The 56,041-nt window shown below is 67.9% G+C and carries 52 protein-coding genes and 5 pseudogenes; 30 read left to right on the forward strand and 27 right to left on the reverse strand.

The features are described 5' to 3' along the window. Window positions 1-125, forward strand: a pseudogene (locus tag A5706_RS32830) (sulfate ABC transporter ATP-binding protein); the annotation flags it as partial. Window positions 126-139: 14 nt separating this feature from the next. On the opposite strand, the gene A5706_RS02385 reads toward A5706_RS32830, so the two are convergent. Together A5706_RS02385 and A5706_RS02390 are read right to left on the reverse strand one after the other, a co-directional pair. Continuing rightward, entirely contained in the window at window positions 140-433 is a 294-nt protein-coding gene (locus A5706_RS02385; RefSeq protein ID WP_231984961.1) for a DUF732 domain-containing protein, read from the reverse strand. Between the two features lie 106 nt (window positions 434-539). Beyond that, window positions 540-914, reverse strand: coding sequence for a DUF732 domain-containing protein (locus A5706_RS02390; RefSeq protein WP_068126669.1), 375 nt, complete (start codon window positions 912-914; stop codon window positions 540-542). Window positions 915-1,253: 339 nt separating this feature from the next. Between A5706_RS02390 and A5706_RS02395 the strand changes: the two genes are divergently transcribed. Both A5706_RS02395 and A5706_RS02400 read left to right on the forward strand, forming a co-directional pair. Continuing rightward, window positions 1,254-2,120 carry a CDP-alcohol phosphatidyltransferase family protein gene (locus tag A5706_RS02395; protein WP_231984963.1) on the forward strand — a complete coding sequence of 289 codons (867 nt, stop codon included), beginning with the start codon at window positions 1,254-1,256 and terminating at the stop codon, window positions 2,118-2,120. Beyond that, complete coding sequence (locus A5706_RS02400; RefSeq protein ID WP_068126671.1) at window positions 2,117-2,752, forward strand: lysophospholipid acyltransferase family protein; 636 nt, start codon at window positions 2,117-2,119, stop codon at window positions 2,750-2,752. The genes A5706_RS02395 and A5706_RS02400 overlap by 4 nt, the downstream gene beginning before the upstream one ends. A gap of 95 nt (window positions 2,753-2,847) precedes the next feature. Here A5706_RS02400 and A5706_RS02405 read toward each other — a convergent pair whose 3' ends face one another. Next, window positions 2,848-3,753, reverse strand: a complete 906-nt coding sequence (locus A5706_RS02405) for a phosphatidate cytidylyltransferase (RefSeq protein WP_068126673.1) — start codon at window positions 3,751-3,753, stop codon at window positions 2,848-2,850. 165 nt (window positions 3,754-3,918) lie between these two features. Here A5706_RS02405 and A5706_RS02410 point away from each other — a divergent pair, with 165 nt between their 5' ends. The 6 genes from A5706_RS02410 to A5706_RS02435 all read left to right on the forward strand — a co-directional run bounded on the left by A5706_RS02410 (window position 3,919) and on the right by A5706_RS02435 (window position 10,378). Next, window positions 3,919-5,724: an N-acetylglutaminylglutamine amidotransferase gene (locus A5706_RS02410; RefSeq protein WP_068126675.1), complete on the forward strand. Its 1,806-nt coding sequence runs from the start codon at window positions 3,919-3,921 to the stop codon at window positions 5,722-5,724. After that, window positions 5,721-7,541, forward strand: a complete 1,821-nt coding sequence (gene ngg / locus A5706_RS02415) for an N-acetylglutaminylglutamine synthetase (protein ID WP_068126677.1) — start codon at window positions 5,721-5,723, stop codon at window positions 7,539-7,541. Before A5706_RS02410 ends, ngg begins: the two co-directional genes overlap by 4 nt. A gap of 53 nt (window positions 7,542-7,594) precedes the next feature. Next, complete coding sequence (locus tag A5706_RS02420) at window positions 7,595-9,076, forward strand: MFS transporter (RefSeq protein WP_068126679.1); 1,482 nt, start codon at window positions 7,595-7,597, stop codon at window positions 9,074-9,076. Window positions 9,077-9,261: 185 nt separating this feature from the next. Next, on the forward strand, window positions 9,262-9,723 hold the full coding sequence (locus A5706_RS02425) for a hypothetical protein (RefSeq protein ID WP_068126681.1): 462 nt from the start codon (window positions 9,262-9,264) through the stop codon (window positions 9,721-9,723). Window positions 9,724-9,725: 2 nt separating this feature from the next. Then, window positions 9,726-9,980: a type II toxin-antitoxin system VapB family antitoxin gene (locus A5706_RS02430; RefSeq protein WP_068126684.1), complete on the forward strand. Its 255-nt coding sequence runs from the start codon at window positions 9,726-9,728 to the stop codon at window positions 9,978-9,980. Next, window positions 9,980-10,378, forward strand: a complete 399-nt coding sequence (locus tag A5706_RS02435; RefSeq protein ID WP_068126686.1) for a type II toxin-antitoxin system VapC family toxin — start codon at window positions 9,980-9,982, stop codon at window positions 10,376-10,378. Before A5706_RS02430 ends, A5706_RS02435 begins: the two co-directional genes overlap by 1 nt. Here A5706_RS02435 and A5706_RS02440 read toward each other — a convergent pair. Beyond that, window positions 10,375-11,055: pseudogene (locus A5706_RS02440) on the reverse strand (DUF2293 domain-containing protein); the annotation flags it as partial. The gene A5706_RS02435 and the pseudogene A5706_RS02440 sit on opposite strands and share 4 nt — an antisense overlap. A 194-nt stretch (window positions 11,056-11,249) precedes the next feature. Here A5706_RS02440 and A5706_RS02445 point away from each other — a divergent pair. Beyond that, complete coding sequence (locus A5706_RS02445) at window positions 11,250-13,427, forward strand: glutamine synthetase III (RefSeq protein WP_068126688.1); 2,178 nt, start codon at window positions 11,250-11,252, stop codon at window positions 13,425-13,427. A 215-nt stretch (window positions 13,428-13,642) separates the two neighbouring features. Next, entirely contained in the window at window positions 13,643-15,577 is a 1,935-nt protein-coding gene (locus A5706_RS32835; RefSeq protein WP_156766924.1) for a serine/threonine-protein kinase, read from the forward strand. 31 nt (window positions 15,578-15,608) lie between these two features. Here the strand turns inward: A5706_RS32835 and A5706_RS02455 are convergent, their stop codons facing one another. Continuing rightward, entirely contained in the window at window positions 15,609-16,409 is an 801-nt protein-coding gene (locus A5706_RS02455; protein WP_082964153.1) for a DUF2182 domain-containing protein, read from the reverse strand. Between the two features lie 118 nt (window positions 16,410-16,527). On the opposite strand from A5706_RS02455, the gene csoR reads away from it, so the two are divergent. The 3 genes from csoR to A5706_RS02470 all read left to right on the forward strand — a co-directional run bounded on the left by csoR (window position 16,528) and on the right by A5706_RS02470 (window position 19,640). Continuing rightward, window positions 16,528-16,899 carry a copper-sensing transcriptional repressor CsoR gene (csoR, locus tag A5706_RS02460; RefSeq protein WP_068126693.1) on the forward strand — a complete coding sequence of 124 codons (372 nt, stop codon included), beginning with the start codon at window positions 16,528-16,530 and terminating at the stop codon, window positions 16,897-16,899. Between the two features lie 55 nt (window positions 16,900-16,954). Further along, window positions 16,955-17,230: a DUF1490 family protein gene (locus A5706_RS02465; RefSeq protein WP_156766927.1), complete on the forward strand. Its 276-nt coding sequence runs from the start codon at window positions 16,955-16,957 to the stop codon at window positions 17,228-17,230. A 73-nt stretch (window positions 17,231-17,303) separates the two neighbouring features. Then, window positions 17,304-19,640, forward strand: a complete 2,337-nt coding sequence (locus A5706_RS02470) for a copper-translocating P-type ATPase (RefSeq protein ID WP_156766928.1) — start codon at window positions 17,304-17,306, stop codon at window positions 19,638-19,640. Window positions 19,641-19,661: 21 nt separating this feature from the next. On the opposite strand, the gene A5706_RS02475 is transcribed toward A5706_RS02470, so the two are convergent. Beyond that, on the reverse strand, window positions 19,662-20,240 hold the full coding sequence (locus tag A5706_RS02475; protein ID WP_068126699.1) for a hypothetical protein: 579 nt from the start codon (window positions 20,238-20,240) through the stop codon (window positions 19,662-19,664). A 117-nt stretch (window positions 20,241-20,357) separates the two neighbouring features. Between A5706_RS02475 and A5706_RS02480 the strand changes: the two genes are divergently transcribed. Further along, window positions 20,358-20,750 (forward strand): hypothetical protein, encoded by a 393-nt coding sequence (locus tag A5706_RS02480; protein ID WP_068126701.1) that lies wholly within the window; start codon window positions 20,358-20,360, stop codon window positions 20,748-20,750. A gap of 6 nt (window positions 20,751-20,756) precedes the next feature. Here the strand turns inward: A5706_RS02480 and A5706_RS02485 are convergent, their stop codons facing one another. Both A5706_RS02485 and A5706_RS02490 read right to left on the reverse strand, forming a co-directional pair. Continuing rightward, on the reverse strand, window positions 20,757-22,577 hold the full coding sequence (locus A5706_RS02485; protein ID WP_068126761.1) for a serine/threonine protein kinase PknE: 1,821 nt from the start codon (window positions 22,575-22,577) through the stop codon (window positions 20,757-20,759). Between the two features lie 160 nt (window positions 22,578-22,737). Next, a complete protein-coding gene (locus A5706_RS02490) occupies window positions 22,738-23,034 on the reverse strand; it encodes a hypothetical protein (RefSeq protein WP_369831783.1) in 297 nt (98 codons plus the stop codon). A 282-nt stretch (window positions 23,035-23,316) separates the two neighbouring features. Between A5706_RS02490 and A5706_RS02495 the strand changes: the two genes are divergently transcribed. After that, window positions 23,317-23,805 carry an SRPBCC family protein gene (locus tag A5706_RS02495; protein ID WP_068126703.1) on the forward strand — a complete coding sequence of 163 codons (489 nt, stop codon included), beginning with the start codon at window positions 23,317-23,319 and terminating at the stop codon, window positions 23,803-23,805. A gap of 8 nt (window positions 23,806-23,813) precedes the next feature. Here the strand turns inward: A5706_RS02495 and A5706_RS02500 are convergent, their stop codons facing one another. From A5706_RS02500 to A5706_RS02510, 3 genes are read right to left on the reverse strand one after another with little or no spacing between them, the layout of a single operon-like run. Continuing rightward, window positions 23,814-24,488, reverse strand: a complete 675-nt coding sequence (locus tag A5706_RS02500; protein ID WP_369831780.1) for a pyrimidine reductase family protein — start codon at window positions 24,486-24,488, stop codon at window positions 23,814-23,816. Between the two features lies 1 nt (window position 24,489). Further along, entirely contained in the window at window positions 24,490-24,987 is a 498-nt protein-coding gene (locus tag A5706_RS02505; RefSeq protein WP_068126708.1) for a flavin reductase family protein, read from the reverse strand. Window positions 24,988-24,991: 4 nt separating this feature from the next. Further along, on the reverse strand, window positions 24,992-26,239 hold the full coding sequence (locus tag A5706_RS02510; RefSeq protein WP_068126710.1) for an APC family permease: 1,248 nt from the start codon (window positions 26,237-26,239) through the stop codon (window positions 24,992-24,994). Window positions 26,240-26,272: 33 nt separating this feature from the next. Between A5706_RS02510 and A5706_RS02515 the strand changes: the two genes are divergently transcribed. The 5 genes from A5706_RS02515 (at window position 26,273) to A5706_RS02535 (ending at window position 33,174) form a co-directional block, all read left to right on the forward strand. After that, on the forward strand, window positions 26,273-27,010 hold the full coding sequence (locus A5706_RS02515) for a helix-turn-helix domain-containing protein (RefSeq protein WP_231984966.1): 738 nt from the start codon (window positions 26,273-26,275) through the stop codon (window positions 27,008-27,010). After that, on the forward strand, window positions 27,010-28,485 hold the full coding sequence (locus A5706_RS02520) for a multicopper oxidase family protein (protein WP_369831784.1): 1,476 nt from the start codon (window positions 27,010-27,012) through the stop codon (window positions 28,483-28,485). Before A5706_RS02515 ends, A5706_RS02520 begins: the two co-directional genes overlap by 1 nt. A gap of 29 nt (window positions 28,486-28,514) precedes the next feature. Beyond that, entirely contained in the window at window positions 28,515-30,356 is a 1,842-nt protein-coding gene (locus tag A5706_RS34880; protein ID WP_068126713.1) for a serine/threonine-protein kinase, read from the forward strand. Window positions 30,357-30,453: 97 nt separating this feature from the next. Further along, window positions 30,454-32,349 (forward strand): serine/threonine-protein kinase, encoded by a 1,896-nt coding sequence (locus tag A5706_RS34885; protein ID WP_068126715.1) that lies wholly within the window; start codon window positions 30,454-30,456, stop codon window positions 32,347-32,349. A gap of 75 nt (window positions 32,350-32,424) precedes the next feature. Then, on the forward strand, window positions 32,425-33,174 hold the full coding sequence (locus A5706_RS02535; protein WP_068126718.1) for a DUF4190 domain-containing protein: 750 nt from the start codon (window positions 32,425-32,427) through the stop codon (window positions 33,172-33,174). Here A5706_RS02535 and A5706_RS02540 read toward each other — a convergent pair. Then, window positions 33,164-34,306, reverse strand: a complete 1,143-nt coding sequence (locus A5706_RS02540) for an FAD-dependent oxidoreductase (protein WP_068126720.1) — start codon at window positions 34,304-34,306, stop codon at window positions 33,164-33,166. The genes A5706_RS02535 and A5706_RS02540 overlap by 11 nt on opposite strands. Before the next feature lie 203 nt (window positions 34,307-34,509). On the opposite strand from A5706_RS02540, the gene A5706_RS02545 reads away from it, so the two are divergent. The 6 genes from A5706_RS02545 (at window position 34,510) to A5706_RS02570 (ending at window position 39,015) form a co-directional block, all read left to right on the forward strand. Next, window positions 34,510-34,956, forward strand: coding sequence for a DUF1003 domain-containing protein (locus A5706_RS02545; protein ID WP_082964148.1), 447 nt, complete (start codon window positions 34,510-34,512; stop codon window positions 34,954-34,956). Between the two features lie 78 nt (window positions 34,957-35,034). Next, on the forward strand, window positions 35,035-35,889 hold the full coding sequence (locus tag A5706_RS02550) for a hypothetical protein (protein WP_068126721.1): 855 nt from the start codon (window positions 35,035-35,037) through the stop codon (window positions 35,887-35,889). After that, window positions 35,886-36,776: an alpha/beta hydrolase fold domain-containing protein gene (locus A5706_RS02555; RefSeq protein WP_068126723.1), complete on the forward strand. Its 891-nt coding sequence runs from the start codon at window positions 35,886-35,888 to the stop codon at window positions 36,774-36,776. The genes A5706_RS02550 and A5706_RS02555 overlap by 4 nt, the downstream gene beginning before the upstream one ends. 113 nt (window positions 36,777-36,889) lie before the next feature. After that, complete coding sequence (locus A5706_RS02560; RefSeq protein ID WP_068126726.1) at window positions 36,890-37,270, forward strand: NINE protein; 381 nt, start codon at window positions 36,890-36,892, stop codon at window positions 37,268-37,270. An 82-nt stretch (window positions 37,271-37,352) separates the two neighbouring features. Further along, window positions 37,353-38,258 (forward strand): DUF2510 domain-containing protein, encoded by a 906-nt coding sequence (locus A5706_RS31960; RefSeq protein WP_082964149.1) that lies wholly within the window; start codon window positions 37,353-37,355, stop codon window positions 38,256-38,258. An 82-nt stretch (window positions 38,259-38,340) separates the two neighbouring features. After that, window positions 38,341-39,015: a PadR family transcriptional regulator gene (locus A5706_RS02570; protein WP_068126731.1), complete on the forward strand. Its 675-nt coding sequence runs from the start codon at window positions 38,341-38,343 to the stop codon at window positions 39,013-39,015. Here the strand turns inward: A5706_RS02570 and A5706_RS02575 are convergent. Then, window positions 39,012-40,715 carry a 3-ketosteroid-delta-1-dehydrogenase gene (locus A5706_RS02575; protein ID WP_197517726.1) on the reverse strand — a complete coding sequence of 568 codons (1,704 nt, stop codon included), beginning with the start codon at window positions 40,713-40,715 and terminating at the stop codon, window positions 39,012-39,014. The two genes, A5706_RS02570 and A5706_RS02575, sit on opposite strands and share 4 nt — an antisense overlap. A 101-nt stretch (window positions 40,716-40,816) precedes the next feature. Here A5706_RS02575 and A5706_RS31965 point away from each other — a divergent pair. Next, window positions 40,817-41,288, forward strand: a pseudogene (locus A5706_RS31965) (3-ketosteroid-9-alpha-hydroxylase); the annotation flags it as partial. A gap of 51 nt (window positions 41,289-41,339) precedes the next feature. Here the strand turns inward: A5706_RS31965 and A5706_RS02580 are convergent. The 6 genes and pseudogenes from A5706_RS02580 to A5706_RS02605 all read right to left on the reverse strand — a co-directional run bounded on the left by A5706_RS02580 (window position 41,340) and on the right by A5706_RS02605 (window position 46,760). Further along, window positions 41,340-42,215, reverse strand: coding sequence for a cyclopropane mycolic acid synthase family methyltransferase (locus A5706_RS02580; RefSeq protein WP_068126734.1), 876 nt, complete (start codon window positions 42,213-42,215; stop codon window positions 41,340-41,342). A gap of 788 nt (window positions 42,216-43,003) precedes the next feature. Further along, window positions 43,004-43,285, reverse strand: a pseudogene (locus A5706_RS02585) (SDR family NAD(P)-dependent oxidoreductase); the annotation flags it as partial. A gap of 17 nt (window positions 43,286-43,302) precedes the next feature. Then, the gene (locus A5706_RS02590; RefSeq protein WP_068126737.1) at window positions 43,303-44,379 is read right to left on the reverse strand and encodes a hypothetical protein; all 1,077 of its coding nucleotides are present in this window, start codon (window positions 44,377-44,379) and stop codon (window positions 43,303-43,305) included. Window positions 44,380-44,465: 86 nt separating this feature from the next. Further along, window positions 44,466-45,410, reverse strand: coding sequence for an alpha/beta hydrolase (locus A5706_RS02595; RefSeq protein WP_068126740.1), 945 nt, complete (start codon window positions 45,408-45,410; stop codon window positions 44,466-44,468). A 1-nt stretch (window position 45,411) separates the two neighbouring features. Continuing rightward, the gene (locus A5706_RS02600; protein ID WP_068126741.1) at window positions 45,412-46,284 is read right to left on the reverse strand and encodes an SDR family NAD(P)-dependent oxidoreductase; all 873 of its coding nucleotides are present in this window, start codon (window positions 46,282-46,284) and stop codon (window positions 45,412-45,414) included. Next, the gene (locus A5706_RS02605; RefSeq protein ID WP_068126743.1) at window positions 46,281-46,760 is read right to left on the reverse strand and encodes a nuclear transport factor 2 family protein; all 480 of its coding nucleotides are present in this window, start codon (window positions 46,758-46,760) and stop codon (window positions 46,281-46,283) included. The genes A5706_RS02600 and A5706_RS02605 overlap by 4 nt, the downstream gene beginning before the upstream one ends. Before the next feature lie 530 nt (window positions 46,761-47,290). Here A5706_RS02605 and A5706_RS02610 point away from each other — a divergent pair. Continuing rightward, window positions 47,291-49,222, forward strand: coding sequence for an NAD(P)/FAD-dependent oxidoreductase (locus A5706_RS02610; RefSeq protein WP_068126745.1), 1,932 nt, complete (start codon window positions 47,291-47,293; stop codon window positions 49,220-49,222). After that, window positions 49,219-50,106 (forward strand): SDR family oxidoreductase, encoded by an 888-nt coding sequence (locus tag A5706_RS02615; RefSeq protein WP_068126746.1) that lies wholly within the window; start codon window positions 49,219-49,221, stop codon window positions 50,104-50,106. Before A5706_RS02610 ends, A5706_RS02615 begins: the two co-directional genes overlap by 4 nt. A gap of 1 nt (window position 50,107) precedes the next feature. Here A5706_RS02615 and A5706_RS02620 read toward each other — a convergent pair whose 3' ends face one another. The 8 genes and pseudogenes from A5706_RS02620 to A5706_RS02655 all read right to left on the reverse strand — a co-directional run. Continuing rightward, window positions 50,108-50,755, reverse strand: a complete 648-nt coding sequence (locus tag A5706_RS02620) for a Dabb family protein (protein WP_068126749.1) — start codon at window positions 50,753-50,755, stop codon at window positions 50,108-50,110. Beyond that, on the reverse strand, window positions 50,748-51,095 hold the full coding sequence (locus A5706_RS02625) for a hypothetical protein (protein ID WP_068126750.1): 348 nt from the start codon (window positions 51,093-51,095) through the stop codon (window positions 50,748-50,750). The genes A5706_RS02620 and A5706_RS02625 overlap by 8 nt, the downstream gene beginning before the upstream one ends. A gap of 68 nt (window positions 51,096-51,163) precedes the next feature. After that, window positions 51,164-52,090: an alpha/beta hydrolase gene (locus A5706_RS02630; RefSeq protein WP_068126752.1), complete on the reverse strand. Its 927-nt coding sequence runs from the start codon at window positions 52,088-52,090 to the stop codon at window positions 51,164-51,166. Further along, window positions 52,087-52,896 carry an IclR family transcriptional regulator gene (locus A5706_RS02635; protein WP_068126754.1) on the reverse strand — a complete coding sequence of 270 codons (810 nt, stop codon included), beginning with the start codon at window positions 52,894-52,896 and terminating at the stop codon, window positions 52,087-52,089. The genes A5706_RS02630 and A5706_RS02635 overlap by 4 nt, the downstream gene beginning before the upstream one ends. 113 nt (window positions 52,897-53,009) lie before the next feature. Next, window positions 53,010-53,453, reverse strand: a complete 444-nt coding sequence (locus tag A5706_RS02640) for a nuclear transport factor 2 family protein (RefSeq protein ID WP_068126755.1) — start codon at window positions 53,451-53,453, stop codon at window positions 53,010-53,012. Window positions 53,454-53,475: 22 nt separating this feature from the next. Then, window positions 53,476-54,942: an FAD-dependent oxidoreductase gene (locus A5706_RS02645; protein WP_068126756.1), complete on the reverse strand. Its 1,467-nt coding sequence runs from the start codon at window positions 54,940-54,942 to the stop codon at window positions 53,476-53,478. After that, a complete protein-coding gene (gene bphC / locus A5706_RS02650; RefSeq protein ID WP_068126758.1) occupies window positions 54,939-55,847 on the reverse strand; it encodes a biphenyl-2,3-diol 1,2-dioxygenase in 909 nt (302 codons plus the stop codon). The genes A5706_RS02645 and bphC overlap by 4 nt, the downstream gene beginning before the upstream one ends. Before the next feature lie 8 nt (window positions 55,848-55,855). Then, window positions 55,856-56,041, reverse strand: a pseudogene (locus tag A5706_RS02655) (hydroxylase); the annotation flags it as partial.

The raw sequence follows: 56,041 nt of genomic DNA on the forward strand, positions 1-56,041 counted from the left end.
TCACCCGCGGCGACGCCGAGGCCCTGGCCCTGCGCGACGGCGACACCGTCTACGTGCGCGCCACCCGCGTGCCGCCCATCGCCAGCGAGGTGACGGAGGATCAGGCGGGAGTCGGCTCGGCCTGACGAGCACGCCTGCCTTACCCGGTGGTCGTCCGGTATTGCGGGCAGTACGCGGACGACGACAGCCCCAGGAAGAAGCCGGCCTGTTTCGCCGAGAGATTCGCATCCTTCATCAGCTTCATCACCAGCAGGGGCCGCGTCGTGCCCTGGTCGAGTAGGGCACACATGTTCCTGGCCATCCCGATGGCGACGTTGTTATCGGAAATCGGGATCCCCTGGCTCGCAAGGGCGGCGATGAACGCGTCATCGTTTTGGTCGGCCGATGCCGGCGCGGCGAAGAGCGGCGCCGCGGCGGAAAGCAGGACCACCACTGACGCCGACCACTTTCCAGAACCCATGTTTGTATGGGCCACTGTTCCTCTTGGTGCGGGCGAATTTGCTTCGGTTCAAAAATAACCGTTGAGGCAAGGGCAACGCTCACATCATCGGCGGGAACGGCACCATCCAGTTCATCGAGTTGTCGGTCTTGCCCCGGTACTGCGGGCAGTAGGCAGCCACCGAAAGGCCGACGAAGTAGCCGGCCTGCTTCGGCGAAAGCGGGGTGTCCTTCACGATCCCCATCGCCACCGCGGTTGACGCCTCGCCCTTGTCGAACCCGGCGCACACCGTATGCCCCATCGAAACCGCGGTGCCGCGGTCGGACATCGAGATCCCGTTTTTCGCGAGGGCCGCGACGAACGCGTCGTCAATCGGCTCCGCCGATGCCGGCGCCGCACCCAGTAACGCGGCCGCGGACAACAGGACCCCGCAGGCGATCGACCACTTCGCGGCCCCCGCGTTCGTCTGGGTCATGGCCTCCCCCTAAACGGGTGAATCGGCTTCGAGTCAAGAACGACTTGGTTGAACGGTAACCGAAATCTAGACATTCCTCTCGTCGAGCGGCCGCAAGAATTCCGCAAGAACTTCGCGACGAAGCGGCAAGCGCCGGGCAGCAACGTATGCGTTGCCGGTCACGGCGACCGGCCCGCAAGGAAAGTTCGCAAGAAAAGTGTCCGACCGCGGGGGAGCGGTGGCTCAAAGGAATGCGAGCGGCCGACCGGGTCGCTGCGGTCCCGATCTTGGGACCGGTAGCGGCGCTGGACGGGTCAACTTGCACACAACTACAGACCACCCACCAGAGAGGAAAACCCGGTGAGCACCGACCTCGACAACGCGCCCACCCAGCGCATGCGCGGCATCAGCACGCTGACCCCCGTGAGCGAGCCCCGCATCGCCCACCGCGGCTGCTACGCGTCGGGATCGCGCGCCCTCGCGGTGGCAGAGACGGCCACGCTTCCCCGGATCAAGGCCGTCGCCCCCGCCGTGACCCCGTTGCCCGCCAAGGCGGCGCGGAAATGGCAGGGCCTCTACGCGCTCAAGCCGTGGTACACGCGCCGGCTGACGCCGATCGTGAACGTCGCGGTGCGACGGAACATCTCGCCGGACGTCTTCACCGTCGCCGGGGTGCTGGCGGCGGGTGTGGCCGGAGCGACGGTCGCACTGGGCTGGTGGCCCCTGACGGCGCTCTTCCTGGCGCTGCGGCTGGCCGGGGCGAACCTCGACGGCGCGGTCGCCCGCGCCCGCGGGGTCAGCCGGCCGTGGGGATTCGTCGTCAACGAGATCGGCGACCGCGCCTCGGACCTGTTGACCTTCGCGGGGCTCGCGGTGTGGGCGGCGCGGCAGCGCGGCCCCGGGCTGCATTGGCTGTCCTGGCCGGTGATCATGGTGCTGGTCGCCGCGCTGGCCGCGACATTGCCCACCTTCGCCTCGTTGGCCGGAGCCGCCGCCGGCGCGCCCCGGCGCAACGGGGGTCCGCTCGGCAAGACCGAGCGCTGCCTCTTCGTTTTCTTGGCCACCGCCTTCCCGGTCATCCTGCCGGTGGTGGCGACCCAGCTGGTGAACGGCTCGCTGATCACCACGGTGCTGCGGCTACGGGCCGCCCACCGTGAGCTGGCGGCGAAGCGTCAGGACGGCCCGGCCGCGCAGGGCACGCAGGAATTGGCGGTGCTGGCGTCATGACCGCGACCAGGATCAGCAGCGTGCTGCGGCACCGGCTCTGGCGGGCGGTGTGCGCCGTGTCCGGCGGGCTGACCGTGACCGGCCGCTGGCCGGTGCAGGGTGGCTGCGTGGTGGTGGCCAACCACTCCTCGCACGCCGACACCGCCGTGCTGCTGGCGGCGCTGCCCGCCGGCGCCCAGCCGGTGTTTGCCGCGGCGGCCGACTACTGGTTCGACGTCCCGGTGCGCCGCTTCGTGGCGTCCTCGTTGATCGGGATCCTGCCGGTGCGGCGGTCCGGCAAGGACACCTACGCCCAGCTGCTGGCCGCGGCCCGCCCCGCGCTCGAAGCCGGACGCACCGTCGTCATCTACCCCGAGGGCACCCGGTCGACGGACGGCAACATCGCCGAATTCCGTTCCGGCGCGGTCCGGTTGGCGCGCGACTGCGGCGTGCCGATCGTCCCCGTTGCGGTGCTCGGGACCGCCGAGGTGCTGCCGAAGGGCGCGAGCTTCATCTCCCACGCGCCGATGCAGGTGCGCATCGGCGAGCCCGTCGACCCGGCCGGCACGTCCGCGCCGCAGCTACGCGAGCAGGTCATGGCCTTGCGGGGAGACGCCGCGGTCAAGAGCCGTCCGTTGGCGCACGCCGCCTGAATCGCCGCGCCGAGCGTGCATTCAGCGTGAATTTCTCGAATATTTCTCGCAGTGAGTGCACGTTCGGTGCGCGGTCGCACGCCGCCTGACGCTGCTCAACCGAGCAGATAGGCCAGTGGGAGGACCAGCAACAGCGAGTCGATCCGGTCGAGCAGCCCGCCGAAGCCTGGGAGCCATGTGCCCGCGTCCTTGACCTGGGCCTGCCGCTTCACCATCGATTCGACGAGATCGCCGAGCACGCCGCCGAAGGCCACCGCCACCAGCAGGCCGAGGGTCATCGTGCCCAGCAACGTCAGCACCAGAAACGCCCCGATGACCGCACCGACCAGCCCGCCGACCGTCTTGTTGGGGCTCAACGGGGACAACGGCTTTCGCGCCCATCCGAAGAAGCGCAGTCCTTTTCCGCCGCACCAGGCCGCGACGTCGGTGGCCGCGGCCGCGAAGCACACCAGGTACGCGTCGGACCACAACGTCACCAGGTGCGCCAGAGACCAGCAGATCCACACCGAACCGAACGCGGTGAAAGTGGTTCGCCTGCCGCCGTTTTCGACGTCGCCGCTGAATACCGAGGGCAGCGCGCACGCCAGCACGATTATCGGCGCGAGGCGCAGCAGCGGCGGATGCAGCCACGCCGCAAGCGGATACAACACGGCCAGCGCCAGCAGCAGATACGTGTCGGCCTTGCCGAGTTTCACCAGGCGCGCGTACTCGAACACCGCGACGACGGCCAGCGCAGCCGCCAGGGTGGCGGTGGTGCCCCGGCCTATCCAGATGGGGATGCCGACCACCGGTGCGATCATCACCCACGTGGTCCACCGCCGGATCAGCTCACGCCGGCGCGACGCGAGCACCACGACGCCGGCGACCACCAGGATCACGACGGTGACCCACAGGAAGAACACGGATCGCGCGTACAGGTGCACGTGCAGCGGACCCGCGTCGAAGTTCAGCGGCAATCGCCGATCCAGATGCAGGATCCGCAGGTAGTAGTCGACCAGCATCAGCGTGGCCCGTCCACATCAGCCTCCCAGCAAACTGTGGTCCAGGAAACGATAAGTGGTCGGGGCCGATCGGGGAAATGAAATCGCGTCATCGGGCCCGGCGTCGGCTACCTGCCGCACGGCTGCGCTGGCCCCCTCGGATCGGCTCGCGGTAGGGTGAAACGAGTGTGTGGACTCACCGGTGAAGTTCGACTCGATGGCCGGGTTCCCGACGTAGCGGCGGTGTCAGCAATGGCTGCCGTCCTGGCGCCCAGGGGGCCGGACGCGGCGGGGACCTGGTCACAAGGCCGGGTTGCTCTCGGCCATCGTCGCCTCAAGATCATCGATCTGACCGAAGCGGGCGCCCAGCCGATGGTCGATTCGGAGCTGGGCCTGGCAGTCGCCTGGAACGGCTGCATCTACAACTACAAGGAGCTGCGGCGCGAGCTGAGCGACCACGGGTACCGGTTTTTCTCGCACAGCGACACCGAGGTCCTGCTCAAGGCCTACCACCACTGGGGCGACGATTTCGTCAGCCACCTGTACGGAATGTTCGCCTTCGTCATCGTCGAGCGCGACAGCGGTCGGGTGTTGCTCGGCCGGGACCGGCTCGGCATCAAACCGCTGTACCTCACCGAGGACGGTCATCGCGTCCGGTTCGCGTCGACGCTGCCCGCGCTGCTCGCCGGCGGTGGGGTGGACACCCGCATCGATCCCGTTGCGCTGCACCACTACATGACGTTCCACTCCGTGGTGCCGCCGCCGCTGACGATTCTGCGCGGCGTGCGCAAAATCCCTCCCGCGTCGGTGGTCGCCATCGAGCCCGACGGCCGGCGCAGCACCACCACCTACTGGACGCCGGACTTCACCAGGCGCGCCGATCGCTCCGACTGGTCGGAACGCGACTGGGAGGATGCGGTGCTGTCCGCGTTGCGGGTCGCGGTCGAGCGCCGGCTGGTCGCCGACGTCCCCGTCGGCTGCCTGCTGTCCGGCGGTGTCGATTCCAGCCTGATCGTGGGTCTGCTCGCCGAGGCGGGCCAGCACGGGCTGTCCACGTTCTCGATCGGCTTCGAGTCGGCGGGCGGCGTCGAGGGCGACGAGTTCCGGTGGTCGGACATCATCGCCCGGCGCTTCGACACCGACCACCACCAGATCCGCATCGGGACCGACCGGATGCTGCCCGCGCTCGACGGGGCGATCGGCGCGATGAGCGAGCCGATGGTCAGCCACGACTGCGTCGCGTTCTACCTGCTGAGCCAAGAGGTCGCGCGCCACGTGAAGGTCGTGCAGTCGGGTCAGGGCGCCGACGAGGTGTTCGCCGGCTACCACTGGTACCCGCCGATGGGTTCCCCGGCGGCGGCGACGCTGGAGGGGGCGGTCGCCGAGTACCGCGGCGCCTTCTTCGATCGCGATTCGGCCGAGCTGGCGGGTCTGCTGGGGGCGGGCAACCTCGCGCCGGGCGATCCCAGCCAGCGCTTCGTTTCCGAACACTTCGCTCGCGCGGGCGCCGAAACCGGCATCGACCGCGCCCTGCGGCTGGATACGACCGTGATGCTGGTGGACGACCCGGTGAAACGGGTGGACAACATGACGATGGCCTGGGGGTTGGAGGGCCGGGTTCCGTTCCTCGACCATGAGCTGGTCGAGCTGGCGGCGACCTGCCCCCCGGAGCTGAAGATCGCCCACGACGGCAAGGGCGTCCTCAAACAGGCTGCGCGACGGGTGATCCCATCGGAGGTCATCGACCGGCCCAAGGGGTACTTCCCGGTTCCCGCGTTGACTCACCTTGAAGGGCCCTACCTGGAAATGGTTCGCGACGCCCTCTACGCGCCGGTGGCCAAGGAGCGCGGGCTGTTCAACTCCGAAGCGGTCGACGCCCTGCTGGCCGACCCGAACGGCAAGCTCACACCGTTGCGCGGCAATGAGCTTTGGCAGATCGCCCTCCTGGAGCTGTGGTTGCAGCGCCACGGCGTGACGGGTCCGGCCGCATGACCGCCGTCGACCCCTCCGAGGATCACTCGCACGATCACGCCGAGGATCACACCGAGGCCATCACCATGGGCCTGCACGACGCCTCCCCACCCGAGCTCGTCGACGCGATGGCCAAGGATGTCGAGCTCGAAATGGGTTGGGGCAGACTGATTTTCGGTCAGACGTTCGCCGACGCCGAGACGTTGGCCGAGACGCTGCGCCGCGAGGTCGCCGGGCGGCGCGACATCTGCATCTACGCGCGCGAGTCCCACGTCGTGGTCGCCGGGGCGCCGACCGAGCTCTTCATCGACCCCAGCCACACCTATCGGCTGCGCTTCACCGGGCACCCGGACGAGGAGAACCTGGCGCCGTCGCCGGTCGGCATGACGGTGCGCACCCTGAACAACCCGGACGACGCCGACGCCATGAACCGCGTGTTCGTGCGCTGCGGCATGGTGCCCGCGCCGATCGAGACGATCTGGGACAACCACCTGCACCAAGAGGCGGTGACCTACCTGCTCGCCGTGCGTGACGACGACGATGCGGTGGTGGGCACCGTGACCGGCGTCGACCACAAGTTGCTGTTCTCCGATCCCGAGGAGGGGTCGAGCCTTTGGACGCTGGCCGTCGATCCCGCCGCGGCGCTTCCCGGGGTGGGTGAGGCGCTGACCCGGGCGGTGGCCGATCACTTCCGGCGCGCGGGACGGGCCTACATGGATCTGTCGGTGGCGCACGACAATGCCGCGGCCATCGGTCTTTACGAGAAACTCGGCTTCGTCCGCGTTCCAGTGTTGGCGATCAAGCGGAAGAACGCGATCAACGAGCCGCTGTTCACCCCGCCCCCGGAGACGGTCGAGGATCTCAACCCCTACGCGCGGATCATCGCCGACGAGGCGATGCGCCGCGGAATCTGGGTCGAGGTCCTGGACGCCGAGACCGGCGAGATGCGGCTCACGCACGGCGGTCGCAGCGTGATCACCCGGGAATCGCTGTCCGAGTTCACCTCGGCGATCGCGATGTGCCGTTGCGACGACAAGCGATTGACGCGACGTCTGGTCTCCGAGGCGGGCATCACCGTCCCGCGTGCGCGTCTGGCCACCTTCGACGACAGCGACTTCGCGTTCCTGCAGGAGGTCGGCGAGGTCGTCGTGAAACCCACCCGCGGAGAGCAAGGCAAGGGCATCACCGTGGGGGTGGTGGCCGAGAAGGGGCCCGACGAGCTCGCTGCGGCGGTGGCCCGGGCGCGCCAGCACTACCCGGAGGTGCTCATCGAGGAGCGCGTCGACGGCGACGACCTCCGCCTGGTGGTGATCAACGGCCGGGTCGTGGCCGCCGCGCTGCGCAAGCCGCCGGAGATCATCGGAACCGGCGACCACACCGTGCGAGACCTGATCGCGGCCGAGAGCCGCCGGCGTTCCGCGGCCACCGGGGGCGAGTCGAAGATCCCGATCGACGACATCACCGAGGCGACCTTGGCCGAGGCCGGCTGGAAGTTGGACGACGTACTGCCGCAGGGGAATCGGCTGCGCGTCCGCCGCACCGCCAACCTGCATCAGGGCGGGACGATCCACGATGTCACCGCCCAGGTGAACCCGGAACTGTGTCGCGTCGCGGTGGCGGCGGCCGAGGCGATCGGGATTCCGGTGACGGGCATCGACCTGCTGGTGCCCGACGTCACCGGGGCCGACTACGCGTTCATCGAAGCCAACGAGCGACCGGGGTTGGCCAACCACGAACCCCAGCCCACGGCGGCGGCGTTCATCGACTACCTGTTCCCCGGTCAACCGGGCCAGCCGCCGGCCTGGACTCCGGAGGAGTCACGCGCCGACCGGGATTGAGCTTGCGACAGGCCTTGTTTGGGTAATGCTCTGCGCACGCAGATAGGAGTCACATGAGCGCGGGCGTGCAAACCGGAACCATCACCACCCACATCCCGGCGCGGCTGGACCGGCTGCCCTGGTCGCGGTTTCACTGGCGTGTCGTCATCGGGCTCGGCGGTGTCTGGGTTCTCGACGGGCTCGAGGTCACCATGGTCGGCAACGTGTCGTCTCGCCTCACCGAGAAGGGCAGCGGCATCGGTCTCACCCCCGCGCAGATCGGCGTGGCGGCCGCGTTCTACATCGCCGGGGCCTGCCTGGGCGCACTGGTCTTCGGTCACCTGACCGACCGGTTCGGCCGGCGGAACCTGTTCATCCTCACGCTCGTGGTGTATTTGACCGCCACCGTCGCGACCGCATTCGCCTTTGCGCCTTGGTATTTCTTCATCGCCCGCTTCTTCACCGGCTCGGGCATAGGCGGCGAATACGCCGCGATCAATTCGGCGATCGACGAATTGATCCCCGCTCGGGTGCGCGGTCGGGTGGACCTGGTGATCAACGGGACCTACTGGCTTGGCTCGGCCGCCGGGGCGGCCGGGGCGCTGGTCCTGCTCGACACGTCGAACTTCGCACCGAACATTGGCTGGCGGCTCGCCTTCGGCCTCGGCGCCATCTTCGGCATCTTCGTCCTGCTGGTCCGGCGCAACGTCCCGGAGAGCCCGCGGTGGTTGTTCATCCACGGGCGTGCGCAGGAGGCCGAGCGGGTGGTCGGCGAAATCGAAGAAGAGGTGCGGCGGGGGAGCGACAAAGCGCTGCCAGAACCGGCGGGCCGGCCCCTCAAAGTTCGTCAGCGCGAAGCGATCCCGTTCCGGGAGATCGCGAGGGTGGCGTTCACACTGTATCCGCGCCGCGCGGTGCTCGGGCTGGCGCTGTTCATCGGGCAGGCGTTCCTCTACAACGGGGTCACGTTCAACCTGGGCACGCTGTTGAGCGGGTTCTACGGGGTGCCGTCCGGCAAGGTGCCGGTGTTCTTCATCCTGTGGGCGGTAAGCAATTTCGTCGGACCGCTTGCGTTGGGCCACCTGTTCGACACCGTCGGTCGTAAACCGATGATCGCGGCGACCTACATCGGGTCCGCCGTGGTGGCCGTCGTCCTCGCGATTTTGTTCGTCACGCAGACGGGCGGCGCCTGGACATTCATCGCCGTCCTGGCGGTGGCGTTCTTCCTGGCGTCGGCGGGCGCGAGCGCCGCGTATCTGACGGTGAGCGAGATCTTCCCGATGGAGACCCGGGCGCTGGCGATCGCGTTCTTCTACGCGGTGGGAACGGCGATCGGCGGCATCACCGGCCCGCTGCTGTTCGGCCAGCTGATCAACTCCGGAGAGCGGGGTCAGGTTGTTTGGTCGTTCCTCATCGGCGCGGCGGTGATGGCGGTCGCGGGCCTGATCGAGCTGTGGCTGGGCGTCGCGGCCGAACGGCGCCCGCTCGAAGAGCTGGCGTTGCCCTTGACGGTGGCCGACGCTGAGCGCGAGGAAGAAGCGCCGACCCAGCACTAGCCGGGCCTCGGACGCTTGGGGCGTTGAGTGTGAGTCGTGGGCGTTGCGTGGGAGCCCACGGCGGCAGAATCGCCAAGACGCCGCCATAACTTCACGCTGAAAACCCAGAATTCACTACGACACTTGGCGCAGAGATTCTCGACACGTAGCAACGCAGGCACCGGTCACGGGATGATTCCCGGGTGATGCGGTCGCGGCGCGTGCTCCAGATCCGCCGGATCCGCGCATGGCTGGCGTTGTGCGCGGCGATCACGTTGATCCCGTGGACCGTCTACCTAGCCCTCACCTTGCCGCAGGACTACACCGCGCAGCATTGGCAGGCCACCTGGGTCGGCTTCGACATCTTGTTACTCGCGTTCATGGTCGCCACCGCGGTGCTCGGTTTCCTGCAGCACCGACTGCTGACGCTGTTTGCGTTCACGACCGGGGTGCTGCTCGTGTGCGACGCCTGGTTCGACGTGTTGACCGCCGAAGCCGGCGACCTTTTTCTGTCGGCGCTCATCGCCGGGGTGGTGGAATTGCCGTTGGCGGCGGTGTTGATCGTCGGCACCCTGCGGATCGCGCGCCTGCAGGGTCCCCCTTTCGGCCGGGCGAGGCGGCCTTTCAGGGCGCGGCGGCGAGAATATAGAAAACGATATAGAATCTAGACATGGCGTTGAGCATCAAGGATCCTGAGGCGGATCGGCTCGCCAGGGAACTCGCGGCTCGGACGGGCGAGAGCTTGACGGAAGCGGTCGTCGTGGCCTTGCGGGAACGACTCGCGCGCGAAACCGGGCGCACGAGGTCCGTGCCCCTGCGTGAAGAGCTGGCCGCGATCCGCCGTCGTTGCGCGGCGTTGCCGGTCCATGACAACCGAAGTGCGGATGAGATCCTCGGCTTCGACGAGGACGGTTTACCCGCCTGATGGTGATCGACACTTCCGCGCTGGTTGCGATGCTCACGGATGAGCCTGAGGCCGAACGGTTCGAGGCGGTTGTCGAAGCAGACCCCGTCCGGCTCATGTCGGCGGCCTCGTACCTGGAGACGGCAATCGTGATCGAGGTGCGATTCGGTGAACCGGGCGGCCGCGAATTGGATCTGTGGTTGCATCGGGCGGGCGTTGACATTGTCGGCGTCGACGTCGATCAGGCCGATGCCGCCCGAGTCGCCTACCGCAGATATGGCAAGGGGCACCACCGCGCGGGCCTCAACTATGGCGACTGCTTCTCCTATGCCCTTGCCAAGATCAGCGGCCAGCCCCTCCTCTTCAAGGGCGACGATTTCGCCCACACCGACATTCGAGTGGCGCTCGCCGACAGCTAATCGGCCAGATCGGGCGTCGCGATTTCTTCGCGCCAAGCGTTCAATACGTCCTCGACGCGTTGGCGCACCCGATCTCGGGCTATCGCACGGTCGACGCCCGACATCAACAGCTGGTCGTAGTTGGTGTCGAGGTGTCGGACGGATGCCGCGACTGCGAGGTAGACGGCGTCGGCGTCGAATGCACGCGCGGCGGCGCTTCGACCGACTCGACCGCTACCGCGCATCGCTGCGTGCCGCGCGATGTCGTCGGCCCGGGCGGGGCGACAACCAGGGAACAGCTCGCGGATCGCGGTGGCGAACTCGGCCTGAAACTCTAAATACTCCGATGCGCGCCGTGCCTGGTCCCGCTCTCGGCGGCGTGAGCGCGCCTCGGCATCCGACAGGCATTCCTGTTCAGCGCGTTCGAGCGCGTCCGCCTCAGCCAGGATCCCTTGGCGCTCATAGCGATTACGCGTACGGCTCCACCGGACAACCACCGCCGAAAGGCCACTGTTTTTCTTCGCCCGCCTGGTCAGCGCCGCGTCACCGGAAGGCAGGAAGACCAGGTGACCGAGGTCGGCGCAATCAAGGCACAGCGGATTGCCGTCATCGATTTTTAGGAAGCCGCCGCTGCCCCCACAGGAAGTGCAGGTCCACTTCTTCACGGGTCAGATCACCAGAAGATCCGGTGACCGGTTGTGCCGCTTAATCGTAGGGCCTTCTCGCATTCGGGCGTGTTGGGTAGCGCCGGAGGCCGCGTCTCATGATCGAAACCATTGCGGACCCGCCGTTGACATCGGCGTAACAAGTTTGCCATCGAACGTTCCTACTGTGGGGCGGTCCACTGTCCGGCACAGGAAATCGTGGGCCCCCCTCAGCGATAGGAACTAAATTGAGCGGAAACGCGGTCCGCCTGCAGGCGATCAACAACGTCGAGGCGTATGTCCCCCCAGCCATCAGTTTCGTACCTGGCGAAGAGCCCGGCGCGGTCTTCGGCTCGAACGTCTTCACCAAGGCCGAGATGCAGGCCCGTCTGCCCAAGTCGGTGTACAAGTCCATCGTCGCGACCATCGAGAAGGGCACCAAGCTCGACCCCGCGGTGGCGGATACGGTCGCCGTGGCGATGAAGGACTGGGCGCTGGAAAAAGGTGCCACCCACTACGCGCACGTCTTCTACCCGATGACCGGGCTCACCGCCGAGAAGCATGACAGCTTCCTGGAGCCCATCTCCGACGGCCAGACGCTGGCCGAGTTCGCCGGCAAGACCCTCATCCAGGGTGAGCCGGACGCGTCGAGCTTCCCGTCGGGCGGCCTGCGCAGCACGTTCGAGGCGCGCGGCTACACCGGCTGGGACGTGACCAGCCCCGCCTACATCCTGGAGAACCCGAACGGCAACACGCTGTGCATCCCGACGGTGTTCGTCTCGATGACCGGCGAAGCCTTGGACTACAAGACGCCGCTGCTGCGCAGTCAGCAGGCGATGGGCAAACACGCCGAGCGTGTCCTGAAGCTGTTCGGCCACAAGGACCTCAACCACGTCGTCTCGTTCTGCGGCCCGGAGCAGGAGTACTTCCTGGTCGACCGGCACTTCTTCCTGGCGCGCCCGGACCTCGTCAACGCCGGGCGCACCCTGTTCGGCGCCAAGCCGCCCAAGGGCCAGGAGTTCGACGACCACTACTTCGGCGCGGTGCCCGAGCGGGTGTTGGGCTTCATGATGGACACCGAGCGGGAGCTGTTCAAGCTCGGCATCCCGGCCAAGACCCGGCACAACGAGGTGGCCCCCGGCCAGTTCGAGATCGCGCCGATGTTCGAGCGGGCCAACATCGCCTCCGACCACCAGCAGCTGCTGATGACGATCTTCAAGACGATCGCGAAGAAGCACGGCATGGAGTGTCTGTTCCACGAGAAGCCGTTCGCCGGCGTCAACGGGTCGGGCAAGCACGTCAACTTCTCGATGGGCAACTCCGAGCTGGGCTCGCTGCTGGTTCCGGGCGACACCCCGCACGAGAACGCACAGTTCCTGGTGTTCTGCGCCGCGGTGATCCGTGCCGTGCACAAGTTCTCCGGGCTGCTGCGGGTGTCGGTGGCATCGGCCACCAATGACCACCGCCTGGGCGCCAACGAGGCGCCGCCCGCGATCATCTCGATCTTCCTCGGCGAGCAGCTTGCCGACGTGTTCGAGCAGATCGCCAAGGGCGCGGCGACGTCGTCAAAGGGCAAGGGCGTCATGCACATCGGCGTCGACACGCTCCCACCACTGCCGACCGACCCGGGCGACCGCAACCGGACCAGCCCGTTCGCGTTCACCGGCAACCGGTTCGAGTTCCGTGCGCCAGGCTCCGGGCAGACGGTGGCCGTGCCGCTGATCGTCCTCAACACGATCATGGCGGACTCGCTCGACTACATGGCGACGGTGCTGGAGAAGGCCGTCGCCGACGGCGAGGACTTCGACCATGCCGTTCAGCGGCTGCTCACCGATATCATCACCGAGCACGGTGCGGTCGTGTACAACGGCGACGGGTATTCGGAGAAATGGCAGATCGAGGCGGCCGCGCGCGGTCTGCCGAATCTCAAGACGTCGCTCGACGCCATTCCGGAGCTGATCAAGCCGGAGTCGGTTGAACTCTTCGAGAAGTACGGGGTGTTCAACGAGCGCGAGCTGCACAGCCGCTATGAGGTCCGGTTGGAGCAGTACGCCCTGACCATCGCGGTCGAGGCGAAACTGGCGCTGGAACTCGGTACGACCGTGATCCTGCCGGCCGCCATCCGGTACCAGACCGAGCTCGCCCAGAACGTCGCGACGCTGAAGAAGGCCGGCGTCGAAGCGAGCACGGTTGCGCTGGAAGCGGTTTCGACCCCGATCGCCGAGCTGCAAGAGGGCCTGGCGACGCTGAAGTCGGCGCTGTCCGACCACTCGGCGGAGACGGCGCTGGCCGAGGCTACGCACGCGCAGAAGGAGCTGCTGCCTGCCATGGCGGCGGTCCGCGCGGCCGCCGACACGCTGGAAAGCGTTGTAGCCGACGACCTGTGGCCGCTTCCCACCTACCAGGAGATGCTCTACATCCTGTGATAGACATCGTCGGGTGTGGGGGCCGGCCGCGCCAGCGGCGGTGATCCGCGGCCCCCACGCCCGACGATCCGCGCGCGCAAGAATTTCGCAAGAAACTCGCCAACTTCTGCCAAGTGCTGTGCCGCAACCTTTCCGCTGACGGGCCGTGCCCGTAACAGACCGGAAAGGGACAGAAAGTGCCGCAAAGCCGCGAAGACAAGACTTACGATTCGGCCATGTCGCTCGAGGCCGGCCAGGTATTCGCCGGATATACGATCCTGCGACTGCTGGGTTCGGGCGGCATGGGTCAGGTGTATTTGGCGGCGCACCCACGCTTGCCGCGCGAGGACGCGCTCAAGGTGCTGCCGCCTGACTTGACCGCCGACGCCGAGTTTCGGGCCCGATTTGTGCGCGAGGCCGACCTGGCGGCGGGGCTATCACATCCGCACATCGTGAGGGTTCACGACCGCGGCGAACAGGACGGCCATTTCTGGATCTCGATGGCCTATGTGCCCGGCACCGATGTGGGCCGGCTGTTGCGCGAAAACTATCCCGGCGGAATGCCGCTCGACGAGGTGGTGCCGATCATCACCGCCGTCGCAGAGGCGCTGGACTACGCGCACCATCGCGGCTTGCTGCACCGCGACGTCAAGCCGGCCAACATCCTGTTGGCCGAACCCGACGGGCAGGCGCGGCGGGTGTTCCTGGCCGATTTCGGCATCGCCCGCCGCATCGATGACGCGACCGGGCTGACCGCGACGAACATGACGGTCGGTACCGCGGCCTACGCGGCGCCCGAACAGCTCAAGGGCGAGTCGATCGACGGGCGCGCCGACCAATACGCCCTGGCCTGCACCGCATTTCACCTGCTGACCGGTGCGCAACCTTATGTCGACTCCAATCCCGCCGTGGTGATCAGCCAGCACGTCAACGCCCCGCCGCCGTCGATCGGTGCGCAGCGACCGGAGCTGGCCCAGCTGGATCCGGTGTTCGCCACCGCGATGGCCAAGGAGCCGTCCGGCCGGTTCGCCAGCTGCGGGGAGTTCGCGGCCCACCTCGGCGGCCGGCCGCTGCCGAGCTTCGCATACGCCGGCGAGATCCCCGCCCGCCCCGACAACGAAATCACCCAGCCTTCTTTCGGGGTCGCCGCGCCCACCGTCCCGCTGCGGCCGAAACCGGCCGGCTGGAAACGGTTGAGCCGGCGCCCGGCCGCACTGATCCCCGCCCTGGTGGGCGTCGCGCTGCTGATCGCCGGCGGTGTCTTCGCCTCCGAGAAGCTCACCCAGCCCAGCAAGCCGGCGCACCCCGCGGCGCCCACGGCCAGCCCCGGGCCCAAGGCACCGCCGCCGAACACGGGTCCCTTCACGGGCGTCTACCGGGCCGACTTCGCCCGGATCACCAGCATCGAAGGCATGCCGCCCCCGGGCGCCGCGCCGTCAGGTGAAACCTGGGCTGTCAGTTCGGCGTGCCGTCCCACCGGTTGCGTGGCGACCGCGACGCGCCTTACCGGCGAGACCATGCAGGTGCCGACGACCGTGTTCGATCAGGTCGACGGAACCTGGCGGGCGGTGACCGCCGGTTCGAGCACGTGCGGCGGTGGCAACGCCGAAGGCGAGATCTGGGAAACCTTCACGCTGCAACCGCGTCCCGACGGCACGCTCGCCGGGGAGGCGACCGAGATCATGGGCAAGGGCTGCGCCAACAAACGTAGCGTGACGTTCACCCGCACGGGAGACATCGACCTCGGCAGCGTGGCCGACCCGAATGCGCTGCCGCCGCGGGTGGTTTCGCCGGCCGAGGCGCTGCGCGGCCACTACCACGAATCGGATGTCACACCGACCGGTTTCAAAGGGCAGCAGGACTACGTCGTCCGCACGGACTGCCTGCGCACCGGCGACCGATGCATGAGCTTTTTTCACGCACCCCCGGCTTCCGCCATGGCGTTGGTATTCGGCGGCGGGGAATGGATCTACGACCGCGAGTTCGACGGCCGCTGCTCGAAGGGCGGCACGGCGCACGTACGGATCGTCGCGCATTTCCCGATGCCCCAGCCCGCACAGGACCCCATCGCGTTGCTCACCGGGCACGGTCACGAGGACGTGACGAATTCCGGCGGGACCAACTGCGGCAGCACGGACGTCGACGCAAAGTTCGCGCGCACCGGCGATTAGGCCCCCGGGGTAGCACGGATTGCCGTTGTCGTCACACGAGATGGCTGACTAGCGCGGGGTGTACCAGTAGTGCCACACCGAGCACCAGAAGCATCGCGGCCGTCACACGTCTGAGTTGGTCACCGAAGGGCGTAACCTTTTCCAGCCAGATCACCACGGCGATGGCCAGCATCCACGCCAGTTGCATTGTGCCGAAAGCGATCAGCACCACCATCAGCAACCAACACGAACCAACGCAATAGATACCGTAGCGACCGCCGGCAATAAGCGATCCGGCCGGACTGTTGAGTTCTCCGGCCGAACCCGGGGAAATCGTTGCGGGCCAGCGGGAATGCCGTAGACACGTCGCCTTGAGCGGCGTCAGCTGATGCAGCCCCGCGACAACCGCTGCCGCACCGGCAACGTGGCCGACCCACGGCCATGTGTGTAGCACCGGGTTGAGGCGGGTCGACGCAATAAATGCGGGTATCCCGACCGCGGTCCATACGGCCAGGTATGCGACGACGAATATGAGCGGCGAGGCGGCATTCCCGGCGCCGGCGTAACGGCGAACAAGCGGCAGGACTGCGGGCAACATCATCGCCGCCATCATCGCCACCCACGCGATGAGGAACGCCGCCAACGGCATCGTGGACTGGGCACCCATCGACATCTGGTCGCCCATTGACATCTGGTCGCCCGACGACATCTGAGCGCCCGTCGACATCCCGTCGCCGCGCATGCGGCCGGCGCTGATCACCGACCACCACCAGCCGATGCCCGCCAGGCCCAGCAGCATCGCCGGCAGCCACACATCGGTCCACGACCAGCCACTTTCTTGGCCGTTGTCCACTTCCACTCCCTTCGGTTGGCGCAAGCATAGGAGGACGACACGCATCGCGCGCGGCGAGAAAACGCCGCTAGATCGGGAAGGCTACCCCACCCCGGGAGGGGTGGCGTATGCTTTCCCTATGCAACGTTGCGGGGAACAGGAACTGACAGCGAAAAAGCACGCGGCGCTGAACCGGTTGAAGACGGTTCGGGGTCACCTTGACGGGATCATCCGGATGGTGGAGTCCGACGCGTACTGCGTGGACGTGATGAAGCAGATCTCGGCGGTGCAGTCCTCGTTGGAGCGGGCGAATCGGGTGATGCTGCACAACCACCTGGAGACCTGCTTTTCGACGGCGGTGCTGGACGGGCGCGGGCAAGCCGCGATCGACGAGCTGGTCGACGCGCTCAAGTTCACGCCGGCATTGACCGGCCCGCAGGCGCACCTGGGCGGCGCCGCGGTGGGTGAACCAACGAATGAGGCTCCGGCGACGACGGCGGGCCCGAGATGACGAAGTACACGCACCTCGGTGACGGGGCGACGACAGAAAGGGAACGTTCGAGATGATCGCGTTGCATGGATTCGTGGCCAAAGCGGTCCCCACCGTGGTGACTGGTGCGGTCGGGGTCGCCGCGTACGGGGCGACACGCAAGGCGGTGGCGAAGTTTCCGCTGCGCGCCGCGACCGTAACCGTCACCGCCTGGGGCATGCGGGTCGCCCGGGAGGCCGAGCGCAAGGCCGGCGAGGGTGCGGAACGGGCTCGACTGACGGCGGCCGATGTGATCGCCGAGGCCAAAGAGCGCCTCGGAGAGGACGTCTCGCCCGTTGCGGTGACGGACTAGCGCGGCGATGGCCACTGATACTCTGTGCGACCCCGACGTCGCACTCAGAGTCCTGTCCGACGCCGCGGGCCGGATGCGCGTGCACGCCAGCGGATTTCGCTTCGACGCGGTGCGCGCCGTAGCGATCGAGGACATGGTCGGCAAGGTGGCCGGCGTGCGCGCGGTGTACGCCTATCCGCGGACGGCGTCGGTGGTGGTCTTGTATTCGCGCGAGGACTGCGACACCGCGGCGGTCTTGTCGGCGATTGCCGATGCCGAGCAGATCCCGGTCGAATTGGTGCCCGCGCGTGCCCCATATTCGGCGGACGCCGCCAATCCCGGTGTGGTTCGCACGATTACCGGCGGCATCCGTCGTTTCTTGGCTGGTGCGTCGGACGACAAGCCGGTGGCAAGTGGCGGCTGTGGCCAGGGACCGGTCTCGTCGTGCCATGCGTCGCCGGGCGAGGACAGCAGACAACAGCAGCGAAAGTGGCTGCGGCGCGTCTGGCTTGCCGTGCCGCTGGGGCTGGTGTCATTCGGCGTGATGACGTTTTTCCCCGCGTACTCGTGGGCGAGGTGGGTGGCCTTCGCCGCGACCGTACCGGTCCAATTCGTCTCTGGCTGGCCGATTCTCAAGGGGGCGGTGCAGCAGGCGCGTGCGTTGAGCGCGAACATGGACACGCTGATCACGCTGGGCACCATGACCGCCTTCGGTTACTCGATCTATCAGTTGTTCACCGGCGGACCCGTGTACTTCGACACCGCGGCATTGATCAGCGCATCCGTGGTGTTGGGCCGCTATTTCGAGGCCAGGGCCACCGGCAAGGCGTCGGAGGCGATCAGCAAGCTGCTGGAGATGGGCGCCAAGGAGGCCTGCCTGCTCGTCGACGGCCAGGAGCTGCTCGTCTCAGTCGATCTCGTGCAAGTCGGCGACCTCGTACGGGTGCGGCCCGGGGAGAAGATCCCCGTCGACGGTGAGATCGTCGACGGGCGCGCGGCCGTCGACGAAGCGATGCTGACCGGCGAGTCTGTGCCGGTCGAGAAAACGGTGGGCGACCGGGTTGCGGGAGCAACGGTCAACGTCGACGGCCTGTTGACCGTGCGCGCCACCGCTGTCGGGGCCGACACCGCGCTGGCCCAGATCGTGCGTCTGGTTGAGCAGGCGCAGGGCGGCAAGGCTCCGGTACAGCGGATGGTCGACCGGGTTTCGGCAGTGTTCGTGCCGGCCGTCGTCGCTGTTGCGGTCGCGACGTTTGCCGGGTGGACGCTGTTCGCAGGAAACCCGTTGGGCGGCATGACCGCTGCGATCGCGGTGCTGATCACGGCATGTCCGTGTGCGCTCGGCCTGGCCACCCCTACGGCGATCACGGTCGGCACGGGTCGCGGCGCGGACTTGGGAATCCTGGTCAAGGGCGGCGAGGTGCTCGAAGCGTCCAGGAAGATCGACACCGTGGTCTTCGACAAAACCGGCACCCTCACCCGCGCCCAAATGCGACTCACGGACGTGATTCCCGGCAAGCGGCGCCAGCCGGATCCAGTGCTCAGGATCGCGGCCGCGGCCGAGTCGGGTTCCGAGCATCCGATCGGTGCGGCGATCGTCGCGGGCGCGCTCGAGCGGGGGTTGGAGATACCGCCCGCAACGGAATTCGCCAACCTTGCCGGGCACGGCGTCCGGGCCCAAATCGATGGCCAGGCCGTACTCGTCGGGAGGCGCAAGCTCATCGAGGATCATGGTTTGACGCTGCCCGAGCACCTCGCCACCGTCGCAGCGGAACTCGAAGAGCGCGGCCGCACTGCGGTATTCGTTGGCCGTGACGGTCAGGTTGTCGGTGTGCTCGCGGTGGCTGACACGATCAAAGATGACGCCGTCGACGTGGTGCGCCGGCTACAGGCCATGGGGCTGCAGGTGGCCATGATCACCGGCGACAACGCGCGCACCGCGGCCGCGATCGCGAAAGAGGTCGGCATCGACCGGGTGCTGGCCGAGGTGTTGCCCGAAGACAAGGTATCCGCGGTTCGGCTGCTGCAGGAAGGGGGCCATGTGGTCGCGATGGTGGGCGACGGCATCAACGACGCGCCCGCCCTTGTGCAGGCCGATCTGGGCATTGCTATCGGCACCGGAACCGACATCGCGATCGAGGCCTCGGACATCACCCTGATATCGGACCGGCTCGACGGCGTCGTGCAGGCGATCGAGCTGTCGAGGCAGACCCTCCGCACGATCTATCAGAACCTCGGCTGGGCCTTCGGCTACAACACCGCCGCGATTCCCCTTGCCGCGCTCGGGTTGCTGAGCCCGGTCATCGCGGGCGCAGCGATGGGATTGTCCTCGGTCAGCGTGGTGACGAACTCGCTGCGGCTACGCCGCGTCGGCGCCGGCACCCGCCGGCAGCCCGAACCACACAGTCGACCCGCGCTCGCGTCCGCTTGATGTAATACGTTCTGCTGCCGACTATCTACGTGGACCCATCATGCCGCCGGGCCCCATCATGCAGCCGCCCATCATCTGCTGCATCATCGCGGGCATACCCTGCTCGACGAACCCGGTTACCTCCCGCGCGTGCGCGCGGATGGCGTCGGTGAGAGCAGGATCTTCGGAAGTCTCCTCGACGACCACACCCGTTGCGGAGAGGGTGAATTGGCGGCGATAGCCGCTAGCGTGGCGAAACAGCGTCGGCAGGCTCTGGCTCATGCAACTGACCTCCGTCCCTTGATCGAGGTGGGCGTACATGCTCGAAACATGCGCCTGCAGTTGCGCGGCGAGCTCCGGTGCGTTCGATTGGGTGGTGGTGCGCACGCCGCCGGGAATCTCTTCCACTGTGCGGCTGATTTCGCGGTGCCGCATGAACATTTCCATGTATCGGCTCATGTCCACCGAACCGGCACCCATGAAGCCGCATCCGTTGGTGAGCCGAAGATCCATAGACGGCGGCGCGACCACGCTGCGGCGGACCGCCTGCAGGCCCAACAGACCGCCTGCGCCGAGCGCGCCGAGCGCGGCGAGTCCCGCCCGTCGGGTGAATTTGACCATGTCCTAGCCTCCACATCCAGCCGGAGCCGCTTCGCCAAGCTGACCAGACGCACCGCCCCCATGCTAGGGCCAATAGTCCCTACCCCCGAGGGGTATATGTGTGCAATCCTTCGAGGCATGACGGACACACCTGAATCCACGATCGAACCGACCACCGTGAGTGAGCAACCCCGCTACGACAACCGATTCGGCGGCCCCAGCCGCCTGGGCCAAGCCGCGGCGTGGGTAATCATCGTCGCCGGTGTGGTGTTCGTCGTCGGGTCGATTTTCTTCTGGGGCTTGCTCTTGGGCGCCCACTCCGGCTGGCACCGGGGCTATTACGGCGGCCACGAGGGCAGTTGCCCCATGATGGGCTCGGGCGGCGGAATGGGCGGCATGGGCGGGATGATGGGCCCGGGCGGAACGGGCGGAATGATGGGCCCGGGCGGGACGGGCGGAATGATGGGGCCGGGCGGAATGATGGGCCCCTCACAAACGCCCGCTCCGGCGCCTTCCACGCCGCACTCCTAGCGCGAACTAGCCGAGCAGCTTGGTGAGCCAGGTCGGATCCTGATAGTTCACCGACCTGGTGCCGTCCCACACGAACGGGGTGCCGGTGGCGTTGAGTCCGGTGAGCGTCGCGTCCCCGGCGGCGGCCTTGGCCTTGCCGGTGCCGACGTCGTCGCCGCCCTTGATGCAATCGATCACGCTGGCGTCGACGCCGACGGTCTTGGCCAGCTGGGCCAGTTCGCCGTCGGTGCGGTCCTCGGGGGCGTCCTCGGCGGGCTGAAAGTTGCTGGCGAACAGACCGGAGTAGAAGTTCATGTACAGCTTCGGATCATCCTGCGCCGCAACACAATACGTCGCCGCCACCGCGCGAGAGGAGTAATTCTTGCTGTGCGACTTGTCGTCGAGGAAGTTGAGCAGGTGATAGCGCACCGCCAGCTTCTTGCTGTTGACGGCGCTGTCGATGTCACCGGCGTTCGACCGGATGAAGCTGCCGCACGGCGGGCAGATCGGCTCGTTGAAAATGTCGATCGTCGTCGGTGCGGCCGAGCTGCCCACGGAGACACCGTCATCGAGCACCTTGAGCTCCACCGCGTCCGGCGGAGGCGCCGCCGACGTCGGCGTGGAGGACCGGGCGGACGGGGACGACGACTGCCACGGGTGGGCGGCAACGATGACCAACCCGACCACCACGGCCACCACGACCGCCACGACGACGCCGATCCACAGCCAGGGCTTGCGGCTGCTCTGGGGCGGCTGTCCCCAGAGCGGTGCGCCGACGCTGCCCATGTCGCCCGTGCCCCAGGTGGGAGTGCCGGGCCACCCCGTCGGCTGCGGCATCGGTGCCCCGGGAGCCGATCCGGTGGTCCACCGGGGTGCCTGAGGGGGTGCCTGGTTCGCCATTGCGGGCGGCGGCATGGCGGCGGCAAAACCGCTGGGCTGCTGGCCGGCGAACGCGGCGGGCAGCTTCGCCACCTGACTGCGCTCCAAAATGTCGGTGGCCCGATCCTGATCGGGCGTGGCCAGCGCGGCATACGCGGCCGCCGACAGATCACCACACGTGGCGTAGCGCGCCGCGGGATCCTTGGCCATGCCGCGGGCGATGACGGCGTCGAAAGCGACCGGGATGCTCGGGCGCGCGGCGCTGGGGCGTGGGATCGGCTGGTTGAGGTGGGCCCCCATCACTCCGATCGTGTCTCCCGTGTACGGCGGGGTGCCCGTCAGGCACTCATACAAGACGCAGGCCAACGCGTAGATGTCGGCCCGATAGGTGACCTCGCCATCGCTGAACCGCTCCGGGGCCATGTATTTGACCGTGCCCACGGTGGTGCCGAACGTCGTCAACTTCTCGTCGGACGTGGCGCTGGCGATGCCGAAATCCACGAGGTACGCGAAATCGTCTGCGCTGACGAGGATGTTCTCCGGTTTCACGTCGCGATGCATCACTCCGGCGGCGTGCGCCGCGTCGAGCGCCGAGCCGATCTGGCGCACGATCGCCACCGCCCGCGGCGGGGACAGCGGCCCGAAACGGCTCAGCGTCGCGGCCAGGTTCTTGCCGTCGATCAGGCGCATGTCCACATAGAGCTGACCGTCGATCTCGCCGAAGTCGTGGATCGGCACGACGTGCGGTTCCTGCAGCCGCCCCGCGGTGCGGGCCTCGCGCTGCATGCGCGAGCGGAAGACCGGATCGCTGGACAGCGTCTGCGACATCAGCTTGAGCGCCACGATGCGTTCCCGCACCGTGTCCTCGGCCTCGTAGACGTCGCCCATGCCGCCGCGGCCGACCAGCCGCCGCAGCCGATACGGCCCGAACTGCGAGCCCTCCCGCGAATCCGCGGTCGTGTCACCCATCGCCGACTCCTCACCCGCCGCCACGCGCCGCAAAACCCACACCGAAGCGCGGCGTGCCAGGCATAAGGCTAATGGTTCGGGCAACCGCGGGGCACGCCGAATTGCCAGAAAGCCAGCTAATTCCCGGTCGGCTGGCTACGAACTCCGGGGTGGGCGGGGATCACCGGCATTCCTCGTCGCCGGTCTTTTCGCTGAGCCCCTCCCGTGACAGCGCCCGGACGAAGCCGTAGGCCTGCATGCCCGCCGGGCCGGGATTTCTGACGATCCAGTCGTTGATCTTTCCCAGGGCGGAAGCCAAATCGTCACGCCTGACCCGGATCAGGTAGGTCTTGCGGTCGTCCTGCGGATCGTCGATCGACTCGGCGACGGCGACGGGGTTGCGGAACGCGTAGGCGATCCCGTGCACGGAATCGTTGTTCAGCGCCCATTGCAGCTCGCTGGGCCGCAGCCGGTTCACCGCCAGGTTGCGGTATTCGTCCTCGCCGTTTGAGTCGCTCACGTCGCCGGCCAACCTCCTCTCTGTGCCCGCGAGAAGAAGTCGGACGGCGATGGACTGAAGATTGTGTCGCGCAGGCAATTCGATGAAATTTTCCCCAAGCTTTCATCATAGGAAGCACAGTGCGTCGCTGCATGCCGAGCGAGCGTCCAGCAATCGCGACGGCACTGACGCCGACCGGACGCGACGACGTAGAGTAACCGGCGAGGCAAACCAAGCTGTCTGCGCCGGCTGCGAGGACCCATGACCGACGAACGCATCGAGACCCGCCGCACCATCGGAGCCCCGGCCGCCGACATCTTCGCGGTGCTGTGCGACCCGCAGGGCCACGTGTCCATCGACTCCTCGGGCATGCTCCAGGACGCCGAGGGTGACCCGGTGACGGGCGTCGGCGACAGCTTCGTGGTGCACATGGACCGGGAGTCGCTCAACGACTACCCGCAGCTCGGCAAATACGACGTCACGGTCGACATCAAGGAGTTCGAGAAAGACCGGCTAATTTCGTGGACGATTCTCGGCCAGATCCGCCCCCAGATCGGCCACGTCTACGGCTACCGGCTCGAGCCGGCCGACGACGGCGCGTCCACCGTGGTCACCTCGTTCTACGACTGGTCGAACATCGACCCGCAGTGGCGCGACGCCGGGATTTTTCCGGTGCTCTCCGAGGGTGCGCTGCGGGCAACCCTGGGCATTCTCGACCGGACGGTCCGCCGAGGCTATTCCCGGGGCTGACCGCCCGCTCAGCGGCGATACTTCAGGAACACGTAGTCGTCGTAGGCCAAGGCATGCTCAAGCCGCATCTCGACCGGCACGGACAGCCGTGCGGGCCGCCGGGCGCCGACGGGCTGGCTCCCGGCGAGCTTGGGCGCCACCGTCACACAGATTTCGGTGACGGCGTCGGCCTCCACCAGCTCGTCGAGCAGGGTCGGGCCGCCCTCACACAGGACGCGGTCCATGCCCTGGGCGCGCAGCAGGCCGACGGCGCGCGCCACATCGACGGAGTCCTCGCCGGCCACCAGGATCCGCCGGCGCGCATCGTGGCGGGCGGCCGAGCGCGCGCAGGTCACCAGGATCGGGGGCTGGTCGGGATCGCTGAACAGCCTGGCGGGCAGGTTCCCCGTGCGGGTGATCACGGCGATCGGCGGCGGGGCGCCCCGGTGCGCGTCGACGAGCCGCACCGGGCCGTAGTTCTCGGCGCGCGCCGTCCCCGCGCCGACCAGAACCACGTCCGCGAAGCCGCGCAGGATCCTGAGCAGCCGTTGATCGGCGGGACAGGACAGCGGGCCGGCTCGACCGGTGAACGCCGCGGCACCGTCGGCGCTGAAGATCATGTTGGCGCGCACGCCCGGTGGGGGATCGGCGTAGAACGACGCGAGTTCCGCGATGTCGCCGACGACGCCCACCCGTGGCGTCACCTCAGGCCTCATGGCCCGGTTCCAGATGGCGGACGTCGCCGAAGGACACCCACTGCTCGAGTTCTCGCGGCGGTTGGCCGTCCACCGGTTCGAGCAGGTGCCCGACGTGGTCACCGAGGCGGAAACGGTCGAGGATCTTGCTGGCGAACCAGGCGGCCGCGTCGTCGAGAATGGGCAGCTGCGCCGGGCCGCGATGCCACGAGCAGCGGTCGAACTTGTTGATCTCGTCGCCGGTCTGGCTGCCGAACAACTCCGCGACGCCGAGGTGCTCGTGGTCGAACACGTGCACGGCGAGGTGGCTGGCCCCGGCGGCCACCCGGAACGTGTGGTTCTTCGTGGACAAGCCGACCAAAAACCGCGGCGGGTGGATGCTGGTTTGGCTGGCGAAACCGACCAGGCAGCCGGCGTCGACGCCGCCGGCGTGGGTGGTTACCACGAACATCGGATAGTTCAGCAGCGCCACCAGCTTTTCGAATGCGTCTGTTCCGGGCTCGGTCACCCGCTCAGTCTTCCCGTTCGGATCGCCTGGGAATCGCGTACGCCGCGGCGCCGATGCCCAGCACCGCGACCCCGGACAGCACCGAAGACAGCGGCAGCGCGCACGCCAGCACCACGCACCCGACCAGCCCGATCACCGGGATCGCGCGGGGCGGGCGCCCCTCGTCGGGCCGGAGCGTGAACGCCGAGGCGTTGGCGACCGCGTAGTAGATGAGCACGGCGAACGAGGAAAAACCGATCGCCCCCCGCAGGTCGGCGGTCGCGGCCAACACCGCCACCACGACGCCGATCAGCAGCTCGGCGCGGTGGGGCACGCCGAACCTTGGGTGCACGGCGGTGAGTGCGTGGGGGAGGTGATGGTCGCGCGCCATCGCCAGGGTGGTCCGCGAGACCCCCAGGATCAGCGCCAGCAGCGAGCCCAGCGCCGCGACCGCCGCGCCCACCTGCACGACCGGCGCCAGCCAGACCATCCCCGCCACCCGCACCGCCTCGGACAACGGTGCGGCCGCGTCGGCCAGGCGCCGCGGCCCCAACGCGGCCAGCGCCGCGACGGCCACCAGCGCGTAGACGACCAGCGCGATCGTCAGTGCCAGCGGGATGGCCCGGGGGATGGTGCGCGCCGGGTCGCGCACCTCCTCGCCCAGCGTGGCGATGCGCGCGTAGCCGGCGAAGGCGAAAAACAGCAGTCCCGCCGCCTGGATCACGCCGCCGACGGTGACTCCCGTCAGGTGCAGGCGCTCGGTCTCGACGCTGTGGGAGGTGAAGACGGCGACGACGACCGCGGCCAGCACCGCCAGGACCACCGCGACGATGATCCGGGTCAGCCACGCCGACTTCTGCACCCCGATGTAGTTCACCGCCGTCAACGCGACCACCGCGGCGACGGCCACTGCGTGCGCCTGCGCCGGCCACGCGTAGGCGCCGACGGTCAGGGCCATGGCCGCGCACGAGGCGGTCTTGCCGACGACGAAGCCCCAACCCGCCAGGTAGCCCCAGAAGTCGCCGAGGCGCTCGCGCCCGTACAGATAGGTGCCGCCGGAGGCCGGGTAGAGGGCGGCGAGCCGCGCGGAGGAGGTGGCGTTGCAGTAGGCCACGACCGCCGCCAACGCCAGGCCCAGCAGCAGCCCGGAGCCGGCGGCGCGCGCCGCGGGGCCGAGCGCCGCGAAGATGCCGGCGCCGATCATCGAGCCCAGCCCGATCACCACCGCGTCGAACACGCCCAGGGTCCGGCGCAGCTCGTTCACGGCGCCCAACCTATCAAATCCATTTGATGTATTCTCCGAGGGGTGGCGGTAACCAAGCGGCCGGGCGTGCCCCCGTTGATGCAGATGGCGTCTCACCCGGTGCGGTGGGCGTTGCTGGCCGAACTCGCGGCCGGCGACCACCGGGTACGGGAATTGGCCGCCGCCGTCGACGAGCCGCAAAACCTGGTGTCGTATCACCTGCGGCTGCTGCGCTCGGCGGGGCTGATCGACGCGCGGCGCAGCAATTTCGATGCCCGCGATACCTACTACCACCTGAACCTGGCCAGGTGTGCGGCGCAATTCGCCGGGGCGGCAAGCGTTTTGCATCCGGCGCTCGCACCCGCTGGCACCATCCGGCCGGCCGGGTCGGTGCTGTTCTTGTGTTCCGGCAACAGTGCGCGCTCGCCGATGGCGGAGGCGCTGCTGCGGAAGAAGGGCGCGGGCCACATCCGGGCCGCGAGCGCGGGCAGCCATCCCAAACCCCAGATTCATCCGAACGCGGTGCGGATCATGCGCGACCTGTACGACATCGACCTCGGCGGCGCCCGGCCCCGGCCGTTGGCCGCGGTCGCCCGTCGCCGCTTCGATTGCGTGATCACGCTGTGCGACAAGGTCCGCGAATACGCCGACGACCACGGCGTGGCCACGACGATGCACTGGAGCCTGCCGGACCCGTCCGCCGCGGGCAAGGCGAGTTATCCCGAATTCCGGCGCGTGGCAAGCGAACTGAACGACCGGATCGAATTCCTGTTGCCCACCCTTGCCCGGGAGCGACGATGATGCCGTTCGACCGACGCCGCTTCCTCGGCGGGCTGGCGCTGATCACCGCGAGCGGTGCCGCCGGCGTCGCGGCGGCCTGTTCGCGAACGACGCCGCCCGGACCGCCCACCGGCAAGCCCGATTACACGCTGCGGATCGGCGCCGGAAATGTGGAGCTGGCGCCCGGCCACACCGCGTCGACCCTGACGTACAACGGCCAATTCCCGGGTCCGTTGCTGCGGTTCAAGGAGGGGCAACGGACATGGGTGGACATCTTCAACGACACCGATGCCCCCGAGCAGCTGCACTGGCACGGGCAGCACGTGGGCGTCGACGTCGACGGGTCGGCCGAGGAGGGCACCCCCGACATCCCGGCACACGGCATGCGGCGCATTTCGTTTGTGCCGGGCCCGGCGGGCTTCCGCTTCTATCACACCCATGTGGTGCCGCGCGCCGACCTGTCCCGCGGCCAGTACAGCGGCCTCGTCGGCCCGGTCTACATCGAACCCAGACAGAACCCGGGCGCCTACGACCAAGAGATCTTCCTGACGCTCAAGGAGTTCGAGCCCAGTTTCAGCCACGGGGGCGACATGGCCAGCGATTTCCTGGCCGGCGAACCGGACGCAGACCTCAAGGAGAAGGGCGAGGCGGCGATGGCGGCCTCGCTGGCGCGCGGCGAGCCGAAGGGCTTCGAGGTGAGCTACGGGGCGTTCGCCGTCAACGGGCGCATGCTCGGCCACGGCGACCCCATCCGCGTCCGGCCCGGACAGCGGGTGCTGTTGCATGTCCTCAACGGCAGCGCCACCGAATCCCGCAGCCTGGCCCTGCCCGGGCACACCTTCAACGTGGTCGCGCTGGACGGCAACCCGGTGCCCAATCCGGCGCCGGTGCCGGTGCTGTGGCTCGGTGCGGCCGAACGCATTTCGGCGGTCGTCAACATGACCAACCCCGGCGTGTGGGTGCTCGGCGACTTGTCCGACGACGACCGTGGCCACGGCATGGGCGTGGTGGTGGAATACGCCGGACGCGGCGGCGACCCGCAATGGGCCGCGCCCGCGCCGTTCAAGTGGGATTACCGGCTGTTCGCGCCGCCCAACCCCGCGCCGGCGCCGTCGCCGGAACGCACCATGGAGATGCTGATCGAGAAGCGCAACGCCGCCGACAACGGCTTCAACGTCTGGATGTTCAACGGCACGGCGTTTTCCATGGAGACCAATCGGCCCGTGCTGGATCTGCAGCGCGACAAGCGCTATCGGTTCCGATTCCGCAACGCCACCGACGACCTGCACCCGATGCACCTGCACCGCCACACCTTCGAAATCACCCGCATCGCCGGCGCACCGACCGCCGGGGTGCGCAAGGATGTCGCGATGCTGGGCGGGTTCCAAAGCATGGAGATCGATTTCGTCGCCGATCAGCCAGGGCTGTCGCTGCTGCACTGCCATCAGCAGATCCACATGGACTACGGGCTCATGCTGCTGCTCAACAGCCACTGATCCGCGCGGCGTGCATCTACGATTCGGCCATGGCGCTCGAGACGGGTCAGGTGTTTGCCGGATACACGATCCTGCGCCCGCTGGGCTCGGGTGGCATGGGGCAGGTGTATTTGGCTTCGCACCCGCGGTTGCCGCGCGAGGACGCGTTGAAGGTGCTGCCGACCGAGGTCACCGCCGATCCCCAGTACCGGGAGCGATTCGAGCGGGAGGCGGAGCTGGCCGCGGGGCTGTCCCACCCGCATATCGTGGGGATCCACGACCGCGGTGAATATGAGGGCCAGTTCTGGATCTCGATGGAATACGTGCCCGGCACCGACGTGGCCCGGCTGTTGCGCGAGCAATTCCCGGGCGGGATGCCCGTCGACGACGCGATGGCGATCGTCAACGCGGTCGCCTCGGCGCTCGATTACGCGCATCACCGGGGCCTGCTGCACCGCGACGTGAAGCCGGCCAACATTCTGGTGGCCGACGCGGACGGACAGCCGCGGCGAATCTTCCTGGCCGACTTCGGGATCGCGCGACGCGTCGACGACGCCGCGGGGCTTACGACCACCAGGATGGCGGTCGGCACGGCGGCCTACGCGGCGCCCGAGCAGTTGATGGCCGGGTCGGTCGACGGCCGCGCCGATCAATACGCCTTGGCGTGCACCGCATTTCATCTGCTGGCCGGGGCGCCGCCGTTCGGCGGCCCCAACCTCGCGGTGGTCATCGGCCAACACGTCAGCGCCGCGGCGCCGTCGATCGGCGGCCACCGCCCGGAGTTGAGCGGCGCGGATCCCGTCTTCGCCACCGCGCTGGCCAAGGACCCGTCCGGCCGGTTCAACAGCTGCGGGGAGTTCGCCCGGGAATTGGGCCGGCACCTCGAGCTGGCCGACGCGGATGCCCAACAAGCGTCGGGCCCGACTGTGCTTGCGCCGCAATGGGTGAAACCGTCCGTCTGGAGGCGGGTGGGCCGTCGCCCCGCGGTCCTCGCCGCGGCCCTGGCCGGGATCGTGCTGCTGGTCGCCGCCGGGGTCGTCGCACTGCTGAAGTTCACCGGGCCGCGCAGCCCGGCCCCGCCGGCCAGCCCCTTCACGGGCACCTATCGGGCCGAGTTCGGGCTGAACATGGCTCTGGATGACGTGCCCGACCCCGGTTCCCCACCGGCGCTGACGAGCACCTACGGCCTGCGCTCGGTGTGCCGCCCCGCCGGCTGCGTGATGACCGCGTCCCGCCTCGGCGGGGAAACCGTGGCGCAACCGACGATGGTGTTCGATCAGATCGGCGCGGCCTGGGTCGCGGTCGCCGTCGCGCCCGACGCGTGCCGCGAGGCAACTGCGGAGTTCTGGCAGGTCTTCGTGCTGCGGCCCCGTCCCGACGGCGGCCTCGACGGCGAATACACGGCGACGGCCGCCAACGCCTGCGCCAACAAGCGAACCGTGTCCTTCACCCGCACCGGCGACGTCGACGTGAAATCCCTTCCCGATCCGGGCGCCCAGCCTCCGCGGGCGGCGTCGCCGGCCCAGGGCCTGCGCGGCCGTTACCGCCTCACCCGGATCTTCGCGAACGGCCTGCCGCAACAGCAGCTCAACACCGCGGTCGCGACCTACTGCCTGCGCACCGCCGACCGGTGCATGAGCTACTTCCACGAAGCATCGGCCGACCAACCACTGGTATTCGGAGACGGACGCTGGACGTGGAACGTCGATGCCGATGTCACCTGCCCGCACTCCGGGGGCACTGCGCGCATGAAATCCACCGGGGTGTATCCGCTGCCTCAGCCCCCCGGGGACCCCATCGCCAAGCTCACCGGCCGCGCTCACCAGGAACAGAGCGCGCCGTGCGAGCTCAACACGGACTTCGACGAAACCTTCACGCGCACCGGCGATTAAGGGGAAGGGCGGCGCACCACCGTTTGCCCGGACGGCGCGGCTCCGTATTCGTCGCGAATTTACGTGCCGCTGCGGCTTGAGCATTTACGATTTGCCCATGTCGCTCGAGACGGGTCAGGTGTTTGCCGGGTACACGATCGTGCGGGTGCTGGGTGCGGGCGGGATGGGCCAGGTCTACCTGGCGGCGCATCCCCGACTGCCGCGCGAGGACGCGTTGAAGGTCCTGCCCGCGGATCTGACGGGCGACCCGGAGTTTCGGGGCCGCTTCATGCGCGAGGCCGAGCTGGCGGCCGGGTTGTCCCATCCGCACATCGTGACGATCCACGACCGCGGCGAAGCGGACGGCCAGTTCTGGATCTCGATGGATTACGTGGCCGGCACCGATGCGGGCCGGCTGCTGCGCGACAACCCGGGCGGGATGCCGCTCGAAGACGTCGTGGCGATCATCACGGCGGTCGGGTCGGCGCTGGATTACGCGCATGGCCAGGGGCTTCTGCACCGTGATGTCAAGCCCGCCAACATCTTGCTCACCGACCCCGACGGTCAGGCGCGGCGGGTGTATCTCGCCGATTTCGGGCTCGCGCGCCACATCGATGACGCGACCGGACTGACCGCGACCAACATGACGGTCGGCACCGTGGCCTACGTGTCGCCAGAGCAGCTGAAGGGGGAGCGGGTCGACGGGCGCGCGGATCAATATGCGTTGGCCTGCACCGCTTTTCACCTGCTCACCGGCTCGCCGCCGTACGCCGATTCCAACCCCGCCATCGTGATCAGCCAACACATCAACGCCGCCCCGCCCTCGATCGCGGCCCGCCGCCCCGAACTCGCGGCGCTGGACCCCGTGTTCGCCACCGCAATGGCCAAGGAGCCATCCGAACGGTTCGGCAGCTGCCGCGAATTCGCCGACCAACTGGCCCGCCACCTCGGGCCGGGCTTCACCCAGCCCGGCGACATTCCATTCCCGGACACCCAACCCCGGATCGACGCGACCCTCCCCGCCCTCCGACCCCGCCGGCGTCCCCGGGCGCTCATCGGCGCACTGGTGGGCATCGCCTCACTTGTCGTAGCCGGTGGTGTCTTCGCGGGCGTGAAGCTTCTCCGCCACGACCCGGGCCACGCCGCCCCGACCAATCCCACCGCCCCGCCGGTAAATACCGCCGCCGCGACGCCGAACACCGGCCCCTTCACCGGTGTCTACCAGGTGCGCTTCGGCCAGGGCACCACTCTCGAGGGTGTGCCGGGGCAGGGCGCGGCCCCGGAAACGGACACGTACGCCGTCCGCTCGGCCTGCGGGTCGAGCGGTTGCCGCGCGACCGCGCAACGCGTCGGCGGCGAGCTGAGGCTCGCACCGAGCGCGGTCTTCGACGAGGTCGACGGGCGCTGGGTGGCCGTGACCATCGGCTCGGACAAATGCCGAGGCGCCCCGGCCGAGGTGTGGCAGGTGTTGACGCTGGAGCCACGGCCGGACGGCACCTTCGTCGGCGAGTACCGCGGGGCTTCCGCCAATGCCTGCAACGAGAAGCGGACGGTGACCTTCACCCGTTCGGAAGACGCCGACATCAACAAGCTCCCGGACCCGAGCACCCTGCCGCCGCGGGTCGGCTCGCCGGCCGCGGCGCTGCACGGCCGCTACCACCTGGTCCGAAAATTCAAGGCCAGGATCGCGCCACAGCAGAGCGACCAGGCCGTCATCACCGACTGCCTGCGCACCGGGGAGCGGTGCATGAGCTATTTCCACTCGAAAACGATTGACACACCGCTGGTGTTCGAGGGCGGGACCTGGACCCTGCACGTCGAGCATGACGACAACGATCCGGGCTGTGGCGGGGCCGTGTACGCCCGAGCCACCGGGCAATACGCGCTGCCCCAACCGCCACAGGATCCGATCACACAGCTGATCGGCCACGACCATCTGGACGAGTCGTCGGGCCGCGCCGACTGCCAATGGAGCGTGGACTTCGACGAAACATTCACGCGCACAGGCGATTAGGAACCTCTGCCCGCTACGGGCCACCCGCCAACGCCTCGATGAGGCGCGACGACACCTCCGGTCGTACAGTTAGGCATGTCGCATCCGATGGACCCGGGTCCGCCGCCCCCATTCCAGCCACCGCCGCCCCAGGGGGGATACCCGCCGCCTTATCCGGGGCCGTACCCGCCGGGGCTTTATCCGCCGCCGTACCCGCCGAGTCCGTATCCCGCGCCATACCCGCCGGGCCCGTACCCGCCGCCGGGCTACGCGCATCCGCCACAGGCCCAGACGACCAGCGGATTCGCCATCGCCGCACTGGTTTTCGGCGCTTTCGGGGGAATTCTGCTCGGCGTCATATTCGGCATCATCGCGCTGGGAAAAACGAAACCCGGTGGGCAGCGCGGCAGGGGATTGGCGATCGGCGGGCTCGTGCTGTCCGGCGCGTGGGCGGTCGGCATCGCCGTCCTCATCGCGGTGGTCGCCCTGTCGCCGACGCACACGGTCAGCGCGCGGGACATCAAGGTGGGGGACTGCTTCGCCGAGCTGCCGCGGGGGAACCGAATCTCCTCGGTGGACACCACCAGCTGCGACCGGCCCCATGCGGCGGAGGTGGCCGGGATCGTCACCATTCCCGACGGGCCGTTCCCCGGCGAGTCCGGCTTCGGCGCCTACGGGAAGGACTGCAAGGACGACCTGGCGTCGTACTCGCCGACGGCGCTGCTGGATCCCGACATCGACTTGGCGATCATGCCGCCCACGCGGGAGTCGTGGCAGCGCGGCGATCGCGCCATGGTGTGCGTCGCGACGTTCACCACCAAGCGAACCGGGTCCATCAAGAGCTGAGCTCCCGAAGCGGCTGATTTTCGCGGATCCCGCGATACATGCCCCATCGGACGATCCACGGCATCACCACCCGCTCGACCGACCACGACGGGAACCGAAACGAGTGGCCCGTGGGGAAGAAGACTTCCAGCCCGTTGGGCTGGATGCCCACCAACGAACCCCACCGCCGGCCCGGAGTCCGGAAGGCGCGCAACTCCCGCCCGGCGAACTCGGCGCGAATGTTGCTTGCTACCAACGAATCCCCCCGATTGCGGGCCGAGCTGCGCAGCGGGTCGGTGGCCGCGACGTCGCCGACCGCGAACACGCCCCGATGACCGGGCACCCGCAGCTGGGGCATCACCCGAACGAAGCCGCGTTCGTCGAGCAGTTCCGGTGGCAGCCAGTCGGTATTGGGCCGCACCCGGCCTACCGCCCAGAGCACGGCGTCGGCGGACGCCGGGGGTTGGCCGGTGCTCCATTCGACCGGTTTCCCGGTGATCTCCTCACCCGAGAAGCCGTCGGCGATCTGGGCACGGTGGCCCGGGTGCAGGCCCACGCCGAGCTCGGTCAGACGGTCGCGGATGCGCCGCCACGTCGCCGGGTGGTACTCGCCCAACGCCCGCTCGCCGGGGAAGTAGAGATCCACCCGTTTGCCCGGCCAGGTGGTCGCGATGTTGACGGCGCTGCTCACCGCGGCCGCCCCGCCCCCCACGACGATCACCGACTCGGCGGCGGCCAAGCGGTCGTGGGCGGCGCGCAGCTCGGCGCCGATCTCGTTGGGCGACTGCATGGTCGGGCGGCGCCAGAAGCCGTTGCTGACGCCGGTCGAGATGACCAACGCGTCGTACTCCTCGGCAACGGGCGTGCCGTCCTCGCTCCGGCCCAACACGGTGCGGGCCGCAAGGTCGACGCCGGTCAGCGTGGCCTGCACCGTGCGCACGCCGTCCAGGCGGCGGAACCTGTCGAACGGGATCCAGTAGTCGCGGGCCCAGTCCTCGGGGCGGGAGAGCCGGACGCCGAGTTCCTGGCCGCTGACCAGCGCGGGTTTGGCGGAGATCCCGACGACGTCGGCGTGCCGGGCCAGGCGGATGGCGGTCAGGACACCGACGTCTCCCAGTCCGGCGACGACGACGCGCTTGCGTGTCGCAGTCACGGGCGGCGCAATTCGCTTGTGCCGCTGGGGCTTTCGGTCGGCCGGGCCGCTCCGACGGCGTCCATGCGGGCCTCCTTACGCGCGTGGTGGGCAAACTGTAACACGTTCTAGGTATGCGCCATCGGGCGTCGGATCACGGGCGGCCGCATCAGTAGCATTAGCCAGCGGCGTGCGCCGCCACGGCACCGAAAGGAACGGGTCCCATGACGACACAGGCCGATGCCCACCGCCACGGTCCACAACTGATTCCGCGCCGGCTGCTGCGGGGCGGCCAGGCGCACCATCCGGCCGTCCTGGAGGAGGCCCGGAGGCGAGGCGGAAACCTCCAGCTGCGCCTGGCCGACCGGATCACCGCGTTCGCCGGGTCGATGAACTTCGTCTGGCTACATGCGGCCCTGTTCGGCGTATGGATGCTGTTCCTGGAAGCGAGTCCATGGCCCACCCTGACCCTGGCCGTGTCGCTCGAAGCGATCTTCCTGTCGACCTTCGTGATGATCGGCCAGAACCGTCAGGCGGCGTTCCAGCAGGCCCGGGCCGATCATGACTACCAGATGGAGGACTTGGAACTGAAGACCAACACCGAGCTCACCCGCGAGATCCACCTTCTCACGCAGGAACTGCACCGGCGCTATATCGGACCGCCGAGTTGACAACGGCTGCGACACGCAACCAAAAGCGTTGCCAGAGCGCGTGGTGACACGAACGACCGCTCTAATGTGGGGGAGCAGATGTTGGAACTACAGGCGACGATGCGACCACGTGTGGACGCCGCGCTGCGTGCCGCGGCGCGTGCGACGGCACCGCGCCCCGCCGCGGCCAGGCGGGCCGCCAAGGACCTGCAGCAAAACCTCGGGCCGGCGGTCGGTGCCGAGATCCGCTGGGCGTTCACGCCGCCACGCAACTGGCTGATGGGGGTGGTGGCCAACATCGTCTTCGCCGCCGCCTGGTTGCTGGTGCAGCCACTCACGCCCGGGCGCCACCACCACGACTGGGCCGTCCTGGTCGGCACGTACTTCTCCTCCTGGGTGCTCGCGGACGTCACCACCACCAACCTGCTCGGCGCCGACCACTACCGCGTCCAACAGGCTTTGTCCGACGGGGTGCCGTTCTGGCGGGTGCTCTTGATCAAGAACCTGGCGCTGCTGGCGATCGTCGGGCTGCCGACGTTGCTGACGGCGATGGTCCTCACCCTGTGGTTCCAAACGCCCGCGAGCCTGGCGGTGACGATCCCCACCGTCGCGGTGCCCATCGTGTCCTGGCTGGGCGTCGGTAATTTCTTCTCGGTGCTGCACCCGGTGAGCGTCGAGCCGCTGCTGCGGCGGTGGCGGCAGCGTGCCGATCGTCGCCGCACCGGCGCCTGGATGCTGGCGCTGACCCTGCCGTATGCGCTGTACTACGTCGCCGACCCGATGAACGGGGTGGAGCACCGCCTGCTGTGGACGAAAGTCCCCGCCCTCATCTGGCCGGTGTTCGGGCGCGACACGAAGAGCTTCGTGCATTTGGCGATCGCCATCACGGTGTGGATGGTGGGAACCGTCGGCGCCCTGGTGTGGGTGCGCAAGCGGGGGGTCGAGATCAGGTGAGCCTCAGCTGGAGGAGTCGGGCGCTCCCGGCCGTTGTTCAGCTGACGCGGGCGCGCACCTACCGCAGCGCGCAAACCGCCCGCGATCACATCGACCGGCGAGCCGCGCATCCGCAGTTCTACGGGCCCCCGCCGGGATTGCCCAAGGACGTCAACCTGCACCTGGATCGGCATTCGGTCTGGCCGATCTACACCCTGACCTCCGGCGCCTCGCGCACCGCGCAGCGCACGGTCTTCTACCTGCACGGCGGGGCCTGGGTGAACGAAATCGCTTCGCAGCATTGGAAATTGGCGGCCCAAATCGCCGCCGACGCGCGAGCGCAAGTCATCGTGCCGATCTATCCGTTGGTGCCGTTCACCACCGCCGCCGGGGTGGTGCCTACGATCGCCGAACTGGTGGCCGAGAAGGCGGCGGCAGACCACTCCGTGTGCCTGGCCGGGGATTCCGCCGGCGGACAGATGGCCTTGTCGGTCGCGTTGATGCTGCGCGACGAGCGCCGCCTGGTCCTGTCGGAAACCGTGCTGATCTCGCCCGTCCTGGACGCGTCGCTGACCAACCCGTTGATCGACGCGGTCGACGACCCATGGCTGACGCGGGTGGGCCTGCTGGAGTTCGCCAGGCGCTGGTGTGGTGACCTGCCGATGACCGACCCGATGGTCAGCCCCCTGAACGCCGAGCTGTCCGGCCTGGGACCGCTGACCGTGTTCAGCGGCACCCGCGACATTCTCAACCCCGACGCGCGACTGCTGGCCGAAAAGGCCGCGGCGGCCGGCGTAAAGATCGATTACCACGAACAGCCCGGCTTGTTGCACGTCTACCCCCTGACTCCCACGCGGGAAGGCCGCGCCGCGCGAGCGCTGATCGTCGATCGGTTGCGGGAGAACTAAGCCCACACCGGACAAATCCGGCCCGGCGGTGCAATGATTGGCGTCATCGTTGAGCGCGGCTAAACCGGTGAGCCGCACGCGCATTCATCGCCTTCGGCAGAGAGGGAAACACAATGACCGAACAGCCGTCCCCCGGGTGGTACCCGGACCCGAGTGGCCAGCCCGGCCAAATGTATTGGGACGGCCGGCAATGGCACGCAAACCCCCCTGCCGCGGGCGCGGGCGTCGCTCCCTACGGTGGCGCGCCGTACGGCGTCGACCCCTACGGCCGGCCGCTGTCGGACAAGAGCAAGCTCCTCGCCGGGCTGCTGCAGATCTTTGTCGGTAGTTTCGGCGTCGGCCGCTTCTACCTCGGCTACACCAACGTCGGCATCGCCCAAATCGCGGTGTCCTGGCTGACCTGCGGGATCGGTGCCATCTGGCCATTGATCGACGGGATCATGATCCTCGTCGGCAAGGTGCCCGACGCGGAGGGGCGCACGCTGCGCGACTGACGAGCATGGCCGGGCCTCAGACATGGCCGCGCGTATTCTCGCGTTTGCGGGTGCAGTTCGGTCAACAGGGGAGGAACCGCCCATGACGACGCCCAACCAGCCCGGTTGGTACGACGATCCACAAGACCCCAACGCCCAGCGTTTCTGGGACGGTCGGACCTGGACCCCGCAGCGGCAGCGCAAACCCGATGCGCGGGCCCCGCGACCGCCGGTCAACCGGCCGCAGCAACCCCCGCCCTCTGCCGCGCCGACCCAGGTCACACCAGTGCAGCCCCCTCCGCCGCGGCCCAACCTGCCGCCTTCGGCGGCGCAGACCCGCGCGGCGCCCCTGCCACCCCTGCCTCCGCGCCCGCCGGCGCCGACCGGGCCGCCGCGCCCACCCCAGCCGCCCAATCGACCCGCGCCGCCCGGCTATTCACCGCCTGGGGCGCGCCCGGGGCCCGATACTCCTGCGCAGCCCGGCTCACAACGATGGGCGCCACCCGGTCCGCCGAATCCGGGCGCCGGCGCACACGAGGTCCCTGAAAGCCTTGCTGCGGTGAAGGCCGTCGCGGCAAGGATGTCGGTGCCCGCCTGGATCGTGTTCGGGGGCCTGCTCGTCACCGTCGTCTCAATTTTCCTGCCGTTCGCGACGGTCAGCCTCAAGCTGTTCGGCAGGACCCTGAGCTCGCACGGGGCCGCCGCCGACGGAACCGCGAAGTTCGTTGTCATCCTGTTGGCCGTCGTGGCCGCGTTGTTGGCGTTGCCGGCGCTGTCGGGATCCCGAATGCCGGCCAGCCGGCTCATCGGACTCAGCGTGGTGGTCGGCCTGCTGGGTGCCTTGACGTTCGTCTGGTTCCACACCGTGTCGACGAAAAACAACGAAGGCGAAGGGTTCGTGACCGTCACGCCGGCGTTCGGGCTGATGGTTTACGCGGCGGCGGTCATCGTCACCGCCGTGGGCGTCGTGCTGCTGTGGATGGATCGATCGAAGACCAGACAGGTTTAGTTGGCAAGGCCCCTGCGATTCGATGTCCCGGCCAGCGGTCCTTCGGGCGCGTCCGCCCGACCGGCGTTGTTAACCTTGCGAAATGGACGACGGCGAGAAGCGGGTGAAGTCGACTCTTGCCGCCACCAGTTGGGCGCTGCTGGGCATGATGTCCTACGAAGAGGAAGTCTCGGGATACGACCTCAAAAAGTGGATCGACTGGAGCGTCGACCTGTACTACTGGAGCCCGTCGTACAGCCAGATCTACACGGAGCTGAAGAAACTCGAGGCTCTCGGGCTCGTCACGTCGCGCGTTGAGCACGATGAGGGGCCCCGCAGCCGCCGGCTGTACAAGATCACCGCGGCGGGGATGGACGCCGTCACGGAGTGGACTAATGATGCACCCGTGGATCCGCCGGTGCTCAAGCACAGCGTGCTGCTGCGAGTGACGTTCGGCCACCTCAGCAACCCGGCCCGCCTCAAGGAACTGCTTCAGGAGCATGTCGCTTACGCGGAAGCCCGGCACCAGAAAGCCGTCGAGGACGCCGAGGGGGCCGAGGCGGAACCGGCCTGGGCGTATTCGGTGATCGCCCTGCGCTGGGCGGCTAAGTACTACGCCGCGGAGCGCGAGTTCGCGCTGGAACTGATGAAGGACATCGACGAGGCCGACGCCATCATCCAGAAGGCCGCCAAGAGCGGTTTCGGCAAACCACGGCCCATGCCCGGCTACTGGCGTGAAATCGAGAAGCAGTTCGAGGCCAGGCGCACGGCTGACTAGGGCTTGCTTGCTGCGTCGAGCGCCGCGATGTAGGCGTAGACCAGTCCCTGCGCGATCGTCGCGCCCGCCCCCGGGTACGTCGTGCCAAACGCGTTGGCGGCGGTATTGCCGATCGCGTACAGCCCGGCGATCGCGCTCCCGTCCTCGCGTAGGACCCGCGCCCGTCCGTCTGCTTTCAGGCCTCCGCAGGTGCCCAGATCGCTGAGTACCAGTTTCACGGCGTAGAACGGGCCCTTGACCAGCGGACGCAGGTTGGGGTTCGGGGTTATCGTGGGGTCTCCGTAGTAGCGGTCATAAGCGCTGCGGCCCCGGCCGAAATCGGGATCCTCTCCGGCGCAGGCGCTTTCGTTGAAGCGGGTCATCGTCTGGACGAACTCTTGCACTGGAACACCCATGTGTCCGGCCAGTCCGGCGAGGCTGTCGGCCCGCGCGGCGATGCCCGCGTCGTACCACGCCTGCGGAAGCGGCATCCGCGGAAACAGTTCCGCGCCAAACACATAGCTGTTGCGGTACTGCTGATCGAAGACGATCCACATCGCTTCGATCGGGCTGCCCGACCGCTCCAGTTCGAGCAACTGCTGGCCGAAAGACATGTAGTCGGTCGACTCGTTGCAGAACCGGTGGCCGTGTTGGTCCACGATCAGGCAACCCGGAAGTGACCGCTCGGCGAGCATCACCACGGGCGCCTTGCCGGGCAGCGGCGCGACGGCCGGGAACCACCACGCCTGATCCATCAAATCGATGCCCGCGCCGAGCTCTTGGGCCGCGCGGATGCCGTCGCCCGTGTTGGATTCGGCGCCCAGACTGAAGTTGGGGCCCAGCGACTCCGACTGGAACTTCCACCGCATATCCATGCTGTGGTCGAAACCGCCGGTGGCCAACACAACCCCGCGCCGGGCGGTGACTGTCACCTCACGGCCGTCGTGGTTCACGACCGCGCCGCTCACCCGGCTACCGTCGCCGTCGAGGCGCAGCAGCGTGGTGTCGGTCCACACCGGGATGCCGGCGCGCAGCACGCCCGCGAACAGCCCGGCAGTCAGGCCCTGGCCGCCCGCCGCGTAGCGTCGGCCCAGCAGACGGCCGCCGAACCCCTGGGCCACCCGCTTGGCGATCGTCGGAATGCCCTTGCGGGGCAGCCGAACCACCAGGTTCATCCATCGGTAGTCGGCACCGGTCGTCGGGATCGAGACGCCGGCCTCGAGCACACCCGGTCTCAGCCGGGTGCGATAGTCGCCAAGGATCGCCGTGTCCAGCGGCAGGCACTCGCAGGTGCGCCCGGCCGCGCTGCCACCGGGCTCCTCGGGGTGGTAGTCGGAGTAATCGCGGGCCCAGAAGAGCCGCAGCGGCGTCGTGCGGCGCAGCATTTCGACCGTCGCGGACAGGTGGGTCAGAAAGCCGACGGAACGCTCCGCAGGCGCCGAGCCGGCCACCACGGCGTCCAGATAGGTCGCGGCCCGCTCGGCGGTGTCGTTGGCGCCGGCATCGGCCAGCACCGGTCCCGCGGGCAGCCACAGGGCGCCCCCGGACCGGGCGGTCGAGCCGCCCACGTAGGACGACTTCTCGACGATAAGCACCGACAGCCCCAGCTCATGCGCGGCCAGCGCGGCGGCCATGCCGGTGCCCGAGCCGACCACCAGCAGGTCGACCGAGGTATCGGACACCGCTAGTCCGGCGGGAATCGTCGTGCTGTGCTCAGTCACGCCGAGAACCGTATGCCGCGCCGACGCGGTGGTGGAAGAGCCCTCCTGTTGAGTGGAACACGCCGCCACCGCGGCTCCGCCCGCGGGCATCACTAGCGCATGTGACATCGCAGCCCGACGCCGGAGAAGTTCGGCTCATAGAAGCGCAGGCCACGCCGACGCGGTTTGCCCGCGGCCGGCACTGCCTCGGCCCGGTCAGAGACTTCGGTGACGGCAAGCCGCACGTGATCAACGCCTTCGGACAGAAGCTTGTCGTGTTCCGCAGCGCGGACGGCAACGTCAACGTCCTCTGCATGACTGGCGTTGGGGGGCGACGGGCGGTGCAAACAAGTTCCGTACAGCAGGCGCACCCCGCGGCTAGCCCGCACGCCGCCCCGACCCGAGGTCAGTATCCCTCGCATCGAGGGTGCGACCAGCGACGAATGGACCGACTGGCACGGGTACACCACGGTTGTGAACACCAACCGCCGCGAAATCACCGACAACGTCGTGGATATGGCGCACTTTTCCTACGTTCACGGGTCATTGCCCACGCATTTCAAGAACATCTTCGAAGGACACGTGGCGACGCGGTGCGGTGCGGATCGCCGACGAAACCGTAGGCGCCACACCGTAATTCGGTAATTATCCTTTTTCAAGCGTGAACTGGCACAAATCGGTGTAGCCGTCGCGGAACAACTGGGAACAGCCGGTCAGATACCGCATATAGCGGTCATAAACCTCTTCGGATTGGGTCGCGATAGCTTCGCTCTTGTGCGCTTCGAGGGCCGCCGCCCACATGTCGAGCGTCCTCTTGTAGTGCGGCCGCAGCCGATGGATCCGGCTAACCGTGAACCCGATCTCCGTGGAATTCTCCTCGACCATTTCCACCGTCGGCAGCCGCCCGCCGGGGAAGATCTCTTCCAGGAGGAATTTCACGAAGCGGATATGCCACATCGTCAACGGAAGGTTGCGCTGCCGGATCTGCTCGCGGCTTAACACCACGATCGTGTGGAGCAGCATCGTGCCGTCGGCCGGCAAGAGGTTATAGGCCCACTTGAAGAAAGGGGCGTGACGGTCGTAGCCGAAATGCTCGAGCGGGCCGATCGCCACGATCCGGTCCACCGGCTCGTGAAACTGCTCCCAGCCCTGCAATAGCACCCGCTTGGACCGGGGGCTGTTCGATGCCGCGAGCTGCTGTTCGACGTAGGCGACTTGGTTCCTGCTGAGGGTCAGGCCGACGACGTCGACGTCGTATTTCTCCAGAGCACGAAGCATCGCCGAACCCCAACCGCATCCCACGTCGAGCAACTTCATGCCCGGCCGCAGCCCAAGTTTGCCCAGCGCCAGGTCGATCTTGGCGATCTGCGCCTCTTCCAGCGTCATGTCGTCACGCTCGAAGTACGCGCAGGTGTACGTCCGTGTCGGGTCTAGGAATAGCGCGAAGAAGTCATCGGACAGGTCGTAGTGGGCCTGCACGTCCTCGAAGTGGGGCCGCAGGCGTTGTGCACTTTCTGGCATGCGTCCTCTCGCAACGGCTCGGGCGGGTAGCCCCCGCCGCTTCAAGCCGGCGTGGGTCGCCGCGACTAATCCGCACCATTCGGTAAGGGACGCTACACGAATTCGGCCCCACTACGGGGTAGCGAAACCACGGGATTTACGGCATCTTTTTTCGCTGGCGACACGGTTCTCAATGCCGACGATCATTGCCTCATCGCAACGGGCCGCCATGATGATTGGAGAACTCGGTCCGCCGCAATGACCTCATTAACGGCCCGACGATTGATGCACAGGCGATTTCCACGCAGTCGTTTGCGCGGTTGTTGATGCGTGCTATTAGCCCAGCCGGATCAGCTCCGAGTCCACCGGACGGCGAACGGCAACGTCGCACATCAGGGTCTCGGTGGGTCGACTGAGTCACAGGGAGTCCCGCCGCGGCGAGCGCGTAACCCTTGAACACCCGCGCCACCGGGCTCAACACGTGTTGGGCCCTGATCGTCGCGCGCGTGACCCCCACCGGCCGCCCCTGGGCCCACAGCGTCACCTCGGTCATTTGGGCGTCCAGGGCTTTGAATACCTGCTCTCGGATCAGGAGGTCTGCGGTGAATGCCTCGACGCTGACCGCCAGGCTCCCGGCCCGTGCGGGCAACTGCGGCGAGAAAGTTCCTTAGCTTTCCGCCCGCCATCTGCACGATCGCGAAATCCGACACACGTGATTCGGTGACTTCCGTGATCGCTCGCCGAGTTCAGGCGTGCGCGCCGCTGTCGATCCGGATTTCGGTGCCGGTGACGAACGCGCCGTCGTCGGAGGCCACCATGGCGATCACCGACGCGACGGCGCTCGGGTCCGCCAGCGCCGCATCCACTGCGGCCGTCACGGCACCCTCGTCGGAATTGTCGAGGACGGCGGTGGTCAGTCGCTCACCGGTGCCGGCATCGTCGGCGGCGGCCGCGGTTCGTGCCAGCCCGTCCGCCGAGACGTCGTAAGCCACGACGGTGCCGCCCTCATCGAGCAGCGGGGCCGCGGTGGCCTGCCCGATTCCGGAACCAGCTCCGGTCACGACGACGCGTCTGTCGGCGAAACGTTCCATCAGTCAGGCGCCTTCGGTCATGCCAGCTGGAAGGCGCTGACTGGGGCTTCCTCGGGATACACCGCCGGGCCGCCGAGGTCGTACGCGGCGTTGAGGGCGCCGACGAACGCCGGGTCGTGCAGCGGTTCGCTGGGGATGTCGAGCTTGACGCCCTTGCTCGCCAGGTCGTCGACCATGATGTCGATGGCCTTCTCGACCGAAAGGTCGTCGGAGCCTTCCATGTTCTTTTTCAGCTCGTCGTAGTCCGCGAACACCTCGGCTGACCAGTGCACCAGGAAGCGCAGTTCGTCAGTGTGGTGGCGCGCGATGACGTTGTCACCGTTCTTCAGCAACCAGGAGTCGCGGTCACTCGGGTCGCCGGTGAACATCGTGTCGAACGCCAGGCCGGCCGGAATCTGTTGAGCCAGGGGTCCGTTGGCCTCACCGCGGTGCACCATCATCTCGTTCTGGACGACGATGCCGCGGTTGTTGATCGGGGGCAGGATGCGCTTGGGCGCCTTGAGCGGCCCATCGGGCCAGTAGGTGAAGCCGCTGCCGGCATCCAGGGAGAACCAGGTGATTACCTGGGCCATCTTGATCAGGTAGTCCTGGAAAAGCCCGGATTTACCCATCACGCTGGTGAGCCAGGTTGGGGCATTCTCGTGTCGCACTCCGCGGAAACTCGGCGAATCCAGGTGCCCGGGGTCTCGGTTGGCGCACGGACCGTTGATGTTGAACAACATCAGCTGCGGCTTGGCGTATTCGGCTTTCCAGTAGGCCTTGGCCAGCTCCAGGAACCGCGCGTTGTAAAAGCAGTCGTGCAGTTGCGGGTAGAGCACCGCGCCGTAATTGGCCAGGTAGCCGCGGAACGTCGGGGTCAGAAACAAATCCAGCGACGGGGTGAATCCTTCCGGGAACATCCCACTCATCGTGGCCATCAGCTCGTCGGCCGACGCGAAGTGTTGGGCGATGATCAGCTTCCACGGTCCTTCCGTCCGCACCACGTCGAGCATCCGCTCGCGCTGGTCGTCGGTGTAGACATCGTCGATTTCGCGTGGCGGTGCGGCCGGCCGCAGCACGTCGGAAAGCGCCATTCGCCGCTCGTCGGTGAGCATCAGCTGTCTCCTTTGCAGTTCTGCAATCGATCGATTGTGGGCACGGTCAGCGCGATACGGCCGGTTGTTGTCCGGTCACCGGGACGTCAAAAACGAACGGGATGGCTGAACTTGGCTCGCAGCAGCGCGCCGACCTCGGCGATGGCCAGCCGGCCGCGCGCGGTCGCGTCGGAGCGCATCAAAAAGCCGTGGTACACGCCCGGATAGCGGGTGCATGTGGTCTGCACGTCTGCATCGCGTAGCCGATCGGCGTACCGCTCGCCCCAGTCGCGGATGGGATCGCAGCCGCCGGTCACCACGATCGCCGGCGGAAGCCCGGACAGGTCTGATGCATAGGCCGGCACCACATAGGGGTCGGTGGGCGGACCCGCGTCACCGTCGACGAGCGCGTGCATGTAGTCGATGTCGTCGCGGGCGAGCAGCGGCGCATCGGCCAGCGCGGCAATGGAAGGGACGGACATGTCGCGATCCAGCCCGGGATACAGCAGCACCTGTGCACAGATCGCGGGCCCGCCGCGATCCCGGGCGGCCAGCGCGACTGCCGCGGCGAGCGAGCCACCGGCGCTGTCGCCGACCACTGCAAGCCGCTGGGCATCGACTCCCAGCCCGGCGGCATTTCGGGAAACCCATCCGGTCGCGGCGTAGGCGTCGTCGAACTGCGCCGGCGGTGGGAACTCCGGGGCCAACCGGTACTCGACCGCCACGACGGTGGCTCCTGACACCGACGCGAGCTCACGCGCCAGCGGTTCGAACGAGTGATTTGAGCCCATCACCAACCCGCCGCCGTGGAAGTAGACGACCGCCGGTTGCGCGCGATCATCGATGGGCCGGTAGATGCGCGCCGGGATCGGTCCGGCCGGTCCGGGGATGGAAGCCTCGGCGATGCGAGCCATTTCCGGCATCGCGTCGGGCAGGGGAGCGGATTCCAGCCCGGCGCGCACCGCTGCCAAGCCGCGTCGGCGCATGGGCGGGATCTCACCGAAGGATGCGACGCGCGCCGCGGCGTCGGGATCCAGCGTGGGCGTCACCATGTCAGCGCTTTGCCGGGCCGAAGCGGCTTTCGGTGCGCAGCACCGGGCGGCGTTGTGACGCAAGCACATCGGCCCGGTCGGCCATCGCGGCGCCCACCGTTTCGGGGTGGGTGTGTAGGTAGAAGCGACCGTCGGTGGCCTGCTGGAACAGCGTCTTGGCGGCCGTCGTCGGGTCCATGGCCGTGCCTTTGAGGTCCAGCATCGCCGAGCGTTGCGCCTCGGCGGCGACCACATCACCGGTACCGCCGGCATCGATCCCGCCGGCCGATTCGAAGATGTTGGACGACACGGGGCCGGGCAGCACGGCTTGCACGTGAATGTGATTGGCGTGCCCAGCGGATTCGACCTCGAGGTACAGGCACTCGGTCAACGCCAGCACCGCGTGCTTGCTGACGATGTAGGGGGCCTGCAACGCAATCGCCACCACCGCGCCGACCGACGCGACGTTCCACACCCACGCCGGCTCGTCGGTGGCCATCATCTTCGGCAGGAAAGCCCGCACGCCGTAAAAGACGCCGCTGACGTTGATGTCGATCGTCCGCTGCCAATTGGCCACCGGGGTGTCCCACAGATATCCGAACTGTTCGACGCCGGCGTTGTTGACCAGCAAGCGCACCGCGCCGACGTCCCGGTAGACCCGCTCGGCGAGGTCGTGCACGGCGTCGGGGTCGCGCACGTCGCAGACGACGTCGACCGCCGACCCACCCGCGGCGCGCAGTTCGTCGGCGACGCACGCGGCCGCCGCCCCGTCGATGTCCGCCAGCACCACGGTCATCCCCAGCCCGCCGGCATGGCGCGCCAACCCGGCACCGAGGCCGGAGCCCGCTCCGGTGACGACGGCGACCCCGCCGGAGAATGCTCCTCCGGCAGTCACGAACCCGCGGTGCTGTCGGCGGCCAGCTCCGACAGCAGCACCGAGTTGGTGGCGTCGAGGACGACGTCCATCTCGGTGAACTGAAGGCCGCTGGCGCCGCGCCGGACGCCCACGTTGACGACCCCGCTGGACACGGCGAACGGCACGAAGTTGGTGATCTGGTTGACGAAGATGTAGAACCGCGCCCGGGTGACGTCACCATCGGTGCCGGTGCGATGGACATTCGTGGCGTGGTGGCGCAGCGGATACGGGCTCTGCTTGCGGTGCTCCGTCAGCCATTCCATCACCGCTTCGCGACCGTTGAGCTCCGGTGACATCAGTTCCTCGAAAGGGCTTGCGCCGGAGTCGCTTCGGGTCAGATAGTGCACATCCTCGGCGTAGCCGGCCGCCATCTCGTCGTAGTGGGCCTCGTCGTAGTGGTACCAGAAGCCGGCGATGAACTCCTGCAATTCGGGCAGCGTGATGTCGTTGGCCATGGGGTTAGTCAACTCCGGGTGTGGCCCGGGCGACAGGCCTGATGCCCGGTCAGTGGAACACGGTCTCTGCCAGAGGTCACCCGCCTCGCGTGAGAATATGCGCTCCTATCGGTGACCGCCTGGAACGGGCGACAGTGATGCAAGTGTCATCTCGACGCCCATTCGCAACCCGGATTTCAAACGGCGGAAGTTGCCGTCCTCCACCCAGTGGACGTACGCGTGTCTGCAGCATTGGATCACGAGTTGCGCTGGCAGTTCGCGGTGAAAGGGGTCCGCACCGAGATCGAATCGTGCGGCGCGTTCGCTCAAGTCGGCTTGGCGGGCGCAGTCACGTCAGGCTCCTTTTCCGCTCACCCCTTCGGTGTCTTGTGTGCCAACATGGCTCTGTCAGATTCTGCCATCGCATTCAGCATCTGACAGCAATGGTCGCCGAGCATGTCCGCCACGTTCGACGGAGTCGGGGGCGTCGGCGTCCCGCTGAGTAGACAGGGATCTGCACATCTGTGCGGACGGCCTCGATACTCGTTGGTATGAGCGCTGGTGTCCCCGTCACGACCGAAAGCACCGGACGGGTGGATTTGGATCCTGACGAGCTGCGGGCCAACCTTTGCCAGGCGGACCCTGGCGTGCTGGTCGCCGTGTTGGCGCAACTGACCGGCGACCCGGCGGTGGTCGACCGGTTCGCGGCGAAGATCTCTCATGTGCCCGACCCGCCGGAGCAGGCCGGTGTCACCGACCCCGAGACGGCGACAGCGCTCGTCGATGCGGTGATCGCGGCACTGCGTTCACCACGCGCGGCCGCCGCCGTACCCGCCGATGACCCACAGCTGTTCGCACGGATTGCGCCGGTGGCACTCGGGGGAGCTGTCGGTGCGGATTACATCCCACTGCTGTTGGAGCAGGGCGGGTTCCAGCCGTCACAGCCGGTACTGCCGCGCACCGCCAAGCTCCCAGATGGCTTTCGGGTCGCGATCGTCGGTGCGGGTATCGCCGGGCTGACCGCCGCGCTGGAGTTGGCCGATGCCGGCATCGACTACCAGATCTTCGACCGAAACGACGAAGTCGGGGGCACCTGGTACACCACCACCTATCCGGGCATCGGCGTGGACACACCATCGGCGTATTACTCGCTGTCGCGGGATATCAAGGGGGATTGGTCCAGCTACTACCCCATGGGCGCGGAGTACCAGTCCTACCTGGTTTCGGTGGCCGACAAGAACGATCTGCGGAAGCGCACCCGGTTCGGTACCGAGGTCGAAGCACTCTGGTGGGACGAGACGCGCAGGCAATGGCAGATCCACTCGGTCGGCCCCGACGGCGCCCGGGATGTGAGTTATGCCAACGTGGTGATCCCGGCCGCCGGATATCTCAACCGGCCCCGCTGGCCTGATCTGCCCGGCCGCGAGACGTTCTCGGGACTGTCGGTCCATTCCGCGCAGTGGGATCCCGACCTTGATTTGACGGGTAAGAGGGTCGCCATCATCGGTGCCGGTTGCACCGCGGTGCAGATCGTCGATGCCTGCGTGGACCAAGTCGCGCACCTGACCGTGTTCCAACGTCAGCCGCATTGGGTGGCGCCGCGGAGGCGGGCGTCCGACGACGTTCCCGAATACCAGCGCTGGCTGGGCAGCCGGCTGCCGTACTACGCGAATTGGATACGGCTCAAATCATATTGGGGCACGGCGGACAACAACTACCCGGTGATCCTGCATGACCCGGAATGGGCGGCCGAACACCGGTCGATCTCTCCGGCGAACGATGCCTTGCTGCAGATGTGCCTCGACTACATCGATCGGGTATTCGGTGCCGGCAGCGAGCTCGCCCGCAAGGTGACTCCCGACTTCGCTCCCTACGGCAAGCGGATCATCCGCGATCCCGGCGGTTATTACGCCGCGCTGGCCCGGGAGCATGTGGACGTTGAGGCCAGCGAGCCCGCCCGGGTCAACGAGGCTGGAATCGTGACATCCGACGGTCGGCAGATCGACCTCGATGTCATCATCTACGCGACCGGCTACTACCTGGATTTCCTTTCCACCGTGGACATCCGGGGCCGCGGCGGCAGGACGCTGAACGAGGAGTGGGGCGACGTCCCGCGCGCCTACCGCGGCGGGATGGTGCCCGGCTTCCCGAACATGTTCATTTCCTCGGCGCCCAATTACAGCCCGGGACACGGGGCCGGCCATAACTTCGGCGTCGAGGTGATGGTGCATTACGTCATGGAATGCCTGCAATTGATGGCGCTGCGCAAAGCCGCCACCATCGAGGTGACGCAGGGCGCCTACGAGCGCTACGTCGCCGATATCGATGCGACCATGGCCGGCACCGTCTGGTGCCATACCCCCTCCGCCCATACCTACTACCGCTCCGGAGGAGGGCGGATCGTCACCGCCTTCCCGTATCGCCTGATCGACTTCTGGCGCGATCATAGGGCCCCGCTCGAAGAGGATCTCACGCTGCGATGAGCCGATTACTCTGCGGCAAAACGGCTTTGGTAACGGGCAGCAGCCGGGGAATCGGCCGCGCAATCGCCCAGCGGCTGGCCGCCGAAGGCGCCACCGTGGCGGTCACGGCCCGGTCGCGCACACCGTCCTTGTCGGTGCGCGCCGGAACGACTTCCGCGCTGCCGGGCACCATCGACGAGACCATCGAGCTGATCGAGGCGGCCGGTGGCCAAGCGTTCGGCGTCGCGGCCAACCTTGAGGACGCCGAGCAGCGCGACGGGTTGGTCGACGCGGTCCTCGACCGCACCGGCCGGATCGACATCCTGGTCAACAACGCCGGTTTCGCCGACTACTCCTTGGTAGAGGACATGAGCCTGGAAACCTTCGACCGCACCGTGGAACACTACCTGCGGGTTCCGTTCGTCCTTACGAAATCGGCTGTGCCGCACATGCGTAAACAAGGCGCGGGCTGGATCGTCAACATCGGCTCGGTGACCGGTGTGGCCCCGGTGCGGCCGTACCGGGACTACAACAAGACGGCGGGCGACGTCGTCTACGCGTCCATGAAGGCAGCGCTGCACCGTTTCACCCAGGGCGTGGCCGCCGAACTGCTCGACGCCAACATTGCAGTCAACTGCGTCGGTCCGTCGACGGCCATCCGCACACCCGGCGCGGCACAGCTGATCCCGGAGTCTTTCCCGACCGAACCCGTCGAATACCTTGCCGAAACCGTATTGGCGATGTGCCACCTGCCCGCGGCCGAGCGCACCGGACTGGTCGCGTTCAGCCTGCATTACCCCTGGTCGCAACAGTTGCCGGTGCACGGTCTCGACGGCGACGAGTTGTTCCCACCTCTGCAACCTCCGCCGACGGCCAACCCCAACATTTTGTCCGCCGGCTTATAGATCACGGCGCCACCGCCGGCGACCCGATTGTCCTATCGCTTCGGCAAAAACTGTGGCAGACCCGATCACGCACGATGACGTCCGGACATTCGGGATCGAACCATCGGTCCACGTGGGCCCAGTGAATCGGGTGCATCAGATACGGGCCCGTCAGGCCGTCAACGTCGGTGAAGAGCTGTTCGAACACGTGGGTCCACGACGAGGCGCCGGACGCGTCAACCACACGGCTGAGCTGCCAATCGGTGATGGTCCGTACGTATTTCGGCATCAGCCGCAGATCGGCCTCAAAACGGGAGATGGTCGCGGCGTCGGTGCCGGGCACCACGCTCAGCAGCAAGGTGCGATAGACGGCCCCGGGTTTCGTCGACCAGCCCGTGCTGGCGGGGCAACCGAAGTAGGTGGCCCCGTTGACGCGACGGACCGCGGGGTCGCCGAGGACATCGTCGAAAAGCGTGGCAGCAGAGTCCCATTCGGCGGCATCGGTGAACCGCAGGTGCATCAGGATGTCACCGCCGTTGCGGGCACCCGGGAGGGTCGGTTCCACCAGACCGCGTTCGCCGTCTACCTGCGCGGCCGCGCCGCGAAGCGCCGCCAGCACCCGGTCGCGGTCGCCCTCGGCGACGTCGATCAGCCTGGTGACGCTAAACATCGCAGAGCCCTTCGACATCGTCCGCTGCCGCTGCGAACGATCGTGATCGATCCTGCACCAATTCGGCAATGTGTGACCACCATTCGCCCAGCGCCGGGTCCGGCCTGCCGTGCCAGGTCATCTCCCACCAAGCCGGCACGCTCGGCAGCGTCCAGGTGATGGTCACCGTGTTCGTCTGGTCGTCGAACCAAATGGGCGGGCTGACCAAGACGTCCCGCAGCGTCATGCCGCGATCGCGCGCGCCGGGGGCGTACTCGGCGAGGTAGGTGTCGACGAACCGGCGCGCACAACCCGGCTTGGTGATCACACGGTCTATCACGAAGATTTGGCCATCTGCCATTACCTGACCGTATGGCACGCACCGAACGGCGCGCGTCCGGTTCCCGACCATCGGGAGGCGTCAGCGCCCTATCGCCGCAAGATGTCGGCGAGCGCGGCAGCGGCCTCCTCCCGGGCCCGGTGGGCAAGATCGAGCATCGGCATCGTCATGAAGCCGTGAATGCCGCCGTCGTAGCGCAGTTGCACGGTCGGCACGCCGGCAGCCTGTAACGCGTCGGCGAAGACCAGTCCCTCATCTCGTAGCGGATCGTGTCCGGCGATGACCATGACGGCAGGTGGTAGCCCATCCAGCTCGGCGTTCATAGGTGTGGCATACGGGTGTTCTCGGTCGGCCAGCGACGGCACGTACTGGTCCCAATACCACTGCAGCGCCGGCCTCGGGTTGTAGAAGCCGCGGCCGAACAACCGATAGGACTCGTTCTGGAAGTTCGCCGCCAAAACCGGGTAGATCAGGAACTGGGCGGCCAGCAGCGGGCCGCCTCGGTCGCGTGCCATCAGGGCGGTCACGGCGGCCAGGTTGCCGCCCGCGCTATCGCCACCCACCGCCAGGCGGCCGGGGTCGCCGCCGAGGTCGGACGCGTTGTGCGCCGCCCATCGGGCGACGGTGTACACATCGTCGGCCGCCGCCGGCCAGCGGTGCTCCGGCGCCAACCGGTAGTCCACCGAGATCACCACGGCGGGAACGCGATTCGCGATGTCGCGGCAAAGCGCGTCGTGGCTGTCCAGGTCGCAGAACACGAAGCCGCCGCCGTGGGCGTAAACCAGAATCGGCAGGCTCGTGTTCCGGCTGTCGGGTCGGTAGACACGGACCGGAATGCCGGCGCCCGGTCCTTCGATCATGTCGTCGCGGACCTCGGCGACGTGCGGGGGCTTGGCGGGTGGCACGAACCTGGAGCGGATCAGCGCCCGGGCCTCCGCACCGCTCATGGTGTGCACCGGCGGGAAGCCGGCGTCGAGCATGTCGATCAGGGGCGCGATCTGCGGATCGAGCGTCACGCGTACTGCAGCGCCGGACGGGCCTGGCGCAGCGGCCGCAGCGGCTGCAGAGTCGGCGCGACGCGCTGGGGGCCGTCCTCGACGTTCCGCCAGACACCCATCGCGGTCGTGCGCACGGGCGCGGCCAGTCGCTGGTCGAACATCATGCGGTTCATCGGACCGCAGACCGACACCGCGGCGACCGCCTCACCGGGTCCGCCGATCGGCGCGGCCACGCAACCGAATCCGAGCAGCGACTCCTCGCGTTCGAACGCGACTCCGTGGGCACGCACCTTGGCCAGCTCGACGGCGAGCTGCGGGCCGCTGGAGATCGAGTATTTCGTCTTGCGAACCCGCAGATCGAGCTCGGCATCGTCGTCGCGATAGGCGAGGATCGCTTTTCCAACCGCGGTACAGTGCGCGGGCTGGCGACCGCCCACACGAGTGGGTATCCGTTGGTCGCCGACCTTGTCCAGGTAGACGACGTCCGCGCCGTCCAAGACCGCCAGGTGCACGACAAGCCCGGTGGCGCGGTGCAACTCGCCGAGCAAGGGGCCGGCCGCCCGTACCAGGCGATCCTGGTGCACTGCCAGTGAACCCAGCTCCACCAGGCGCATGCCCAGTTCGTAGTCACGGCCGCTGCGGCGCAGCCACCGCAGCTGCACCAGGCGCTCGAGCATGCGGTGCGCCGAGGATCGGGGCAGGCCGGTGCGGCGCACGATCTGCGCCAGCGTTAGCCGGCCCTGTCCGTCGAAGGCGTCGAGGACCAGCGAGATGCGGTCGATCACGGCCGTAGGAGTCTCGACAGTCTTGACGGCTGATGTCATCGGATCCCTATCTATCTAGTTGGCATATGTCTAATAGTAATATTGGTTCTACCACACTGGTGTGGCCTCTGTCACGCATGGCGGTAAGGCGGCAAGCTTTTCAGGCAGCGCCGTTAGCCACGAAAGATGTCCAGCGATCCGACGTGGGCTCGATTGGTCTTGAACCGCTCCTTCAATTTCCACGATCCATCGGAGCGCCGTTCCCACGTGTCCGTGTAGTCACCGAGCGTGTAAAACCGGATCGCGGGATCGGCGTCCGAACTCAGGTGAACGTCATGGACGTAGGCGCGACTGATCGCGGTGTCCCCGTCGACGTCGATGACGACGTTGGCGAGCAGGTGTTGGGTGGGACCGCAATTGTCGAGGAACTCGCGGATCAGCTCGATCATCGCCGCGCTGCCGTGCAGCCGCCCGGTCCCGAGGTCGCCTGCCGCGTCGTCGGCCAGGATCTCTGCCATCGCCGTCCAATCGCGCTCGTCCATCGCGCGGGCGAATCGCGTCAACGTTCGTTCGATGTCACGCTCAGCGAGCAGAACTCGTAGTCGATCACTGTCCATCGGGTGTTCCTCCGGAAAGGGCTCAGCCCTTGGCCGCGGACCGGCCAGCGCGGCGGCCGTAGAAGCTGCCGTCACCGAGCGAGATGCCGCTGGCGTAACCCCACGCGGCCAGTCCTGCGGTCGAACGGCCCGCGGCGAACAGTCCCGGGATGGGCTCGCCGCTGACGTGCAGGACCTCGGCGTCCAACGTGGTGGACAGCCCTCCCAGCGTGAAACCGCCGGTGTTCTCCCGCAGGTCGACGGCCCCGACCGGGGAACCGATCGGCCGCAGCCACTCGGGTTTCTTGTGCAACAGCGGATCCTCGCCGCGCGCGGCGCCCTCGTTGTAGGCGGCCACCGTCGCCCGCAGCGAGCCGGGGGCCAGGCCCATGTCGCGCTCCAGATCGGCCACGGTGTCGGCCACCCAGGTCGGCTGCCGCAGCATGAACTTCGGCGACCACGAGGCCATCGCCTCCTGCTGCGCGTCGTCGTCGATGATCAGAAAAGCGGTGTTGTCCTGCTGGTACAGCGTGAGCTGCCCCACCCGGCCCGGGTAGGTGTCCTCGGCGACGTAGCGCTGGCCGCGGCCGTTGACCAGGATGCCGCGCACCAGTTGCTGGGGATCGATGAAGATCGCGACCTCCGTGGCGTCCATGTGGGCCAGATCGGCGCCCAGGGCCTGTGCCATCCGGATCCCCTGCCCGTCGTGCTGCTCGATCGAGGCCGCCGGGCGCCCGGCGATCCGCGGGGCGTACCGCGCCACCATGGCGTCGTTGTAGGCGAAGCTGCCCGTCGCGAGCACGACCCCGCTGCGGGCCCGAACCGTCATCTCAGCGCCGTATTGGCGGGCGCGGATGCCGACGACCCTGCCGTCGGACTCGATGATCAGGCTTTGCACGCGGACGTCGTACAGCGCCCGTGCACCGGCCGCCGTGGCCGTCTCGACCAAGGGCTTCATCAGCATGTAGCCCGCGCTCGCCTCACCCTGCTTCTTGTTCTGCATCTGCGGGACGTGCCCGCGCGGGGCGGGGGAGGCGATGGTGTTGAACGGGTAGGCGTTTTCGCCGCCGCTGTACATCAGCCCTTGGTCGCCCATCGGCTCCCAGCCGGGCTCGGAGAAGAACTCCGCCTTGAACGGCACGCCACAGCCGACGAGCCAGTCGAAGTGCGCGACGCTGCCGGCGCAGTAATCGGCGATCCGGTTCTCGTCGGCGCCGGGGCCCATCGCCACGTTGAGGAAGGCGGCCATGTTGTCGGCGGAATCGCTGAAGCCACAGGCGGTTTGCAGCGCGGTGCCGCCGCCGAGGTAGATGAATCCGCCGGCCATCGCCGCCGCACCGCCCCACGACCCGGTGCGTTCCAACACCAGCACGTCGGCGCCGGAGCGGGCCGCTTCGACCGCCGCGGCGGCGCCGGCCACCCCGTAGCCGGCGATGACGACATCGGCCTCCTGATCCCACGACGCGACCGACGACGCCGGGAATGGGGTGACGTCGGTGTCGGGCGTCATAACCGCATCGCCGCGGGCATCTCGCCGGTCCACTGGTGGCCCCAGTAGCTGTCGGCGGTGATTTCCTCTGCGGTGTAATAGGTTTCGTCGACCCGCATCCCGTCGGTGCCGAATTCGATGTCCCAATCGCCGGGCGCGCGGACGTAGAACGAGATCATCTTGTCGTTGGTATGCCGGCCCAGCGTGGAGGACAACTGGAAGCCCTCGGCGTTGACCCGGTCCAGCGCCTGCCCGACAGCGTCGAGGGTGTCGACCTCGACCATGATGTGAACGACGCGCGGGTCGCGCAGATGCGCGGCCGGCACGATCGCCAGGCTGTGGTGGCGCTCATTGATACCCAGGAAGCGAACCCGCACCGGGCCGAACTCTTTGGGCAGCGGCACCCGGAACGCGCCGCGGGAACGGAAACCCAAGACGTCGGTGTAGAAGTCGAAGAGCCCGTTGGGGTCCGTCGCGGGCAGCACGACGTGGCCGAGCCCCTGATCGCCGGTGACGAACTTCGCGCCGAACGGAGTGATGACCGGGCTGTGGTCAAGCACCGGGCCGTGGAACACCTCGAGTGTGTGGCCCGCGGGATCCTCGAACGCGATCGCCTCTTCGACGCGGCGTTCCTCGGCCTCGTCGAGCGACAGCTGCTTGAACGCGACGCCGGCGCCGTCCAGGGTGGCCTTGACCCGTTGCAAGGCCGCATGATCGCGCACCTCCCAGCCGATGGTGAGCACCCGCTCCGTCTCGCCGGGAACGACGACGATCCGGGCCGCGCGTTCGTCCATGCGCAGGTACAGCGCCGACGGGTCGGATCCCTTTCCCCCCGCGAAACCCAGAACGGCGAACGCGAAATGCCGCCACCGGTCGACGTCGTTCGTCGAAATGGTGATGTAGCCAAGGCTTTTCAGGTCGCTCACTGCCACTCCTAGATCAGGGCCCGCAGCGGGCCTTCCGGCGGGTCGATGCCCAGCGAGCTCAGCGCCGACGCGTGATAAGTGGTGCCGGGGACGTGGATGGCATGCAGCTGGCCCACGTGCACGTCCCGCCAATACCGTTGCAGGGGCTTGTCCATCCGGGCCGCGTTTCCGCCGGAGCGGGCGAAGATTTCGTC

The organism is Mycobacterium sp. E796 (assembly GCF_001672815.1).
In the GTDB taxonomy this organism is placed as follows: domain Bacteria; phylum Actinomycetota; class Actinomycetes; order Mycobacteriales; family Mycobacteriaceae; genus Mycobacterium.

Excerpts from the sequence above, each read along its gene's own strand:
- A5706_RS02435 (WP_068126686.1), top strand. The coding sequence starts at position 9,980 with ATGGTGATCGACACTTCCGCGCTGGTTGCGATGCTCACGGATGAGCCT.
- A5706_RS02590 (WP_068126737.1), bottom strand. The coding sequence starts at position 44,379 with ATGCTCACCGACGAGCGGCGAATGGCGCTTTCCGACGTGCTGCGGCCG.
- A5706_RS02645 (WP_068126756.1), bottom strand. The coding sequence starts at position 54,942 with ATGACGCCCGACACCGACGTCACCCCATTCCCGGCGTCGTCGGTCGCG.
- A5706_RS02605 (WP_068126743.1), bottom strand. The coding sequence starts at position 46,760 with ATGGCCAACGACATCACGCTGCCCGAATTGCAGGAGTTCATCGCCGGC.
- A5706_RS34885 (WP_068126715.1), top strand. The coding sequence starts at position 30,454 with ATGTCGCTCGAGACGGGTCAGGTGTTTGCCGGGTACACGATCGTGCGG.
- A5706_RS02545 (WP_082964148.1), top strand. The coding sequence starts at position 34,510 with ATGACGACACAGGCCGATGCCCACCGCCACGGTCCACAACTGATTCCG.
- ngg (WP_068126677.1), top strand. The coding sequence starts at position 5,721 with ATGACCGCCGTCGACCCCTCCGAGGATCACTCGCACGATCACGCCGAG.
- A5706_RS02550 (WP_068126721.1), top strand. The coding sequence starts at position 35,035 with ATGTTGGAACTACAGGCGACGATGCGACCACGTGTGGACGCCGCGCTG.
- A5706_RS02480 (WP_068126701.1), top strand. The coding sequence starts at position 20,358 with ATGACGGACACACCTGAATCCACGATCGAACCGACCACCGTGAGTGAG.
- A5706_RS02420 (WP_068126679.1), top strand. The coding sequence starts at position 7,595 with ATGAGCGCGGGCGTGCAAACCGGAACCATCACCACCCACATCCCGGCG.
- A5706_RS02640 (WP_068126755.1), bottom strand. The coding sequence starts at position 53,453 with ATGGACAGTGATCGACTACGAGTTCTGCTCGCTGAGCGTGACATCGAA.
- A5706_RS02430 (WP_068126684.1), top strand. The coding sequence starts at position 9,726 with ATGGCGTTGAGCATCAAGGATCCTGAGGCGGATCGGCTCGCCAGGGAA.
- A5706_RS02425 (WP_068126681.1), top strand. The coding sequence starts at position 9,262 with ATGCGGTCGCGGCGCGTGCTCCAGATCCGCCGGATCCGCGCATGGCTG.
- A5706_RS02390 (WP_068126669.1), bottom strand. The coding sequence starts at position 914 with ATGACCCAGACGAACGCGGGGGCCGCGAAGTGGTCGATCGCCTGCGGG.
- A5706_RS02405 (WP_068126673.1), bottom strand. The coding sequence starts at position 3,753 with ATGCTGGTCGACTACTACCTGCGGATCCTGCATCTGGATCGGCGATTG.
- A5706_RS02560 (WP_068126726.1), top strand. The coding sequence starts at position 36,890 with ATGACCGAACAGCCGTCCCCCGGGTGGTACCCGGACCCGAGTGGCCAG.
- A5706_RS02520 (WP_369831784.1), top strand. The coding sequence starts at position 27,010 with ATGCCGTTCGACCGACGCCGCTTCCTCGGCGGGCTGGCGCTGATCACC.
- A5706_RS02595 (WP_068126740.1), bottom strand. The coding sequence starts at position 45,410 with ATGGTGACGCCCACGCTGGATCCCGACGCCGCGGCGCGCGTCGCATCC.
- A5706_RS02610 (WP_068126745.1), top strand. The coding sequence starts at position 47,291 with ATGAGCGCTGGTGTCCCCGTCACGACCGAAAGCACCGGACGGGTGGAT.
- A5706_RS32835 (WP_156766924.1), top strand. The coding sequence starts at position 13,643 with ATGTCGCTCGAGGCCGGCCAGGTATTCGCCGGATATACGATCCTGCGA.
- A5706_RS02625 (WP_068126750.1), bottom strand. The coding sequence starts at position 51,095 with ATGGCAGATGGCCAAATCTTCGTGATAGACCGTGTGATCACCAAGCCG.
- A5706_RS02570 (WP_068126731.1), top strand. The coding sequence starts at position 38,341 with ATGGACGACGGCGAGAAGCGGGTGAAGTCGACTCTTGCCGCCACCAGT.
- A5706_RS31960 (WP_082964149.1), top strand. The coding sequence starts at position 37,353 with ATGACGACGCCCAACCAGCCCGGTTGGTACGACGATCCACAAGACCCC.
- A5706_RS34880 (WP_068126713.1), top strand. The coding sequence starts at position 28,515 with ATGGCGCTCGAGACGGGTCAGGTGTTTGCCGGATACACGATCCTGCGC.
- A5706_RS02580 (WP_068126734.1), bottom strand. The coding sequence starts at position 42,215 with ATGCCAGAAAGTGCACAACGCCTGCGGCCCCACTTCGAGGACGTGCAG.
- A5706_RS02400 (WP_068126671.1), top strand. The coding sequence starts at position 2,117 with ATGACCGCGACCAGGATCAGCAGCGTGCTGCGGCACCGGCTCTGGCGG.
- A5706_RS02635 (WP_068126754.1), bottom strand. The coding sequence starts at position 52,896 with ATGACATCAGCCGTCAAGACTGTCGAGACTCCTACGGCCGTGATCGAC.
- A5706_RS02470 (WP_156766928.1), top strand. The coding sequence starts at position 17,304 with ATGCGCGTGCACGCCAGCGGATTTCGCTTCGACGCGGTGCGCGCCGTA.
- A5706_RS02475 (WP_068126699.1), bottom strand. The coding sequence starts at position 20,240 with ATGGTCAAATTCACCCGACGGGCGGGACTCGCCGCGCTCGGCGCGCTC.
- A5706_RS02620 (WP_068126749.1), bottom strand. The coding sequence starts at position 50,755 with ATGTTTAGCGTCACCAGGCTGATCGACGTCGCCGAGGGCGACCGCGAC.
- A5706_RS02535 (WP_068126718.1), top strand. The coding sequence starts at position 32,425 with ATGTCGCATCCGATGGACCCGGGTCCGCCGCCCCCATTCCAGCCACCG.
- csoR (WP_068126693.1), top strand. The coding sequence starts at position 16,528 with ATGCAACGTTGCGGGGAACAGGAACTGACAGCGAAAAAGCACGCGGCG.
- A5706_RS02495 (WP_068126703.1), top strand. The coding sequence starts at position 23,317 with ATGACCGACGAACGCATCGAGACCCGCCGCACCATCGGAGCCCCGGCC.
- A5706_RS02615 (WP_068126746.1), top strand. The coding sequence starts at position 49,219 with ATGAGCCGATTACTCTGCGGCAAAACGGCTTTGGTAACGGGCAGCAGC.
- A5706_RS02485 (WP_068126761.1), bottom strand. The coding sequence starts at position 22,577 with ATGGGTGACACGACCGCGGATTCGCGGGAGGGCTCGCAGTTCGGGCCG.